The sequence below is a fragment of the Streptomyces sp. AC558_RSS880 genome, assembly GCF_019049255.1.
In the GTDB taxonomy this organism is placed as follows: Bacteria; Actinomycetota; Actinomycetes; order Streptomycetales; family Streptomycetaceae; genus Streptomyces.
On the sequence record NZ_JAGMUJ010000159.1, the window covers coordinates 21,308 to 78,789 of the forward strand.

The 57,482-nt window shown below is 71.5% G+C and carries 47 protein-coding genes and 1 pseudogene; 24 read left to right on the forward strand and 24 right to left on the reverse strand.

Features of this window, described 5'->3' with window-relative positions:
- Together KUM38_RS35220 and KUM38_RS35225 are read right to left on the reverse strand one after the other, a co-directional pair.
- The coding region (locus KUM38_RS35220) for a hypothetical protein (RefSeq protein WP_217135707.1) at window positions 1–309 on the reverse strand (309 nt) is incomplete at its 3' end.
- A gap of 154 nt (window positions 310–463) precedes the next feature.
- Window positions 464–1,429 (reverse strand): glycoside hydrolase family 6 protein, encoded by a 966-nt coding sequence (locus KUM38_RS35225; protein WP_217135708.1) that lies wholly within the window; start codon window positions 1,427–1,429, stop codon window positions 464–466.
- Window positions 1,430–1,637: 208 nt separating this feature from the next.
- Between KUM38_RS35225 and KUM38_RS35230 the strand changes: the two genes are divergently transcribed.
- Complete coding sequence (locus KUM38_RS35230) at window positions 1,638–2,651, forward strand: LacI family DNA-binding transcriptional regulator (RefSeq protein WP_217135709.1); 1,014 nt, start codon at window positions 1,638–1,640, stop codon at window positions 2,649–2,651.
- A gap of 312 nt (window positions 2,652–2,963) precedes the next feature.
- Here KUM38_RS35230 and KUM38_RS35235 read toward each other — a convergent pair whose 3' ends face one another.
- Window positions 2,964–4,574 (reverse strand): glycoside hydrolase 43 family protein, encoded by a 1,611-nt coding sequence (locus tag KUM38_RS35235; RefSeq protein ID WP_217135710.1) that lies wholly within the window; start codon window positions 4,572–4,574, stop codon window positions 2,964–2,966.
- 338 nt (window positions 4,575–4,912) lie between these two features.
- Between KUM38_RS35235 and KUM38_RS35240 the strand changes: the two genes are divergently transcribed.
- Together KUM38_RS35240 and KUM38_RS43860 are read left to right on the forward strand one after the other, a co-directional pair.
- A complete protein-coding gene (locus KUM38_RS35240) occupies window positions 4,913–6,559 on the forward strand; it encodes a ricin-type beta-trefoil lectin domain protein (protein WP_217135712.1) in 1,647 nt (548 codons plus the stop codon).
- A gap of 960 nt (window positions 6,560–7,519) precedes the next feature.
- Window positions 7,520–7,927, forward strand: coding sequence for a transposase (locus KUM38_RS43860; RefSeq protein WP_374227121.1), 408 nt, complete (start codon window positions 7,520–7,522; stop codon window positions 7,925–7,927).
- Between the two features lie 55 nt (window positions 7,928–7,982).
- On the opposite strand, the gene KUM38_RS35250 is transcribed toward KUM38_RS43860, so the two are convergent.
- The 3 genes from KUM38_RS35250 to KUM38_RS43865 form a co-directional block, all read right to left on the reverse strand.
- Window positions 7,983–8,264: a hypothetical protein gene (locus KUM38_RS35250; RefSeq protein ID WP_217135714.1), complete on the reverse strand. Its 282-nt coding sequence runs from the start codon at window positions 8,262–8,264 to the stop codon at window positions 7,983–7,985.
- 1 nt (window position 8,265) lies between these two features.
- Window positions 8,266–13,449 carry a DUF6531 domain-containing protein gene (locus KUM38_RS35255; protein WP_217135990.1) on the reverse strand — a complete coding sequence of 1,728 codons (5,184 nt, stop codon included), beginning with the start codon at window positions 13,447–13,449 and terminating at the stop codon, window positions 8,266–8,268.
- Window positions 13,450–13,980: 531 nt separating this feature from the next.
- The gene (locus KUM38_RS43865; protein WP_374227124.1) at window positions 13,981–14,361 is read right to left on the reverse strand and encodes a rhodanese-like domain-containing protein; all 381 of its coding nucleotides are present in this window, start codon (window positions 14,359–14,361) and stop codon (window positions 13,981–13,983) included.
- A 786-nt stretch (window positions 14,362–15,147) separates the two neighbouring features.
- On the opposite strand from KUM38_RS43865, the gene KUM38_RS35265 reads away from it, so the two are divergent.
- From KUM38_RS35265 to KUM38_RS35290, 6 genes are all read left to right on the forward strand, one after another.
- Window positions 15,148–16,179, forward strand: coding sequence for an IS110 family transposase (locus KUM38_RS35265; RefSeq protein WP_308409135.1), 1,032 nt, complete (start codon window positions 15,148–15,150; stop codon window positions 16,177–16,179).
- A gap of 32 nt (window positions 16,180–16,211) precedes the next feature.
- Complete coding sequence (pcaC, locus tag KUM38_RS35270; RefSeq protein WP_217135720.1) at window positions 16,212–17,510, forward strand: 4-carboxymuconolactone decarboxylase; 1,299 nt, start codon at window positions 16,212–16,214, stop codon at window positions 17,508–17,510.
- Between the two features lie 53 nt (window positions 17,511–17,563).
- Entirely contained in the window at window positions 17,564–18,199 is a 636-nt protein-coding gene (locus KUM38_RS35275; protein WP_217135722.1) for an MBL fold metallo-hydrolase, read from the forward strand.
- A gap of 52 nt (window positions 18,200–18,251) precedes the next feature.
- Window positions 18,252–19,031 (forward strand): exodeoxyribonuclease III, encoded by a 780-nt coding sequence (locus KUM38_RS35280; protein WP_217135724.1) that lies wholly within the window; start codon window positions 18,252–18,254, stop codon window positions 19,029–19,031.
- A 75-nt stretch (window positions 19,032–19,106) separates the two neighbouring features.
- Entirely contained in the window at window positions 19,107–19,514 is a 408-nt protein-coding gene (locus KUM38_RS35285; protein ID WP_217135726.1) for a DUF6278 family protein, read from the forward strand.
- A 135-nt stretch (window positions 19,515–19,649) separates the two neighbouring features.
- Complete coding sequence (locus KUM38_RS35290) at window positions 19,650–20,393, forward strand: amino acid ABC transporter ATP-binding protein (RefSeq protein WP_217135728.1); 744 nt, start codon at window positions 19,650–19,652, stop codon at window positions 20,391–20,393.
- Between the two features lie 267 nt (window positions 20,394–20,660).
- Here KUM38_RS35290 and KUM38_RS35295 read toward each other — a convergent pair whose 3' ends face one another.
- Window positions 20,661–21,416 carry a hypothetical protein gene (locus KUM38_RS35295; protein WP_217135731.1) on the reverse strand — a complete coding sequence of 252 codons (756 nt, stop codon included), beginning with the start codon at window positions 21,414–21,416 and terminating at the stop codon, window positions 20,661–20,663.
- A 152-nt stretch (window positions 21,417–21,568) separates the two neighbouring features.
- Here KUM38_RS35295 and ggt point away from each other — a divergent pair, with 152 nt between their 5' ends.
- Entirely contained in the window at window positions 21,569–23,377 is a 1,809-nt protein-coding gene (gene ggt / locus KUM38_RS35300) for a gamma-glutamyltransferase (RefSeq protein WP_217135733.1), read from the forward strand.
- A gap of 25 nt (window positions 23,378–23,402) precedes the next feature.
- On the opposite strand, the gene KUM38_RS35305 is transcribed toward ggt, so the two are convergent.
- The 7 genes from KUM38_RS35305 to map form a co-directional block, all read right to left on the reverse strand.
- Window positions 23,403–25,931, reverse strand: coding sequence for an ATP-dependent Clp protease ATP-binding subunit (locus KUM38_RS35305; protein WP_217135735.1), 2,529 nt, complete (start codon window positions 25,929–25,931; stop codon window positions 23,403–23,405).
- Window positions 25,932–26,029: 98 nt separating this feature from the next.
- Window positions 26,030–27,985: an ABC transporter ATP-binding protein gene (locus tag KUM38_RS35310; RefSeq protein ID WP_217135737.1), complete on the reverse strand. Its 1,956-nt coding sequence runs from the start codon at window positions 27,983–27,985 to the stop codon at window positions 26,030–26,032.
- Between the two features lie 11 nt (window positions 27,986–27,996).
- A complete protein-coding gene (locus KUM38_RS35315) occupies window positions 27,997–28,434 on the reverse strand; it encodes a lasso peptide biosynthesis B2 protein (RefSeq protein ID WP_217135738.1) in 438 nt (145 codons plus the stop codon).
- Complete coding sequence (locus KUM38_RS35320; RefSeq protein WP_217135741.1) at window positions 28,431–28,685, reverse strand: lasso peptide biosynthesis PqqD family chaperone; 255 nt, start codon at window positions 28,683–28,685, stop codon at window positions 28,431–28,433. The genes KUM38_RS35315 and KUM38_RS35320 overlap by 4 nt, the downstream gene beginning before the upstream one ends.
- Before the next feature lie 46 nt (window positions 28,686–28,731).
- A complete protein-coding gene (locus KUM38_RS35325) occupies window positions 28,732–30,582 on the reverse strand; it encodes a lasso peptide isopeptide bond-forming cyclase (RefSeq protein ID WP_217135743.1) in 1,851 nt (616 codons plus the stop codon).
- 22 nt (window positions 30,583–30,604) lie between these two features.
- On the reverse strand, window positions 30,605–30,715 hold the full coding sequence (locus KUM38_RS35330; RefSeq protein WP_107056101.1) for a keywimysin-related RiPP: 111 nt from the start codon (window positions 30,713–30,715) through the stop codon (window positions 30,605–30,607).
- Window positions 30,716–31,125: 410 nt separating this feature from the next.
- A complete protein-coding gene (map, locus tag KUM38_RS35335) occupies window positions 31,126–31,902 on the reverse strand; it encodes a type I methionyl aminopeptidase (RefSeq protein ID WP_217135745.1) in 777 nt (258 codons plus the stop codon).
- 33 nt (window positions 31,903–31,935) lie between these two features.
- On the opposite strand from map, the gene KUM38_RS35340 reads away from it, so the two are divergent.
- The 6 genes from KUM38_RS35340 (at window position 31,936) to KUM38_RS35365 (ending at window position 38,811) form a co-directional block, all read left to right on the forward strand.
- The gene (locus tag KUM38_RS35340; protein ID WP_217135749.1) at window positions 31,936–32,205 is read left to right on the forward strand and encodes a helix-turn-helix domain-containing protein; all 270 of its coding nucleotides are present in this window, start codon (window positions 31,936–31,938) and stop codon (window positions 32,203–32,205) included.
- A 478-nt stretch (window positions 32,206–32,683) separates the two neighbouring features.
- Complete coding sequence (locus KUM38_RS35345) at window positions 32,684–33,526, forward strand: nitrilase-related carbon-nitrogen hydrolase (RefSeq protein WP_217135751.1); 843 nt, start codon at window positions 32,684–32,686, stop codon at window positions 33,524–33,526.
- Complete coding sequence (locus KUM38_RS35350) at window positions 33,523–34,809, forward strand: aspartate aminotransferase family protein (protein ID WP_217135753.1); 1,287 nt, start codon at window positions 33,523–33,525, stop codon at window positions 34,807–34,809. The genes KUM38_RS35345 and KUM38_RS35350 overlap by 4 nt, the downstream gene beginning before the upstream one ends.
- A gap of 43 nt (window positions 34,810–34,852) precedes the next feature.
- On the forward strand, window positions 34,853–36,256 hold the full coding sequence (gene hydA, locus KUM38_RS35355; RefSeq protein ID WP_217135755.1) for a dihydropyrimidinase: 1,404 nt from the start codon (window positions 34,853–34,855) through the stop codon (window positions 36,254–36,256).
- Window positions 36,257–36,267: 11 nt separating this feature from the next.
- Window positions 36,268–37,269: a TIGR03842 family LLM class F420-dependent oxidoreductase gene (locus tag KUM38_RS35360; RefSeq protein WP_217135758.1), complete on the forward strand. Its 1,002-nt coding sequence runs from the start codon at window positions 36,268–36,270 to the stop codon at window positions 37,267–37,269.
- A 21-nt stretch (window positions 37,270–37,290) separates the two neighbouring features.
- Complete coding sequence (locus KUM38_RS35365; protein ID WP_217135761.1) at window positions 37,291–38,811, forward strand: NCS1 family nucleobase:cation symporter-1; 1,521 nt, start codon at window positions 37,291–37,293, stop codon at window positions 38,809–38,811.
- A gap of 12 nt (window positions 38,812–38,823) precedes the next feature.
- Here KUM38_RS35365 and KUM38_RS35370 read toward each other — a convergent pair whose 3' ends face one another.
- The 3 genes from KUM38_RS35370 to KUM38_RS35380 form a co-directional block, all read right to left on the reverse strand.
- The gene (locus KUM38_RS35370) at window positions 38,824–39,735 is read right to left on the reverse strand and encodes a CAP domain-containing protein (protein ID WP_217135763.1); all 912 of its coding nucleotides are present in this window, start codon (window positions 39,733–39,735) and stop codon (window positions 38,824–38,826) included.
- Window positions 39,736–40,082: 347 nt separating this feature from the next.
- Window positions 40,083–40,748, reverse strand: coding sequence for a hypothetical protein (locus KUM38_RS35375; RefSeq protein ID WP_217135766.1), 666 nt, complete (start codon window positions 40,746–40,748; stop codon window positions 40,083–40,085).
- 182 nt (window positions 40,749–40,930) lie between these two features.
- Window positions 40,931–41,995 (reverse strand): lipoate--protein ligase family protein, encoded by a 1,065-nt coding sequence (locus KUM38_RS35380; RefSeq protein ID WP_217135769.1) that lies wholly within the window; start codon window positions 41,993–41,995, stop codon window positions 40,931–40,933.
- Window positions 41,996–42,291: 296 nt separating this feature from the next.
- On the opposite strand from KUM38_RS35380, the gene KUM38_RS35385 reads away from it, so the two are divergent.
- The 7 genes from KUM38_RS35385 to KUM38_RS35415 all read left to right on the forward strand — a co-directional run bounded on the left by KUM38_RS35385 (window position 42,292) and on the right by KUM38_RS35415 (window position 49,777).
- Window positions 42,292–43,257, forward strand: a complete 966-nt coding sequence (locus tag KUM38_RS35385) for a dihydrodipicolinate synthase family protein (protein WP_217135771.1) — start codon at window positions 42,292–42,294, stop codon at window positions 43,255–43,257.
- Window positions 43,258–43,416: 159 nt separating this feature from the next.
- Window positions 43,417–44,187, forward strand: a complete 771-nt coding sequence (locus KUM38_RS35390; protein ID WP_217135774.1) for an AraC family transcriptional regulator — start codon at window positions 43,417–43,419, stop codon at window positions 44,185–44,187.
- 233 nt (window positions 44,188–44,420) lie between these two features.
- Window positions 44,421–45,482 (forward strand): iron-siderophore ABC transporter substrate-binding protein, encoded by a 1,062-nt coding sequence (locus tag KUM38_RS35395; protein ID WP_217135775.1) that lies wholly within the window; start codon window positions 44,421–44,423, stop codon window positions 45,480–45,482.
- A complete protein-coding gene (locus KUM38_RS35400; protein WP_217135777.1) occupies window positions 45,479–46,522 on the forward strand; it encodes an iron ABC transporter permease in 1,044 nt (347 codons plus the stop codon). Before KUM38_RS35395 ends, KUM38_RS35400 begins: the two co-directional genes overlap by 4 nt.
- Window positions 46,519–47,571 (forward strand): iron chelate uptake ABC transporter family permease subunit, encoded by a 1,053-nt coding sequence (locus tag KUM38_RS35405; RefSeq protein WP_217135779.1) that lies wholly within the window; start codon window positions 46,519–46,521, stop codon window positions 47,569–47,571. Before KUM38_RS35400 ends, KUM38_RS35405 begins: the two co-directional genes overlap by 4 nt.
- The gene (locus tag KUM38_RS35410) at window positions 47,568–48,416 is read left to right on the forward strand and encodes an ABC transporter ATP-binding protein (RefSeq protein ID WP_217135780.1); all 849 of its coding nucleotides are present in this window, start codon (window positions 47,568–47,570) and stop codon (window positions 48,414–48,416) included. Before KUM38_RS35405 ends, KUM38_RS35410 begins: the two co-directional genes overlap by 4 nt.
- A gap of 2 nt (window positions 48,417–48,418) precedes the next feature.
- Window positions 48,419–49,777, forward strand: coding sequence for an MFS transporter (locus KUM38_RS35415; RefSeq protein ID WP_217135782.1), 1,359 nt, complete (start codon window positions 48,419–48,421; stop codon window positions 49,775–49,777).
- Window positions 49,778–49,987: 210 nt separating this feature from the next.
- Here the strand turns inward: KUM38_RS35415 and KUM38_RS35420 are convergent.
- The 7 genes and pseudogenes from KUM38_RS35420 to KUM38_RS35450 all read right to left on the reverse strand — a co-directional run.
- A pseudogene (locus KUM38_RS35420) lies at window positions 49,988–50,275 on the reverse strand (SDR family NAD(P)-dependent oxidoreductase); the annotation flags it as partial.
- Complete coding sequence (locus KUM38_RS35425) at window positions 50,272–51,243, reverse strand: fumarylacetoacetate hydrolase family protein (protein ID WP_217135784.1); 972 nt, start codon at window positions 51,241–51,243, stop codon at window positions 50,272–50,274. The pseudogene KUM38_RS35420 and the gene KUM38_RS35425, both read right to left, overlap by 4 nt.
- Window positions 51,244–51,335: 92 nt before the next feature.
- Window positions 51,336–52,268 carry a VOC family protein gene (locus KUM38_RS35430; RefSeq protein ID WP_217135786.1) on the reverse strand — a complete coding sequence of 311 codons (933 nt, stop codon included), beginning with the start codon at window positions 52,266–52,268 and terminating at the stop codon, window positions 51,336–51,338.
- A gap of 4 nt (window positions 52,269–52,272) precedes the next feature.
- Entirely contained in the window at window positions 52,273–53,292 is a 1,020-nt protein-coding gene (locus tag KUM38_RS35435) for an amidohydrolase family protein (RefSeq protein ID WP_217135788.1), read from the reverse strand.
- Entirely contained in the window at window positions 53,289–54,419 is a 1,131-nt protein-coding gene (locus KUM38_RS35440; protein ID WP_217135789.1) for an FAD-dependent oxidoreductase, read from the reverse strand. Before KUM38_RS35440 ends, KUM38_RS35435 begins: the two co-directional genes overlap by 4 nt.
- A 23-nt stretch (window positions 54,420–54,442) precedes the next feature.
- A complete protein-coding gene (locus KUM38_RS35445) occupies window positions 54,443–55,405 on the reverse strand; it encodes a cyclase family protein (protein WP_217135790.1) in 963 nt (320 codons plus the stop codon).
- Window positions 55,402–56,403 carry a fumarylacetoacetate hydrolase family protein gene (locus KUM38_RS35450; protein WP_217135792.1) on the reverse strand — a complete coding sequence of 334 codons (1,002 nt, stop codon included), beginning with the start codon at window positions 56,401–56,403 and terminating at the stop codon, window positions 55,402–55,404. The genes KUM38_RS35445 and KUM38_RS35450 overlap by 4 nt, the downstream gene beginning before the upstream one ends.
- 127 nt (window positions 56,404–56,530) lie before the next feature.
- On the opposite strand from KUM38_RS35450, the gene KUM38_RS35455 reads away from it, so the two are divergent.
- Window positions 56,531–57,448 carry a LysR family transcriptional regulator gene (locus KUM38_RS35455; protein ID WP_217135794.1) on the forward strand — a complete coding sequence of 306 codons (918 nt, stop codon included), beginning with the start codon at window positions 56,531–56,533 and terminating at the stop codon, window positions 57,446–57,448.
- The last annotated feature ends 34 nt before the right edge of the window (window positions 57,449–57,482 follow it).

The window sequence follows — 57,482 nt, forward strand, 5'->3', positions numbered from 1 at the left end:
CACGCAGGCGGCGGCAGCGTGAACATCCACCCCCTGCTCGACGCCCTGGGCCTCCAGGAAGACGCCGCCCGGGCCCTGGCCGACGACCTCCGCGCACAGAACGACGACCTGCAGACCCGGCTGCGGGAGGCCGAGATGCACCTGGAGCACCTCGCGATCACCCGCAAGACCGTCACCGGCCTCGCCGACCGGCTCCCCGCATCCCCACCGGAGCCGCCCGAGCATCCGGACCACCCGCGCATCCTCGCCGTCTTCAACGGGGCGACCGGACCGCTGCGGGCCAAGGACGTCTGCGAAGCCCTCGGCCACGCACTGCTGCCGAAGAACGTCGAAGGCACCCGCGCCAAGCTGAAACGCCTGGTCAAACTCGGCATCCTCACCCCCTCTCCGGTGAGATGGTCGGGGGAGTGCCCGCCGCCCCGGCGGACTGCCGGTCGCCTGTGCGGGCGGCGGGAGCCCTGGATCAGTAGCCGTAGATCATCTTGTAGGCGACCTCGGGGAGGAACTGGCCGGCCGTGGAGCCGGTTCCGACACCGCAGTTGCCGTCGGACTCGCCCGGAGTCTTGATCCACAGGAGCATCTCGGCGCCTCCGCCCGTCCGGGTGGGCGTGCCGATGCGGCGGCCGGAGGGGTTGCACCACTGGCCGTTGGAGCCGTTGCCGTTGCGGCTGGTGTCCACGACGAACGGCTTGGTGTAGCCGTAGCGGGCGGCCAGTTCGTTGTTGACGGCGTTGCCGTAGGCGGTGTTCTCGGCGGTGGTGATGTAGTTGGAGACGTTGAGCGAGAAGCCGTGGGCCTGTCGGAGGCCGGCTTCGTGGAGGCGCCGGGCCATGGTCGCCGCGTCGGCCCAGCGCGGGTTGCCGGCGTCCATGTAGACCCAGGTGTTGGGGGCTTGGCGGTTGAACTCGGCGAGGGCACCGGTGAGCATGGCCTCGCGTTCGTCGATCTGGGCCTGGGTCATGCAGCCGTAGTCTCCGAGGGAGTCCGGTTCGAGGATGACGACGGCCGGGCGGGCCGCGATGCCTCCGGCGAACTGAGCGATCCAGTCGGCGTAGGCGGACGGCGAGGCGGCTCCGCCGGCGGAGTGCCCGCCGCAGTAGTCACGGTGGTAGATGTTGTAGGCGACGAGGATGGGCAGCTTGTCCCGGTAGTCCGCCGCTCCGGCGTAGGCACCTGTCGCGGTGCCGATGGTGCCGCTCCAGGAGCCGAACCAGCGGGCCATCGGTGTGTTGGCGATGGAGGCGTTGATCGCGGCGGCCCGGCCGTCGCCGGGGTTGGCGGCCGCCCACCGCCTCGCGCTCGAGTCGGGGTCCACGTAGAACCCGTTGGTCATGGTGGTGGGGTCGGCCGCGTGGGCGGAGGGTGCGGCGGCGAACGCCAGCGGCAGAGCACAGAGCGCTGCCATCAGGGTGCGGAGTCTGCGGCTCAAGAGAGTACCTCGGTTTCAGAGGATGTGCGCTTTGGGAGCGCTCCCACTGGAAGCGGTCCCAATCGTGTGGGTGGGCGGTTGAGCTGTCAATGGTCGGCGCAGCGTTCGACTTTCACAGGGGGACGTATGTCCTGTAGGCCACTGCACTGGAAGCGATCCCATTTCATGCGTCCTTGAGCGCTCCCCGCCTGTGAAAGACTCACGAGTCATGGCAGAAGCAGCGCCGCGTCGGCATCCGACGCTCGACGAGGTGGCCGAACGCGCCGGTGTTTCCCGCTCCGTGGCCTCCCGCGCCCTCAACAACGCCCCGCACGTCAGCCGCGCCAAGCGCGAGGCTGTCGAACGGGCCGTGCGGCAACTCGGTTACGTACCCAATCCGACCGCCCGCGCGCTGGCCACCCGTCAGACGGGAGCGGCCGCCCTGGTCGTCTCGGGAGAGGATCCGTCGATCTTCGCCGATCCGTTCTTCGCCCGGGTGATCGTGGGGGCGTCGGCCGCCCTGGACGAGGCGGACCTGCATCTGATGCTGTGCCTGGCCGCTTCCGACCGGGGCCGCAAGCGGGTCGAGGAGCTCCTGCGGTCCAGGGGCGCGGACGGTGTGATGCTGATGGCGCTGCGCGAGGACGATCCGCTGACCCGGATGGCCGACGAGGCGCAGATGCCCGTCGTGTTCGGCGGGCGCCCGGTCGGTCCGGCTCCCCGGTGGTACGTGGACGTGGACAACGTCGGCGGAGCGCGCGAGGCGACCGAGCATCTGGTCTCACTCGGCCGGAGGCGCGTGGCCGTGATCTGCGGGCGTCTGGACACCGAGGCCGGGCGCGCCCGGTACCGCGGCTACCGGGACGCCATGCTGGGCGCCGGTCTCGATCCGTTCCCGCCGCTGGAGGGGGACTTCACGGAGCGCAGCGGAGCCGCCGCCATGGCCGCGCTGCTGGCGGAACACCCCGACGTGGACGGAGTGTTCGCCGCCAACGACAACATGGCGGCGGGAGCGCTGCGCACCGTGCGGGAGGCCGGCCGACGGGTCCCCGCCGACGTCGCCGTGGTCGGCTTCGACGACCTGACGATCGCCCAGATCGCCGATCTGCCGCTCACCACCGTCCATCAGCCCATAGAGGCTCTCGGACGGGAGATGGCGCGCATGCTCGTCGCGCTCGTCAACGGGCAGGACCCCACCCCGCTGGTCCTCCCCACCCGCCTGGTCGTCCGGGCCAGCGCCTGACTCCCCACTGTCCGGGGGGACGGGCCCCGGTCCGAACGGGTCGCTCCCGGACGCGGCGCGGGGCGTCCAGGGAGCCGGCCAGGGTGGTCGAGGTCCAGCAGCGGAAGCAGCGACTGCCGTCCGGTCCGATGGCTTGGGCGCTGGTTGCAGCCTGCCCCTTTTTTTGCTGATGCCGGTCGCGGTGCCGGGTTCATCAGGACGGTCGCGGCCGGCACGCTCAGGACGGATGCCCGGCGAAGACCGAGCTGTTTCAGCGGGCTCATGGTTCTCCTGGTCGGGGCGGGGGCCGGGCGGTGCGGTCGATGGATCGGTTCAGGGTGTGGACACCTCGAACCGCGTGACGCGGACCGCGCCGCCGAGGGCCTGAGTGGCGTGGTTGAAGAGGGCGAACCGGTAGCCCATGAAAAACCGCCAGTCGTTGCCCATGGAGAAGGCGGGTCCGAGACGGGTGAACGTGATGCCGTCGGTGCTGTAGGAGAAGGTCCCGGGGCGCGGTGCGCCAGGGCGGATGTCCGCGTTCGCACGCAACCAGACGCGGCCGCCGGAGACGGGCGCGCTCGCGATCTCGGTGCCGGTGCCGGTGGTGTTCCAGTTGCTGTCCATGGTCAGCCCGGTGACCATCACCACCCGTGTCGCACCGCCGTCGCGCTTGAGGCCGATCCAGGCGGAGGAGTCACGCAGCAGCGCGAGCCCGGCCCGGTCGCCGTCCCGCATCGCGGAGTGGTCGAGCTGGACCGTGGCGGTGGAGGTGGGGCCCTGGATGCGGTGCGTGAGGGTGTTGCGGGCCCAGTAGAGGTCGTGGGTGACGGTCGCGGTCCGCAGCGTCAGGCCGTCGCCGACCGACCACTTGGTGTTGTCGGGGTTGTGGTTCCACTCCCATCTCGGTTTCAGGGTCGTACCGTCGAAGGTGTCGACGCCGGTCATCGGGGTGACCTGGCGGGGCGGAGTGGGTACGGCCGGACTGGGATACGTGGTGCCCCACGCGCCGTTGACGAGCTGTACGACGGGCCAGCCGTCCGCGGTCCAGGTGACCGGTGCCAGGGCGGGCACGCGGCCGCCGGGATAGGCGTCGACGAAGGCCATGTAGTACCAGGCGCCGCTCTGCGTCCGCACCAGCCCGCCCTGGTGGGGGACGCCGCCGCCCGGGATCGGTCCGCGCAGGTCGAGGAGGACCTGCCGCATCGTGTACGGGCCGAAGGGGCCGCTCGAGGACTTGAGGATGTACTGGCCGTTCGCGGGGCGGGTCAGGAAGATGTAGTACTGCCCGTTGATCTTGTAGAACCGGGCGCCCTCCAAGGTGCCGACGCTGGACGGTGTCCTGAACACCTCCTGCGTACGGACCTGGTTGCGGCCGTCGGGCGAGAGCTGGGCCACGCTGATGGTGGTGTTGCCGTACGCCACGTAGAGGGTGTCGTCGGTGTCGACGAGCAGGCCGGCGTCGTAGTAGGGGGTGCTGATCGTCGTCAGCCTGTTCCACGGCCCCTCCACCGCGGTGGCGGTGTAGAGGTACGTCCGGGCGAAGTCGATCTGGCCGAGCCAGTAGAAGGTCCTGTTGCTGGGCCGGTAGGCCAGTGACGATGCCCAGATTCCTCTGACATAGCCGCGGGCGCCGTTCAGGTCGTACTTGGCGCCGAAGTCGAGGACGGGTACCGAATGGCCGGCGATCTCCCAGTTCACCAGGTCGTACGACCGCAGAACGGGCGCGCCCGGCGAGTAGTGCATCGTCGAGGCCGAGGCGTAGTAGGTGTCGCCGACGCGAATGATGTCGATGTCCGCGAAGTCCTGCCAGATCACCGGGTTCGTGTACTGCGCCGCGGTCGCGAGGGCGGGCCCAGGGGGGAGGAGGGCGCCGGCGGCCAGGCCGGTGGCGGCCGCGAGCGTGCGGCGACGAGTGAGGGGTTGATGCGACCATGACAGATCCATGGAGGTGTTCACCTCGAGTTCATCGGTCGGAGTGGCTCTGCCGCATTCGAAATATCGAACATGGTGCGACTTGTCGAGCGTTCTGGATGATAGGAGGTTGGTGTACCCCGTCAACCCTTCTCGCATGAGTCGTGCGCCGCTTCGAAATGTTCGATGCGGCTGGTGCGGAGTCGGTGCGCCGCACTCCTGCTCTCTTGCTGATCATGCGACAAATCCCGGTCCCCCGGGAGGAGTTGACATGTCCGGTCGCCTCTCTAGTATCCGTGGGGCATCTCAAGTTTCCGAACGCCGATCGAAATTTCGAACCTTCTCCTCTCTTCCCTGCCGAAGGAGTCCCGGTGCCCAGACGATCAGGCGGGCGACTGTTCCGCCTCCTCACGGCCGCCGCGCTGACGGTGACCGCGTCCGTGACGGCCTCAGCACAGTCCACCGCCACGGCCGCGCCGGGCAGTCCGGCGCTCACCCCACCACTGGGGTGGAACAGCTGGAACAGCTTCGGGTGCGGGATCACCGAGGCCCAGGTCCGCCAGGCCGCCGACGCGATGGTGTCCTCGGGCATGCGGGACGCCGGCTACCGGTACGTGGTGGTCGACGACTGCTGGTTCGACCCGCAGCGTGACGCACAGGGCAACCTGCGGGCCAACCCGACGAAGTTCCCGAGCGGGATGAAGGCTCTCGGGGACTACATCCACAGCAAGGGCCTGAAGTTCGGCATCTACCAGGTGCCGGGCGAGCGCACCTGCGCGCAGACCGTGGGCACTTACCCGGGCTCCACGGGCAGCAGGGGCCACGAGGTCCAGGACGCCGCCACGTTCGCCACGTGGGGGGTCGACTACCTCAAGTACGACTGGTGTTCCTCGAGCGGCACGCGTGACGAGCAGGTCGCGCGGTTCAAGCTGATGCGTGATGCCCTGCGCGCCACCGGTCGGCCGATCGTCTACAGCATCAACCCCAACAGCTTCCACGCCATCACGGGGTCCACGTACAACTGGGGCGAGGTCGCCGACCTGTGGCGGACGACCGAGGACCTGCTCGACATCTGGCAGAACGGCAACACCAACAGCTACCCGATGGGCGTCGGCAACGTCCTGGACGTCAATGCGCCGCTGGCCGCACAGTCCGGCCCGGGGCACTGGAACGACCCCGACATGCTGGTCGTCGGCCGCCCCGGCCTGTCGCTGACCGAGTCCCGCTCCCACTTCGCCCTGTGGGCGCTGATGAGTGCCCCGCTGATGGCCGGCAACGACATCCGCACGATGTCCGCCGACGTCAGCGCGATCCTGCGCAACCCGCGCCTGCTGGCGGTGAACCAGGACTCCCAGGGCGCGGGCGGACGCAGGGTGCGCGACGACGGCAACATCGAGGTGTTCGCCAAGCCCTTGGCGGACGGTTCGGTCGCGGTGGGGCTGTTCAACCGGGGCGAGAGCGCAGCGACGGTCACCACGACGGCCGCCCAGATCGGCCTGGGCGGAGGACCGTTCACCCTCACCGACCTGTGGACCGGCGGCACGTCGAGTACGTCCGGGCAGATCTCGGCGAGCGTCCCCGCGCACGGCGTCGCCGCGTACCGGGTGAGCGGCGGCAGCCCGCTGGCCGCCACCACCTCACGCCTGCGGGGCAACGCCTCCGGCCGCTGCGTGGACGTGGACAACGCCTCCACGGCCGCCGGCGCCGCGACTCTGCTGTGGGACTGCCACACGGCCGCCAACCAGCTGTGGACCACATGGGCGGGCGGCGAGATCCGCGTCTACGGCGACAAGTGCCTGGACGCCTACAACCAGGGCACCACCAACGGCACCCGTGTCATCACCTGGCCCTGCAACGGCCAGAACAACCAGAAGTGGACCGTCGGCTCCGACGGCTCGATCCGCAACGTCCACTCCGGACTGTGCCTCGACGCCAACGGGGCGGGCACCGCCAACGGGACCCCGCTGGTGCTGTGGACCTGCAACGGCCAGGCCAATCAGAAGTGGACCCGCGCGTGAGCGACACGGCACCGGGTCATGGCCGGAGCGACAACACCCTCCCGCCGAGCATCTGCACCCCGCACGGCACCGCCCGCGGCTGAGCGCCGTGCCCGCCCGGGAGATCTCCGGGCGGGCACGGTCCCGGCTCAGGACGTCGTGCCCGTCACCGTGGTTCCCGACGCGGTGAGGCAGTGCGTCGTCGAGCATCTGATCCATCAGTACGGTTACAGCCAACTCCCAAGGGTCGCGGCACATGTGCTCCAGCTCGTGTTCCGCGAGCTGGAGCACATGTGATCCGTGGTGATCTTCCGCGGTGTCGAGCGGGTGGCGCGCTGAACGGTCGGCAGCTCCGGACGCGGGCCTGCCAAACAATGGACGCAACGGCCTTCGCAGGGTCCGTCTGTACGATGCTCGGGCGTCTTGCCTCACGTACCTGGCCGACAACGGGGTGCCGGATCACCTGCTCGCCATGTGGGCCGGGCACACCAACGTGAAGACGACGAAGAAGTGGTACGTGAAGCCGGACGTGGCGGACCTGCTTCCAGCGGCGGAGGCATGGGGAGGTCTCGCAGGGGGCGTGTGACAGATCGTGACAGATGAAGGTGTGAACCCGTGACCGAAGCCAGGATCGAAACGCTGCAATACCGCTTTGACGGGCCGGAACACCTCCCCGTGCTGATCTTGGGACCGTCCCTCGGCACCACATGGCACAGGTTGTAGAGACCGTCCATGGGTGTCCACGCCAGTCCATGGTGTGTGCGTTGTAGCAGGTCAGGGCTTTGCGGTCCGGTGGCGTCGGCGTAGTTGGCGACAGACGCGTGACAGGGCTGGTGATAGATCGAGGCCCTGCCGGGGAGCATCCTTGGCGGGCCTCTGCCTGGAGCCATGAGATGAAGCCCCACCGGAGCGCTCCGGTGGGGGCATCACCGTGAAGTTGACTGTGCGTGCACGCGTGACGCGTTCGGCTCGTCATGCAGTTTGTCTTCCAGCGCTGTTTTCGGGGACGCTGAAATTTGCGATCGCAGCCATGACGGACGACGACCCGAGCGGCTGAACACCGAGGCGTCCTTTGCCGCCCTTTGCGGAGTTGGCCCCATCGAATACTCCTCCGGCCGAAGTAGTACGTGCCGGCTCAACCACGGCGGCGACCGGCGGGCCAACGCCGCCCTGCACCGCATCGTCATTACCCGCCTGCGCCACGACCCGCGCACCCATACGTACTGCGAAGGCCGCACCCAGGAGGGCAAGACATCGAAGAGGGCTTCCCTTATGGTCGACGGCCGGGGCTCGCACGCGGCAGCGTCGCGATCACCCGGGCCGGACTGCGTGCATGCGGACTGCCGTGCCTTTCCAGTAGTCCTACAGCGGTGCTCACTCGGCTGTTGAGACCAGAAGGCACGGCAAATCCGCTACTTCACCGGGCTGACCCGCTTGCTCGAACTCAGAGCAGGTCACGCTCCATCAGGTCATCCGCTTCCTCCCAGGTGACGAAGGAGCACGCTCCGGTATTCAGGTCGACGGCCACGGGCAGGTTCCCGCCGAGTTGCATGTCCTGACGTCCGTGATCGAGGTACTCGACATGGTCGTAGGGAGCGATGAACCGTCCCTTGTCCGTGAAGCAGTACTCGGGAATGATCCTCACGTTGGAGGACAGCCCCCATGTTCTGCTTTCCTCCGTGAGGAACTCCGCGGCCCTGCGCTCGGCTTCTTCCGGGTCGAGCATGTCAGTTGGTCCTCATCACGTAGTAGTCGCGGTATCTCTTGTGCGCTGGATTGGCCTTGCCCGACTGGAAGTCGAGGAAGACCACCTTTCCATCGATGTTCGCGACATTGAAGTAGTGGCCCACGCCCTTCCTCGGCCATGCTCCTATGATCGCCCGAGCACCGGGTCCCCAGCGCAGCATGTCGCTCACGATGACGTTGAGGCCGCCGACCTTCCGGAACGGTAGCCCCGTCATCGCTGACACCTCGGCCCGCGTCAGCGGGCGGTCTGCTCCGGACACCCCGTTCGGATTCCGGCCGGCCATGAGGTCGTCGCCGGCGGTCGCACACAGTCCGCAGTTCCTTCGGCCGCCCTCCGGGTTGATGCGGCTCATGGACGACGGGGTTTCCGGTGTGTAGTAGGGGAGTCCGAACCGCGTCGAACTCGGTTCCCCGTAGTAACGTCCCCCGCCCGGCTCGACCGCGGCTCTGCGCCATCCCGTCAGTCCGCCGATTCCGACGAGGGCGATCTGCTGGGTCAGTTCTTCGGCGGTTTCGGCGTACAGATCGGCGAGGGCGTCGCAGCCCTGCTGGCGGAGCATGTATTCGGCGCGGTAGAGGCGGTAGGCGGGGCGGACGGGGAGGTACTTGTCGACGAAGGCGCCGGCGCCGCCGTTTTCGCCGGTGAATGCGTCGTGCAGGTCCCCGGCGAGGACGAAGGGCGACTTGAAGACGTCGACGAAGGCGTCACCGAAGATGCCCGCTGCTTCGCCGAGGCTGTCGACGCTGTCGTTGTTCGGGTCGTCGGGGGTCAGTCCGCTGGGGTCGGTCAGGAGGGTGGGGACGTTGTCGGCGTAGGCGTAGGGCGATATGTACGGCGTGGTCTGGGTGCGGGTGGCGGGGTCGGGTCGGGTGAAGCGGCCGGTGGTGGTGTTGTACTGGCGGGCGTGGAGGTCGAGGTTGCCTGTGGTGGTTTCGTAGCGGGCGCCGGTGTAGGAGGGAGGGCTGGCGGGGGCGCCGCCGGTGGTGGTGCCCAGGACCCGGGTGCCGAACGGGTCGTAGGCCCAGCGCTGGTAGAGGGTGCCGCTGCTGTTGGTGACGTCGACCGGTGAGCCCTGGGTGTCGTGGTGGTAGTAGAAGAGCGCACCGGTGCCGGTCTTGACGGAGGTGGGCTGGCCGAGGGGGTCGTAGCGGAAGGACTGCTTGATGGTCCAGGCGCTGTCGTACTCGGTGGCCAGGATCGGTAGCGGTGCGTTGGGGTCCCACTGGGTGCGGTGGGTGACCGCGCCGTCCTTGAGGGTGGCGACCTGGTTGCCGCTGGCGTCGTGGTCGTAGGTGTAGGCGGTGCCGCCGACGGTGGCGGCGGAGATCTGTCCGGCCAGGTCGTAGGTGTAGGTGTCGGCGCCCTTCTTGGTCTGGTTGCCTTCGGCGTCGTAGTCGTAGGCGGTGGTCGTGGTGCCGGTGGTGGTGGAGGTGAGCTGGTCGGCCGCGTCGTAGGCGTAGCTGGTGGAGGTGGTGCCGAGGCTGGAGGTCAGGCGGTTGCCGACCTTGTCGTAGGTGTAGGACGTGGCGCGGCTCGCGGCGCAGCCGGCGACCCAGGGCTGCGGGAAGCAGCCGGAGGTGAGACGGCCTGCGGTGTCGTAGGTGAGGTCGTAGCCGGTCGTGCCGACGTTGGCGCGGGTGATGTCGACGTGGGTGGGCAGGCCCGCGGGGGAGAGGGTGTGCGCGGTCTTGGTGACCGTGGTGCCGGCCTTGGTGGAGGTGACGGCGGTGAGGCGGCCGGCCCGGTCGTAGGCGCGGTCCTCTGTCTCGGTGTTGGGCAGCGCGGACCTGGTGAGGTTGCCGGCCGGGTCCCAGGTGTAGGTGGTGGTCTTGCCGTCGGCCAGCATCGTGGCGGTGCGGCCGTCGTTGTCGTAGGTGTAGGTGATCGTGTTGCCGTCGGAGTACTTGCGGGTGAGCATCTGCCCGGCGGCGTCGTAGGTGTAGGCGAAGCCGCGCGTCTTGGTGAGGTTTCCGACCGCGTCGTAGACGAAGTCCTCGGAGATCTTCGAATTGGCGCGGGCGGTCAGCTGCCCGGCGTCGTTGTAGCCGAACGTCGCGTCGGGAGTGGAGTCGGAGTGGTCGACCTTGGTGAGCAGGCCGCGCGGGTCGTAGGTGTAGCCGGTGGATCCGCGGGGCGTGGTCTTTTTGGTGAGGTTGCCGGCGGCGTCGTAGGCGTAGGTGGTCTCCCGCTGCAGCGGGTCGGTGACCGAGGTGGGGCGGCGGGCCGCGTCGTAGCCGTACGTGGTGATGTGGCCGTTGGCGTCGGTGCGCTCGCTGACGTTGCCGGCCTTGTCATAGCCGTACGTGGTGACCGCACCGTCCGCAGCGGTGACCTCGGTCAGCCGGTCGAGGTTGTCGTAGCCGTAGACGGTGGCGCGCTTGTCGGCGTCCGTCTGTTTGACCACGTTGTTCACCGCGTCGTAGGCGGTGGTGGTCACGCCGCCCAGCGGGTCGGTGACCGTGGTCGGGTTTCCGGCCGGGTCGTAGCCGTAGGTGGTCGTGTACGGGGCGGGGTCGGCGCCGGCGGCGTTGCCGCGCGGGTCGACGGCGGTGGCTTGGCGGCCGTCGGCGTCGTAGGTCCAGCTCTCCTTGTGGCCGAGCGGGGAGGTGCGGCTGAGCAGGTTGCCGTCGGCGTCGTAGGCGTAGGAGGTGATCTTCCCCAGCTGGTTGGTGCTACTGGTCAGCCGGTTGTTCTTGTCGTAGACGGAGGTGACCGTCTCGCCTGCGGCGTCGGTGACCTTGGTGACGTTGTCGTTCGCGTCGTAGGTGTAGCCGGTGGTGTGGCCCAGGGGGTCGGTGACCACGAGGGGCCGGTTGATCGCGTCGTAGGTCGTGTTGGTCGACGCGCCGGTCGGGCCGGTGACCTTCGTGGTGTTGCCTGCCGCGTCGTAGGCGTAACTCGTGGTGTAGGCGGCCGGGTCGGCGCCGGAGACGTTGCCGCGCGGCGAGACGCTGCTCAGCAGGCGGCCCACCTTGTCGTAGGTGTAGGTGATCTTGCCGCCGGTCGCGTCGGTCTCGGAGGCCAGGCGTCCGCTCGCGTCGTAGGTGCGGGTGACGGAGTTGCCGGACGGGTCGGTGGTCCGGGTCAGGTGCCCTGCGTCGTCGTAGGCGAACGTGGTGGTGTTGCCCGCCGGGTTCCGCGCGGACGTCATCTGCTCGGCGCCGTTGTACTCGTAGGTCGTGGTGCGGCCCAGAGGGTCGGTGGCCGAGCTGAGGAGCCCGCGGCCGTCATAGGCGTAGCTCGTGGTGTGGTCGGCCGGGTCGGCGCCGGTGACGTTGCCGCGCGGGTCCGTCTTCGTCAGGATCCGGCCGGCCTTGTCGTAGGTGAACGTCGTCTTCTCACCCAGCGGCGTGGTGACCGACGTCCGGTTGCCGGCCGCGTCGTAGCCGTAGGTGGTGACCTTGCCGCGCGGGGTCCTCACGGTCTCCAGCGAGCCGAGCGCGGTGTACGTGTAGGCGGTTTTGCCGTCCAATGGGTCTGTGGTGGACGTCAGCTGGTTCGACGTGTTGTAGGTGTACGTCGTCTTGTTCTTGCGGCCGTCGGTGTGACTGGTGATGTTGCCCGCACCGTCGTAGGTCCAGCTCTCCACGTAACCGAGCGCGGACGGGGCGCTGCGGGTGAGCATCCGCCCAGCGCTGTCGTACGTCATCTCCGTGGTGTTGCCGCGCTGGTCGGTGATGGCGACGGGCCGCAGGTGGCGGTCGTAGTCGTAGGCGATGCTCTTGCCGTACGGGTCGATGGTCTCCATCAGGACGTTGCCGGCGTACACATCGGTCCATACGCCGCCGTCCGGCGCCGTGGTGTGCGACTCGCTCTTGCCGTCCCAGGTGAACGTGGTGGTCTTGTCGTTCTGGTCGGTCTGGGTTTTGATGCGGCCCGCGGTGTCGTAGACGTTGGTGACCTTGCCGTCCGCCGGGTCGGTGTAGGAGGACAGCCGCTTGTTCGCGTCGTAGGCGTACGACGACGTCCTGTCGGCCGGGTCGGTCACCGAGGTCAGCAGACCGCCGGTGTAGCCGTACGAGACCGACGTACCGTCCGGCAGGCCCACCTTGGACAGCAGTCCGTCGGCACCGGGCGTGAACGTGGTGGTGCGGCCGGCGGCGTCCTTGACGGAGGCGAGCGTGCCGGACGCGTACGTCAGGGTCAGTCCCTTGCCGGCTCTGTCGACCACGGATGTGAGCTGGCCGCTGCTGTTGAACGTCCGCTTGGTGTGGTCCGGCGTGGTGATCGTATAAGTGCTTGTGTCCTTGACCAGCTTGGCCGCCGACCCGGCCGGAGCGGCGTACGTGCCGTCACTGTTCTGTGTGAAGACGAACGACGCCCCGTCGTCCGTCCGGTACGTCACCTTCCCCGTCGCCGCGGTCAGCTTGGCGTCGAACGGCGTCGCCCAGCCGCGCCCCAACAGACCGACGGCACTCGAGTCGGAGCGGTAGGTGCGCTCCAGGGTCAGCGGCACCCCGGGGCTCACCAGCGAGGCGTCGGTGAGCTGTTCGAAGAACATGCCGGTGGCCGTGTTGACCGGGTCGGCGCGGTGCGCCTGTGCGTAGCAGGTACAGATTCCCGCCTGCGCACCGGGGATCACCGGAGTGTAGAACGCCTCCACCAGCGGCGAGGTGGTCCCGCCGGGGCTCGACGTCCCGTCGGCGCTGTTGAGGAAGACCCAGGCGTAGTACTCCTTGCCGTCCTCGAGAATTCCGCCCAGCGCGCTGCCGGCCCACCAGAAACACTGGTCCGTGGGATAGGAGTTGCTCGCCCACCAGTCGTAGCACCAGGCCCCGGTGTCCGGGGTGTCGCCGCTGGGATCGTCCGTGGACTTCTTGATCTCCTGCTGGACGACCGGGGAGCCGCCCTCGTCCAGGACGTACAGCCACATTCCGGTGTACGAGTCCCCCCGCTTGGGCAACTTCACCTGCCCGCCGATCGACAGCATCCCCGGATACGCGGTGGCCCAGGACGACACCCACGTCGGGTTCTCGGCCGCCGCCGCGAGAGGCTGCAAAGCCACCTTCGACTCGGCGGCGGGCCCGCGTTCGACGCGGTCTGTGTCCGGTCGGCTGTGGGGCTTCCCCTTGGACATCCGCCCCGGCGCGTTCATGTAGTCGCGCATCGGCGACCGTTCGTGCCGGTCCTCGTCGACCTGCTTGCGGCGCTCGGCCAGCGTCATGGCCTTGGGGGGCTTGGGCAGGTCGGCGGCTGTCCGGGCCTGCGCGTGTGTGATGGCCGCGGTGACCGCGGAGTGGGGACGGTCCACGGGCGACGCCCAGGAGGGGGCGACCCCCGCTAGTGCCAGCAGAGCCAGGGCCAGAACGACCGTGACAAGTCTTCGCGCTTGTGTGCGCACAGTGCATCACCTGTGGGTCAGGAGTGAAGAGAGGTCGCGGTGATGCATGATCAGAAAAATCTCGAACTAACGTGCCGTGGAAAGCGGGGCCGAAACGCGGCGGAGTCCCCACTCACCCTGGACATGAGATTGCAGGCTGAGCGGACGAAGGGCTCCGGTTGGCCGCGCGATTTGGCGCGAAGCTGATCCAGAGCGCGAGGTGGCGCGGGTAAACGGACCCTTGACGGTGAGCCAAGGAAAGGCAGCTGACCGGAAACGGAAGAACGGGCTGCTTGAGTGCAACCTTTCTCCGGCCTCGGGCAGGCGATACGTGTCTGTCACGCCTGAGGGATTGATGGCCGACCCGCTGGCCGTTCAGAGCCGTCGCACCGACGTGCTACTGCGATCACCCGCCTCAGGAGGAGGGTCCCAACCGCAGGACGAGTACAGCGGAGGCCCGGGTGCGTGCCTCCGCGAGGCGGAGTTCGCCCTGGTGCCGGTCGGCCCAGCGGCGGTCCGCCAGTCATCCGCTCTGAACTCTGTGATGCAGACGGTGGATGGTGAGCAGACGGACGGCCTCGTGAGTGAACAGGCAGTTGAGGCTGCGGCCGCAGGCGACGGCGTACGTCTTTCGGGCAACTCGTCCGAATGCCAGTTAAGTTCGTCCAATGACAGCGAGCAAGCTCCGGGGATATGGCCGACGGCACGATCCTCCGCGGGGCGGACGTCGATCAAGCAGACGTTCGTGCTGTTCATCCGATGGAGCAATTGCTGACGGGCGAGCGACACGGTGTCCGTCGGCCCAGGTGGACGGCCCGGGTACGCTTGGCCGCGGCGAGATACTCATGGGCCACCCGCTGGAGCAGCTCGACCCGAGTGACCGCGCCACCGCCTGCCAACCGGTAGCGGACACGCACCCTCGCGTCGGGAGTGACGATTCCCGAGTGCGGGCCCTATCACTCATCGCCGTGGACGGAGCCCAGGCAAAGCCGGCGAGGATCTCACGTAGCAGTTACAGGACTTATGGACAGCCGCTTACCGATAGGGGACCCGAGGTCGTTCGTGCCATGGTCGACCAAGGACAGCCGGTAAGGAGGGCCACACGGCTGTCTGCCAATGCCGGTCACGAGTGAACGAAGAGCGAATTTCTTGTCAGCCCGTCCGGGCCAGGTTGGGCATTGGTTCGGGCGAAGCCGTCCGGCTGTGGTCGGGACGTGCCGGTGTGCCGGGATCGATGGGACGGTTGCGCGATGCCGTCCCGGACGGGGGTCTGACTCATGAGATCTACGACCGAAGTGTCCAGTCACAGGCTTGTCGACTGTCGTTGCGGGATGTTTTCTGCTGTCACCGAGCCACAAGGCGTGTCCCAATAGGGGCCTTGCCGAGTTTCCGGCGCCATCACGGTTCAGACCGCCCGAGCAGGCCGGTGCCATCCACCCAGCCAGCACGTCATGACGTGAGAGGCCGACCATCATGAAGACCCGACAGCGCAGCACCTCCTCGAGCACGGATCCTCTCGTTCGGCGCGAGGTCGTCTTGGGCGTGGACACGCACGGCGAGGTGCATGTCGCCGCCGTGATCTCCCCGCTCGGGAAGGTCCTGAAAACCGAGTCCTTTCCCGCGACGGCGGCCGGTTACCGACAACTGCTTGTCTGGGCCCGCAAGCGGGGGACGGTGCGCAGGGCCGGCGTGGAGGGCACCGGCACCTTCGGCGCGGGCCTGTCCCGTTATCTGCTCGCTCAGCAGATTCAGGTGTTCGAAGTGAACCGGCCCGACCGCTCGGCCCGCCGGCTGCTCGGCAAGTCGGACCCGCTCGATGCCCAGGCCGCAGCGCGAGCCGTGCTCAGCGGTCGCGCCCGAGCCCGGGCGAAATCCGGCGACGGTCCGGTGCACAGCGCCCGGATCTACAAACTCGCCAAGGACTCCGCGGTCAAGGCCCGCACCCAGGCGATCAACCAGCTCAAGGCCGTCCTGGTCATCGCCGACCCCGCCCTGCGGGAACGCATGTCGAGCCTCGGCAACGCCGAGCTGTTCCGCACCTGTGCGCGCCTCGGCCCGCACGACGGTGGTGGGGGAGACGAGGGCGCGGTGGCCCAAGCCACCCACATGACACTACGCATGCTCGCCGAACGCATCGAGCAGCTCACCGGACAGATCAATGAGCTGAACCAGCGACTGACCCGGCTCGTCGAACGCCACGCGCCGCAACTGCTCGTACCGGTGGGCATCGGTCCGGACAGCGCCGTCACCCTGCTGATCACCATGGGGGACAACCCTGAGCGGCTCAACACCGAGGCGTCCTTTGCTGCCCTTTGCGGAGTCAGCCCCATCGAGTACTCCTCCGGCCGGCGAAGAACGCGCCGGCTCAACTACGGCGGCGACCGGCAGGCGAACGCCGCCCTGCACCGCATCGTGTTCACCCGCCTGCGCCACGACCCGCGCACCCGGGCGTACTACGAACGCCGCACCCAGGAGGGCAAGACCCGACGCGAGATCATCCGATGCCTCAAGCGGTATGCCGCCCGCGAGGTCTTCAACCTGGTCAGACCGGTTTCCCACACCCCTGCGTTATAGGGGCGTCCGTGAGACGTGAGAGGGTCTGGGGCGTGAGCGAGACACCACCCAACACCCTGCAATACCGCTTTGACGGGCCAGAAGACGCTCCGGTCCTGATCCTGGGTCCCTCACTGGGTACCACATGGCACATGTGGGACCGGCAGGTCCCCGAGCTGACGAAGCAGTGGCGTGTGTTCCGGTTCGATCTGCCGGGACACGGAGGCGCCCCCGCCCACCCCGCGGGCTCGGTCGCCGATCTCACCACGCGGCTGCTCGCCACCCTCGAGAGCCTCGGCGTGCAGCGCTTCGGCTACGCGGGCTGCGCGCTCGGCGGCGCCGTGGGGATCGAGCTGGCCCTGCGCCACCCCGAGCGCCTGGCGTCCCTCGCGCTGATCGCCGCCTCGCCCCGCTTCGGCACGGCGGACGAGTTCCGCCGGCGCGGGGTGATCGTACGGACCAACGGGCTCGACCCCATCGCCCGCTCCGCGCCGGAGCGCTGGTTCACCGGCGGCTTCGCCGCCGCCCAGCCCGCGATCACCGAGTGGGCCGTGCAGATGGTGCGCACCACCGACCCCGGCTGCTACATCGCCGCCTGCGAGGCGCTCGCCTCGTTCGACGTGCGGGCCGGACTCGGCAGCGTCGGCGTGCCGACCCTGGTGCTGGTCGGCTCCGAGGACCAGGTCACCGGCCCCGCCGAGGCCCGTACGCTGGTCGCCGGGATCCCGGACGCCCGGCTCGCCGTCGTACCCGGCGCCTCCCACCTGGTGCCGGTGGAGCAGCCGGCCGCCGTCACCGATCTGCTGGTGCGGCACTTCTCCACCGCCTGGCAGCCCGGCTTCGACACCGCCACCGGCCACGTCGCCCTGCCGGCGGCGGCGGTGAAGCCGGTGCCGGCCGTCGCCCCGCCGCAGCAGGTCCCCGTCGCCGAGATCGCCCCGCCTGCCGCTCCGCAGCGGCCACAGGGCGGACCGGACGCCTACGACGCCGGGCTCAAGGTCCGCCGGGAAGTGCTGGGCGACGCGCACGTCGACGGGGTGCTGGCCGGGACCGACGACTTCTCGGGCGACTTCCAGGAGCTCGTCACCCGCTACGCCTGGGGCGAGGTCTGGGACCGGCCCGGACTCGACCGGCGCACCCGCAGCTGCGTCACCCTCACCGCCCTCGTCGCCGGCGGTCACCTGGAGGAGCTCGCCCTCCACGTCCGGGCCGCCCTGCGCAACGGGCTCACCCCGGACGAGATCAAGGAGGTGCTGCTCCAGACGGCCGTCTACTGCGGCGTCCCGGCGGCGAACAGCGCCTTCCGGGTGGCCCAGCAGGTGGTCCGCGAGGAGACCACGCCCCAGGAGTGAGCCCCGGGGGGTGCTCCGCGCGGCCGTGAGCGGCACGGGGGCAGGATGGAACCATGAAGCTCACGAAGAAGTCGCACTCCTGCGTCCGCCTGGAGAAGGACGGCCGCGTCCTCGTCCTCGACCCCGGAGGGTTCAGCGAGCAGGACGCGGTCCTCGGCGCGGACGCCGTCCTGGTCACGCACGAGCACCCCGACCACTTCGACGAGGGCCGGTTGCGGACCGCGCTGGAGACCGACCCGGCCGTCGAGATCTGGACCCTGCGGTCGGTCGCGGAACAGCTCTCGGCGGCCTTCCCGGGCCGCGTGCACACCGTCGGCCACGGCGACACCTTCACCGCCGCCGGCTTCGACGTCCAGGTCCACGGTGAGCTCCACGCGGTGATCCACCCGGACATCCCGCGCGTCACCAACGTCGGCTACCTCGTCGACGACGGGAAGCTCTTCCACCCGGGTGACGCGCTCACCGTCCCCGACCGGCCGGTCGAGACGCTGATGCTGCCGGTCATGGCGCCCTGGAACAAGATCTCCGAGGTCATCGACTACGTCCGGGAGGTGAAGCCGCGGCGCGCCTACGACATCCACGACGCCCTCCTCGCCGACCTCGCCCGGCCGATCTACGACCGCCAGATCGGCGCCCTCGGCGGCGCGGAACACCTGCGGCTGGCGCCGGGGGGCTCCGCCGAGCTGTGAGGCGGCGGGCGGCGGGCGAGCGTTGTCACAGGTGCCGGGTAGGTTGGGGAACATGCGCATCGCGACCTGGAACGTGAACTCGATCACCGCCCGCCTGCCGAGGCTCCTGGCCTGGCTGGAGAGCAGCGGCACGGACGTGCTGTGCCTCCAGGAGGCCAAGGTCGCCGAGGAGAAGTTCCCGGTGGAGGAGCTGCGCGAGCTGGGCTACGAGTCGGCGGTGAACGCCACCGGCCGGTGGAACGGCGTGGCGGTGCTCTCCCGCGTCGGCCTGAAGGACGTCGTCAAGGGCCTGCCGGGCGACCCCGGCTACGACGGCTCCGTCGAACCCCGCGCCGTCTCCGCGACCTGCGGCCCGGTCCGCGTCTGGTCGGTGTACGTGCCCAACGGGCGCGAGGTGGACCACCCCCACTACGCGTACAAGCTCCAGTGGTTCGAGGCGCTCAAGGCCGCCGTGGCCGGCGACGCGGCGGGCGGCCGCCCGTTCGCCGTCATGGGCGACTACAACGTGGCACCGACCGACGACGACGTCTACGACCGGGCCGACTTCGAGGGCTCCACCCACGTCACCCCCGCCGAGCGCGCCGCCCTCGCCTCCCTGCGCGAGGCCGGCCTCTCCGACGTCGTCCCGCGCCCCCTCAAGTACGAGCACCCGTTCACGTACTGGGACTACCGCCAGCTCGCCTTCCCCAAGAACCGGGGCATGCGCATCGACCTGGTGTACGGCAACGAGCCCTTCGCGAAGGCGGTCACGGACTCCTACGTCGACCGCGAGGAGCGCAAGGGCAAGGGCGCCTCGGACCACGCACCGGTCGTGGTGGACCTCGACGTGTAGCGAGACGCCGGCCGGCCGTCGTCCGACCCCGCGCGCCTGTGGTGTGCGACACGGTACGGATGACAGGCTGGCGGTATGAACATCCCTTTCCTGGGCAATCGGCGCCGGAAGACGGGGGTTCCCGATCCCGAGGGCATCGCGGAACTCCTCGCCGAATGCGAGCTCTTACGCTCCCAGGCCGACCGGGCGGGGGTCCGGCTCGACGACTCCCCGGCCTCGCTGGAGGCGCTGGACCAACTGGTGCCGCGCTGGCGGGACGACGAGGAGACCTCGACCTGGCTGGGCAACGACGCTGGACTGTATCTCGGCACCGTCATCGTGCGCACCGTGCCGGGGGCCGGCTGGGAGATCCGCGCCGACGGCCAGCCGGTCGTACGGCTCACCTCCGGCCGGGAGTTCGACGTCGTGGACGCCGGACACGAGTGGGCGGCCGACGGCGTGCCCGAGCTGTCCCAGTTGTACGCGGAGGTCGCGGAGGCGTGAGGCCCCGGTCCGCTGCTCGGCGTACACCGGTGTAAATACGGTTAATGACCGAGGAGTGCGTGTCGCGCCATCCCGGTGATCTTGTCCGGATACGGTGCGGCGGCCACCGCACGGCTGAGACGAGTAGGGGCGGGTATGACCGTCGATCCGCTGATCGAGCTGCGTGACGTCAACAAGTACTTCGGGGACCTCCATGTCCTGCAGGACATCGGACTCACCGTGGGCAGGGGAGAGGTGGTCGTCGTCATCGGCCCGTCGGGGTCGGGGAAGTCGACGCTGTGCCGGGCGATCAACCGGCTGGAGACCGTCCAGTCCGGCACGATCCTGCTCGACGGACAGCCGCTCCCGCACGAGGGCAAGGCACTGGCGAGGCTGCGCGCCGATGTCGGCATGGTCTTCCAGTCGTTCAACCTCTTCGCGCACAAGACCGTGCTGCAGAACGTCTCGCTGGGCCAGGTGAAGGTCCGCGGACGGAAGAAGGAGGACGCCGACCGGCGCTCCCGCGACCTCCTCGACCGCGTCGGCGTCGCCGACCAGGCGGACAAGTACCCGGCGCAGCTCTCGGGCGGCCAGCAGCAGAGAGTGGCGATCGCGCGGGCGCTGGCCATGGAGCCCAAGGCGATGCTGTTCGACGAGCCGACCTCCGCCCTGGACCCGGAGATGATCAACGAGGTCCTGGAGGTCATGCGGCAACTGGCCGGTGAGGGCATGACCATGATCGTGGTCACGCACGAGATGGGATTCGCCCGCTCGGCCGCCCACCGCGTGGTCTTCATGGCCGACGGCCGGATCGTGGAGGACCGCCCGCCCGGCGAGTTCTTCGGCGATCCGAGGAGCGACCGGGCCAAGGACTTCCTCTCCAAGATCCTCAAGCACTGACGGATGAGGCCCATGGATCCGTTCGCCCGGACCTCGACTAGGATGGTCCCTTCATCCCGGTGGAGGAGGGGACTCCGCGTCAGGAGCGGGGACACCGTCACCGGGAGGGGCCCACCGCCCCACGTCCACGGGGCGGCGGAGCACATCGGCCAGTCCCGTCCGGCGGCAGCCGGAGATCACTGCTCGCGCGGTGGACGCGACCCCGACGGGTCGCCCGCCGGCGAGGAGAAGGTCAGCTGCGCGCCGGACGGGTGGTGCCGGACGAGGTCAGTCCGCCCGGTGACCGGTGCGTGGCGCGGCAGCCGGCAGCGCGCTCTGCGCGGTCCTGGTCACGTCCGCGACCAGTTCGACCACATCGGGGCCGTACGCCTGTGAGTTGATCACCTTCAGCAGCAGGACGAACGAGTTCGAGCCGTGCTTGCGGGCCAGCCGCTCGTGGTTGCGGGCGAGATAGCGGGTCGCGGCCTGGTTGGTGATCGCCCGCTGACCGCAGAACAGGAACACCGGCCGCGTCTCGCGCCGTTCACCGGCGGTCAGCCGCGCCAGCAGGACGTACTCGGTGACGCCCGGGTCCATGCGGTAGCGCTCGGAACCGATCTGGAAGGCGCCCCGGTCCGGGCCCGGCTCCGGATCTATGTTGACCCGCACCCCCGGCAGCATGGCCGCCATGTGGGCCACCATCCGCCGGTTCGACCCCGGCCCGCCCACGCAGAACTCGGTCCGCTCGCCGAAGCCCTGGTGGGCCGCGTCCTGGGTGATCATCTGGACGTGCGCCCCGCAGTCCTTGATCAGCGCGGAGAGCTCAAGGAGCGCGAACACGTCGAAGCGGTGCACCGCCGGTTCCGCCGTCGCCGGATCGCGGTTGACGACGAGCAGGGACTCGGAGTTCTCCGGCAGGCCGAAGAACGTCTGCTTGCGCCGGAGCTTCCGCCTCCACAGATAGGTACGGGCGATCCAGCCCAGCGCGGCGCTGATGCCGGCGGCCACCACGCCCAGAACGATGTTGCGCACGTCGTCACTCATGGGCGCGCATGCTAGCGGTCCCACGCAAACCCGTGTTCGAGACACAGGCCGCATGGTCCGCCGGACGACGGGACGGCACACCCCTTCGGCATCCCTGACGGGAGCCCGGTGACGAACTAGGCTGCGCGGACAGCCGTTTACCGGAGGTACGGATGCGTCGTCCTGTCGCACGGAATCTCGCAGCCCTGGCGGTCGGTGCCGCCGTCCTGTCGGTGGGGGCGGCCCCGCCGCCCGACCGGCACGAGGCGCCCTCCCCGCACACGCCCAAGGTCCCGGTGGCCGTCGGCCACGGCGGCGCGGTCTCCAGCGTCGACGCCGACGCCTCCGCCGCCGGGATCGAGATCCTGAGGAAGGGCGGCAACGCCGTCGACGCGGCCGTCGCCACGGCCGCCGCGCTCGGCGTCACCGAGCCGTACTCGGCCGGCGTCGGCGGAGGCGGCTACTTCGTCTACTACGACGCCCGCTCCCGCACCGTGCACACCCTCGACGGCCGCGAGACGGCCCCGCTCACCGCCGACGCCGGACTGTTCCTGGAGAACGGCGAGCCGATCCCGTTCGCCGAAGCCGTCAGCAGCGGACTCGCGGTCGGCACCCCCGGCACGCCCGCCACCTGGCAGCGGGCGCTCGACAGATGGGGCGAGCGCGGCCTGGGCACGGTCCTGAAACCCGCTGAACGCCTCGCCCGCGACGGCTTCACGGTCGACGACACCTTCCGCGCGCAGACCGCCGCCAACGAGACCCGCTTCCGCCACTTCCCCGACACGGCCGAGCTGTTCCTGCCAGGCGGCGAACTCCCGGCCGTCGGCTCCACCTTCAAGAACCCCGATCTGGCCCGTACCTACAAGGAGTTGCGCCGCGAGGGCGTCGACGCCCTGTACCGGGGCGACATCGGCCGGGACATCGTGCAGACCGTCAACAAGCCGCCCGTGGACCCGGATTCCGGCTGGAACGCCCGGCCCGGCGAGCTGTCCGAACGCGATCTCGCCGCCTACCGCGCCAAGTTCCAACCGCCCACCAAGACCTCGTACCGCGGCCTGGACGTCTACTCCATCGCGCCCTCCTCCTCCGGCGGCACCACGGTCGGCGAGGCACTCAACATCCTGGAGCGAACCGACCTCTCCGAGGCGAGCGACGTCCGCTACCTGCACCGCTTCATCGAGGCCAGCCGCATCGCGTTCGCGGACCGGGGGCGCTGGGTCGGCGACCCCGCCTTCGAGGACGTACCGACCAAGGAACTGCTCTCCCAGCGGTTCGCCGACTCGCGCGAGTGCCTCATCGAGGACGACGCCGTCCTCACCAGCCCTCTCGCCCCGGGTGACCCCCGCGACCCCGAACCCTGCGCGACGGGCGGCCAGGCCGCCCCGACGACGTACGAGGGCGAGAACACCACGCACCTCACCACCGCCGACCGGTGGGGCAACGTCGTCGCCTACACCCTCACCATCGAGCAGACCGGCGGCAGCGGCATCACCGTGCCCGGCCGCGGATTCCTGCTCAACAACGAGCTGACCGACTTCTCCTTCGCCCCGGCGGACCCGGCCGTCCACGACCCGAACCTGCCGGGCCCCGGCAAGCGACCCCGGTCGTCCATCTCGCCGACGATCGTGCTCGACCGGCACGACCGGCCGGTGGTGGCGCTCGGATCGCCCGGCGGCTCCACCATCATCACCACCGTGCTGCAGACCCTCACCGGCTTCCTCGACCGCGGACTGCCCCTGGTCGACGCCATCGCCGCGCCGCGCGCCAGCCAGCGCAACACGGCACGGACGGACCTCGAACCCGGCCTGTACGACAGTGAGATCAGGCAGCGCCTGGAGGCCATCGGGCACTCCTTCCGGGAGAACCCGGAGATCGGCGCGACCACGGGCGTCCAGCGGCTGCCGGACGGCAGGTGGCTCGCGGCGGCGGAGAAGGTCCGCAGGGGCGGCGGCTCGGCGATGGTGGTCCGTCCCACGCGCTAGGAACACGCGGGGGACGCCGGTGCTCTCACAGCTCGGGAGCCGGCGTCTCCCGCGTCCGGAACGTCAGGCGCCCGTCCGCCGTGTCCACCGTCACCCGGCCGCCCTCCCGGACGCGGCCGTCCAGCAGCAGCCGGGACAGCTGGTTGTCGACCTCCCGCTGGATGGTGCGGCGCAGCGGCCGGGCGCCGTACTCGGGCTGGTACCCGCGCTCGCACAGCCAGTCGACGGCGGCGTCGGTGAAGTCGATCGCGATGTCCTGGCCCTTCAGCCGACGCCGGGTGTTCTCCAGCAGCAGGTCGGTGATCCGCCGCAGCTCCTCGGCGGTGAGCTGGCGGAACACGACGATCTCGTCGATCCGGTTGAGGAACTCGGGCCGGAAGTGCTCCCGCAGCGGCCGCAGGATCTGCTCGCGCCGCGCCTCCTCGTCCGCGTCCGCGCCGCCGGACGCGAACCCCAGGGTCGCGCCGCGCCGGGTGATCGCCTCGGAACCGAGATTGCTGGTCATCACGATCACGGTGTTGGCGAAGTCCACCGTCCGGCCCTGCGAGTCGGTCAGCCGGCCGTCGTCGAGGACCTGGAGCAGGATGTTGAAGACGTCCGGATGCGCCTTCTCCACCTCGTCGAGCAGCAGCAGCGAGTACGGGTGCCGGCGCACCACCTCGGTGAGCTGACCGGCCTCCTCGTGCCCCACGTAACCGGGCGGGGCGCCCACCAGCCGGCTGACCGTGTGCCGCTCCTGGTACTCGCTCATGTCGAGGCGCACCATCCGGTCCTCGCTGCCGAACAGCGCCTCGGCGAGCGCCCGCGCCAGCTCCGTCTTGCCGACGCCCGTCGGCCCGAGGAACAGGAAGCTGCCGATCGGCCGGTCGGGGCTGGCGAGCCCCGCGCGGGAGCGCAGCACCGCGTCCGACACGACGCGCACCGCCTCCTCCTGGCCGACGACCCGCTGGTGCAGATGCTGCTCCAGACCCAGCAGCCGGTCCTTCTCCTCCTCGGTGAGGCGGCTGACCGGGATGCCCGTCTGCCGGGCCACCACCTCGGCGATCGCCTCGGCGTCCACCCACAGGCTCTGCCCCTCGTCGACCTCGCCGTCGCCGCCGGCGTCCGCGATCCGCTGCCTCAGCTCCATGACGCGGTCCCGCAGCTGCGTGGCCCGCTCGTACTGCTCGTCGGCGACCGCCTGGTCCTTGTCGCAGGTCAGCTGCTCGACCTCGCGCTCCATGGCCCGTACGTCCGTGCCCTTGGTCCGGGCCCGCAGCCGCACCCGCGCGCCGGCCTGGTCGATCAGGTCGATGGCCTTGTCGGGGAGCCGGCGGTCGCTCAGGTAGCGGTCGGACAGCTCCACGGCCGCCAGCAGCGCCTCGTCGGTGTAGCGGACCTGGTGGTGGGCCTCGTACCGGTCCCGCAGACCGCGCAGGATCTCGACCGCGTCGGGGGGCGTCGGCTCGGGCACCATGATCGGCTGGAAGCGGCGGGCCAGCGCCGCGTCCTTCTCGATCCGGCGGTACTCCTCCAGGGTGGTCGCGCCCACGATGTGCAGTTCGCCGCGGGCGAGGGCCGGCTTGAGGATGTTTCCGGCATCCATCGAGCCGCCCTCGCCTCCGCCCCCGGCGCCGACGACGGTGTGCAGCTCGTCGATGAAGATGATCAGCCGGTCGGAGTGGGACCGGATCTCCTCGACGATGTTGTTCATCCGCTCCTCGAAATCACCCCGGTAGCGGGTCCCGGCGACGACCGCCGTCAGGTCCAGGGCGACCACGCGCCGTCCGATGAGTACGTCGGGCACGTCCCCCTCGGCGATCCGCTGGGCCAGCCCCTCCACGACGGCGGTCTTGCCGACGCCCGCGTCACCGATCAGCACCGGGTTGTTCTTGCCGCGCCGGGAGAGCACCTCGACGGTCTGCTCGATCTCGTCGTCGCGTCCGATCACCGGGTCGATGCGGCCTTCGCGGGCCAGTTCGGTGAGGTCACGGCCGTACTTGTCGAGGGTCGGCGTGCCCGTCGCGGGGCGGGGCCGTTCGGCGCGGACCTGCGGGGCCTCCGGTGCCTCCGGGGGGCCGGAGGGGGAGAACCGGGCCGCGTTGAGGATGTGGCCGGCGGCCGAGTCGGGGTTGGCGGCGAGGGCGGTGAGCACGTGCTCCGGGCCGATGTAGCCGGCGCCGGACGCCCTGGCCATCTCGTGCGCGTCCAGCAGGGCCCGCTTGACGGCGGGGGTGAGGGACAGCGAGGTCGGGGGCGGGGCCTCGCCCGGGCCGTGCTGGACGGGTCCCGACCGGTCGTCGATCTGGGACGCCAGGGAGTCGGGGTCCGCGCCGGACCGGCTGAGCAGGCTCCGGGTCGGCTCGGCGGAGAGGGCGGCGCGCAGCAGATGCTGGGTGTCCAGGTCACGGCTGCCGTGCTCGGCGGCGTACTGGGCGGCGCCGCGCACCAGCTCCCGGGCGGGCTGGCTGAGGAGCCGGCCGATGTCGATCTGGCGGGGGCGCGCGCCCCCGAAGAAGCGGGCGAGGAATTCTGCGAAGGGGTCGCCCTCCGGGCCGACGAAACCACTCGTCATCGTCATCCGTTCCTTCGCTGGGTCGACGTGCCGGGGCCGGGTAACCCGGTCGGGGCTCGCTCATGCCCACGATGACACGTTCCGTATCCGCGGGCATGTCAGGAGGGCGACGGAGTGCGGCCCGGGGACCGGCGGTAGCCCGGCCGCAGCATCTGGCTCGCGGCCAGCTCCCGGTAGAGGGGGTTCGCGGCCAGCAGCTCCTCGTGCCGCCCCTGGCCCACGGTCCGGCCCCGGTCCAGGACGACGATGTGATCGGCGTGCCGCACGGTGGACAGGCGGTGGGCGACGACCAGCAGGGCGCACTCCCGGGCCACGTCCTTCATCACCGTGGTCAGCGCCGCTTCGTTGATCGCGTCCAGGTGGGAGGTCGGCTCGTCGAGCAGCAGCAGCGAGGGACGGGCGAGCAGGGCCCGGGCCAGCGCCACGCGCTGGCGTTCGCCGCCCGAGAGGGTGCCCCCGCGCTCGCCGACCACGGCGTCCAGACCACCGGGCAGCCGGTCGACGACCTCCTCGAGCCGGGCCAGCTCCACCACCCGCCTCAGCTCCGTCTCCGGGGCGTCGGGCACGGCGTAGGCGATGTTCTCCCGCAGGGTGCCGTGCACGACGTGGGTGTTCTGGTCCACGACGGCGATACGGCGCCGGCACGCGTCACGGCCGAGTTCGACGGCCGGCCGGCCGTCGAAGAGCACGGCGCCCGCGTCCGGCTCGTAGAAGCCCGCGACCAGTGCGAAGACCGTGCTCTTCCCGGCGCCCGAGGGGCCCACCAGGGCGACCTGGCGGCGCGGGGCGACGGCGAAGGACACGCCGCGCAGCACCGGCCGGTGCGGGTCGTAGCCGAAGCGGACGCCGTCCAGGGCGAGCGCGGGCCGCCCACCGTCGCCGGGCGTCCCGGGGCGGGGCCGGACGCGGGCGGGCGCGGCCGGGACCGACGGCCCGGTGCGCTCGACGGGAAGGCGCAGGACCTCCTCGACGCGCCGGTGGGCGCCCATGCCGCGCTGGACGAGGCCCACCGCCTGGAAGACGGAGGCCAGCGGCAGCACGAGGTAGGAGGCGTACAGCAGGAAGGCGACCAGGTCGCCGAGGGAGCCGTCCCGGCCGCCCACGCGCAGGCCGCCGACGACGAGGACCACGAGGAAGGAGCCCTGGACGGCGAGTTCGACGGCGGGGCTCATGACGGAGGCGAGCTTCGCGGTGCGCACACCCGCGTCGTGGGCCTCCTGCACGCGCGCTCCCACCCGGGCCGTCTCGCGCCCCTCGGCACGGTGCACCCGGACCATGGGCAGGGCGCCGAGGGCCCGTTCCAGGTCGGCGGCGACGGCACCGACCGCGCGCTGCATGCGTTCGGAGGCGCACCGGATCCCCTTGAGCAGGGAGGTGACGACACCGGCCGCGGCGGCCACGGTGAGCGCGACCAGGAGCAGCAGCAGCGGGTCGAGCCACGCCATCAGGACCACGGCCCCGACGGCGACGACGCTTCCGGTCACCAGGTCGACCAGGGCCTGCGAGACGACCTCGCGCAGCAGGGCGGTGTCGGCGGTGACCCGGGAGACGAGGTCGCCGCAGCGGTGGCGGTCGTACTCCCGCATCTCCAGCCGGAGCAGCCGGTCCACCAGGCCGAACCGGAGCTGCCGTACGACGCCCTCGCCCATGCGCTCCAGGAGGAAGCGTCCCACCGAGCCGGTCGCGGCCTCGGCGGCGAACAGCGCGCCGAGCAGGGCCAGCAGCGGCCAGACGACCTGCCCGCGGCCGCTCGCGTCCACGGCGTGCCGGGCCACGAGCGGCTGGGCCAGCCCCAGGGCGGAACCCGCGAGGGTCAGTACGGCGGCCACGGCGACGGCCCGCCGGTGCCCGGCGGTGAGGCGGTAGAGCGTACCGAGCGCCGCCCGGGTGGACCGGTCCTCGCCCGGGGCCGACGGGGGAGCGGGGAGACCGGCCGATTCCCCGGTGTTCCGGGCCGGGGAGTCGGTGGTGGGGACGTCGGCCGCGGGGGCGTCGGTGGTCGGGGTGTCGGCCGCGGGGGTGTCGGCGGCCGGGACGTCGGAATGCCGGGACATCGGGGCGTCGGTCACCGGGACGGCGGGCGGGGGTGGGGCTCGACGGAGACCAGCCGGGCGAAGTACCCCTCGGGCACGCCCTCCCCGACCGGGAGGCCCTCCGCCTCGATCCAGGCGTGCGCGGTGAAGGGCGGTACGACCCGGACCCCGGCGCACCAGGTCGGCCACGTGCCCCGCAGCCGGCACAGCAGGGCGGCGCCCAGGGAACGGGGCAGGCAGCCCTTCGGACCGGTGCAGCGCAGGCTGACCGCGCACAGGGCGTCCCGCGCGTTCCGGGCCTGGGCGGCCGTGGCGGGTGCCGCGCCGCGCCGCAGGACGCACAGCACGGCGCGGATGCGGCGGGGCGGCAGCAGGGTGAGCAGGAAGGCGGGCAGCAGGACCAGACGGGCGGCCAGGCGCAGCCCGAGCGGCACCCCGGTGGGGCGTTCCAGCGCGCTGGGCGTGGTCATGAGGCCAGCCCCGCCTCGCGCAGGTCGCGGACGAGTGCCTCGACGTCCCGCAGGGCCTGCGCCCGCTCGATGTCGAACTCGCGGACCAGTACGGCGGCCGCGTCGGCGACCTCGCCACCGTCCATCAGCGTCCGCACCACCAGCGTGGCGGTGGGGTTCAGTTCCCAGTAGTCTCCGGCCCGTTCGTCCAGGAGCACGGTGCCGTAGTCGGTCTCGGCCGTGGAGACGTGTGCGTCGAAGCGCAGGGGCATGGCATCGCCTTTCTGTACCGCGAGGGGCCCTCGCGGCCACGGAGGGCTACGGGATACGGGTACCGCCGCGGCTGCGGGAGCGCCCGCGCAGCCACACCTCGGCGGCGATCGTCGAGTAGAGGACGGCGTCGGACAGACCGGGAGAGGCCGGCCGCCGGGCGAGCCGGCGCAGCTCGGCGCCGTCCACCAGCCCCAGCCGCTCCAGCCGGGAGTCCTCCCACAGCGCCAGCAGGTCGGCACGGTTCTCGCGCAGTCCGTTGGAGGCGTCCATGGAGGCCGCGGCCTTGGTGGTCCGGCGCAGGCACGGCTCGGGAACCACCCCGCTCATCGCGGTGGTCAGCACCGGCTTGTACCGGAACGGTGTGACGCGCTCGGCCGGACGCACGGCCAGGCACGCCTCGATGACCCGGTCGTCCAGGAAGGGCGAGGCCATCGGCAGGCCGGCGCGGGCCGCCATGTGGTCCCACTGCCGGATGACGCGGGTGGTGGAGCGGATCTGCTCCAGGTCCGCGTGCACGCCCCGGTCGGGGTGGAGCGGAGTCGCCGTCGCCGCGGCGTCGAGCAGCGCCCGCCGCGCCAGCCGTTCGGCGTCCGCGGTCACCCAGTCGAGCAGGCGGGGGGCCATGCCCCAGCCGAGTGCGGTGGCGACGGAGGACGGGGACGGGTCGCGCAGCCGGCCGGCGGCATCGGCGAGCCACTTCCCGTACGGCCGTGTGTCGGCCAGGGCGCGGACCGTGCCGTCGAGCGGCCACTGCCACAGGGCCCGGAACCCGCGCAGCTGCCGCAGCGCGTGCAGCGGGCGGGTGCGCAGCAGCCGGTGGTAGTACGCCTCGGAGCACCAGGCCACGTGGTCGCCGCCGATGCCGGTCAGGTGCACGCGGCTGCCGCGCGCGGCCAGTCCCGGCAGATGGTGCAGGGCCCGGGAGCGGTCCATGACGCCGATGGTGGGTTCGTCGAGGCCGTCGTCGATGTCCAGCAGATCGTCGTAGACCAGCGGCGAGGCGTCGGCGTCCCAGACCACGTGCTCGACGTCCGGGAGGTACCTGGCGGCCTGCTCGGCCCAGTACAGGTCGGTGTCCGCCGGGTCGCGTCCCGGCCAGGTGGAGGCCACCACGCGGGCGGGGGAGCGGTCGGCGAGGAAGCAGACGGAGGTGGAGTCCAGCCCGCCGGACAGGTCGCAGCTGACCACGCCACCCTGCCGGGTCCGCGCGTCGACGGCGTCCTGGAGCGCCGCGCGGACCGGGCCGGCCGCCTCCACCAGCGGCACGACCGGTTCGGGCGGCGTCCACCACCGCGTGTGCCGTGCGCCGCGCCCGTCCGCCGCGACGACCACCGCGTCCTGCGGGGGTACGGCGGTGACGGCGGGCCACAGCGACGTCTCGTACAGCGGGTACGGGGCGGGCCACAGCAGCCGGACGGCCAGTTCCGCGGGATCGGGGTCGAGGCCGAGGGCGTCGGCGAGCACGTCGGCCCGGGTGGCGACGACCCGGGTGCCGGCGATCTCCGCGTGGAAGACCAGCCGGAGGCCGGAGGCCGTGCCCTGGACCCGGATCCTCCCGTCGAGGGCGGCCACCAGGTGGAAGCTGCCGGGGAGGGAGCGGGCCAGCGCGTCGACCTCGGCGAGGTCGCGCAACCGGGCCGCCCGGTGCCGCAGTTCGTCCGCCTCCACCGGACAGCGGCCGAGGACCGCCAGGGCGGCCTCGCCGGCGTGTGCGGTGACGGCCTCGTCGTCGCGCCAGTGACCGACCAGCCAGGGCCGGCCCGAGGGGTGGTGCACGGTCCGGCAGCCGGGCCGGGCGAAGGAGCGGGCCGCGGCGGCCGCCTCCTCGCGGTCGGTGAAGACCGCGAAGTGCGCCTCGCCGGGGCCCGTCCCCGCACTTTCGTGCAGTGGTGTCATGACGTCGGTTCGGTACCGTCCGTCAGTTCTTGCTCAGGATCAGCCGGTCGTTTCCGGCCCGGCCCAGGAGCCCGGTCTCCTTGCGGAACGTACCGAGACGGACGAGGGTCGGCGCTTCGTAGGCCTTCTTCATGACTCTCCTCGCGTGCTGGTTGCTCGGCCGCTCCCCTCGTCGACGTGCCCGTGGCTCATCGGGAGCCCGGGGCGAGGAGCGGTGCGGCACCCAGCTAGCGGCAGAACCGCCGATCAGGGCAAGAAGATCCGAGAAAGTATGACCGTATGCGAATTCTCGAGGATTCCGCTTGCCGGCCGGTCCGGTGTCGCCCGGTCCGGTGGGGCGCGCGGGGGCGGTTCGCCCGGACCTTTGTGGGGAGAAACGTTTCCATCTCGGCTTCGGTGCGGGACCGCCCGCCCGGCACACCGGTCCTGCTGCGAGGGGCGGAGGGGAGCCGCCGGGGCGCGTTCCCGGCCTTCCGGCGCGCACCATGCGCCTCCGCCCATGTGTAGGGAGGGGAGTGGGTGTTATAGGGGGTGCGGGCGTTCTCAAGCGGTCCGGCGGGCCGTCAGGACGCGCGGTCCGTTCTCGGTGATCGCCACCGTGTGTTCCACGTGTGCCGCGCGGGAGCCGTCGTTCGTGCGGAGGGTCCAGCCGTCCGGGGCGGTGTGGTAGGTGTCGGTGCCGCCGGCGATGAGCATCGGCTCGATCGCGAGGCACATGCCGTGCCGCAGGGGCATGCCCCGGCCCGGCCGGCCCTCGTTCGGCACGCCCGGGTCCTCGTGCATGCGGCGGCCGATGCCGTGGCCGCCGAAGTCCTCCATGATGCCGTAGCCCGCACCGCGGCACACCGTGCCGATCGCGTGCGCGATGTCGCCGACGCGGTTGCCGACGACGGCCGCCCCGATGCCCGCCGCGAGCGCCCGATCGGCGGTCTCGATCAGCGTCACGTCGGCCGGGCGCGGGGTGCCCACGGTGAAGCTGATCGCCGAGTCCCCGGCCCAGCCGCCCAGTTGGGCGCCGCAGTCGACGGAGACCAGGTCCCCGTCGCGCAGCCGGTAGCCGTCCGGGATGCCGTGCACGATCGCGTCGTTCACGGAGGCGCAGATCACCGCGGGGAACGGGGTCGGCGCGAAGGAGGGCCGGTAGCCCAGGAAGGGCGAGGTCGCACCCGCCGCACGCAGCACGTCCCGCGCCACCTCGTCCAGCTCCAGCAGGGAAACGCCCACGTCGGCGGCGCTCCGTACGGCCGTCAGCGCGCTCGCGACGACCTGGCCCGCCTCGTACATGGCATCGATCGATGTGTCGGTCTTCAGTTCCACCATGCCAATTACTATACCGGTATTAGAATGGGTGCCATGGTGCGCACCCCCTTGACCCCGGAAGAGCGTGAACGCGGCGAGCGGCTCGGCAGGCTGCTGCGCGAGGCGCGTGGCGGCCGCAGCATGGCCGACGTCGCGGCGAGCGCCGGCATCTCGGCGGAGACCCTCCGCAAGATCGAGACCGGACGGGCCCCGACCCCCGCGTTCTTCACGGTGGCCGCGCTGGCCGGCACGCTCGGCCTGTCGATGGACGAAGTGGCGGTGCGCTGCGCGCCGGCCGCGCCCGCCCCTTCGGCCGCCGCCTGAGTCCCGCCGGAGAACTCTCCACGGCGTCGCCGTGACACGACGGGAAGCGGCCCCCGCGGCAGGGCGTCGTACGGCCGGCCGACGGGATCGGACGGGCCGTGCTCGCCCCGGACGCGGAGGCACGGCACCGTGAGCCGCGGGCGCTGCTCGACGCCCGCGTCCGCACGCGAACCCCCGAGGACGCGGCCCGCACGGCCGCCCCGGACCCGCGACGGCTCGTCCCCCCGCTCCTCACCGCCGCACAGGACGTCCCGGACGAGCGGCACCGGGAGCTGCCGCACGCCCTCCGCGTGCCGGATCCACCGCCCGACCGGCCCCGGCCGGCACGGCCGGCTCACCCACAGGAGTGCGAAACACGATCGACTCAGCGGGTTCACGACGATGGTCTTGGCAAGGCCGCCCGAGAGGCTTAGGTTCGTCCCTCTACGGCCCCTTCTACGGGCGTAGAGGCTCTGACGTCGCGTCGAAGGAGCAGCTCATGGCCAACGTCGTACGTGCCGCTCTGGTCCAGGCCACCTGGACCGGGGACACCGAGTCCATGCTGGTGAAACACGAGGAGCACGCCCGCGAGGCGGCCCGGCGGGGCGCGAAGGTCATCGGGTTCCAGGAGGTGTTCAACTCCCCCTACTTCTGCCAGGTCCAGGACCCCGAGCACTACCGCTGGGCCGAGCCCGTGCCCGACGGGCCGACCGTCCGCCGGATGCGGGAACTGGCCCGCGAGACCGGCATGGTGATCGTCGTGCCGGTGTTCGAGATCGAGCAGTCGGGCTACTACTACAACACCGCCGCCGTGATCGACGCCGACGGCACCGTCCTCGGCAAGTACCGCAAGCACCACATCCCGCAGGTCAAGGGATTCTGGGAGAAGTTCTACTTCCGGCCCGGCAACCTCGGCTGGCCCGTCTTCGACACCGCCGTCGGCAAGGTCGGCGTCTACATCTGCTACGACCGCCACTTCCCGGAGGGATGGCGGCAACTCGGGATCAACGGAGCCCAGTTGGTCTACAACCCGTCCGCCACGCACCGCGGCCTCTCGTCCCACCTGTGGCGGCTGGAGCAGCCGGCGGCGGCCGTCGCCAACGAGTACTTCGTCGCCGCCATCAACCGCGTGGGCGTGGAGGAGTACGGCGACAACGACTTCTACGGCACCTCGTACTTCGTCGACCCGCGCGGACAGTTCGTCGGCGACGTCGCCAGCGACAGCAAGGAGGAGCTCGTGGTCCGCGACCTGGACTTCGGCCTCATCGAGGAGGTGCGGCAGCAGTGGGCCTTCTACCGCGACCGCCGCCCCGACGCCTACGAGGGGCTGGTGCGGCCGTGACCGACGACCTGCTGGGCCGCCACCGGTCCGTGCTGCCCGACTGGCTCGCCCTCTACTACGAGGAGCCCATCGAGATCACCCACGGCGAGGGCCGCCACGTCTGGGACTCCCACGGCAACCGCTACCTCGACTTCTTCGGCGGCATCCTCACCACCATGACCGCCCACGCCCTGCCCGAGGTCACCAAGGCGGTGAGCGAGCAGGCCGGGCGGATCGTCCACTCCTCCACCCTCTACCTTAACCGGCAGATGGTGGAACTCGCCGAGCGCATCGCCCAGTTGAGCGGCATCCCGGACGCCCGGGTGTTCTTCACCACCTCCGGCACCGAGGCCAACGACACCGCCCTGCTGCTCGCCACCGCCTACCGGCGCAGCAACACGATCCTGGCCATGCGCAACAGCTACCACGGCCGCTCCTTCAGCTCGGTCGGCATCACCGGCAACCGGAGCTGGTCCCCGACCTCGCTCTCCCCGCTCCAGACGCTCTACGTCCACGGCGGTGTGCGCACCCGGGGCCCGTTCGCCGCGCTCGACGACTACGACTTCGTCGCGGCCTGCGTCGAGGACCTGAAGGACCTCCTCGGCCACACCCGCCCGCCCGCCGCGCTGATCGCCGAACCGATCCAGGGCGTCGGCGGCTTCACCTCGCCGCCCGACGGACTGTACGCGGCCTTCCGCGAGGTGCTGCACGAGCGGGGCATCCTGTGGATCGCCGACGAGGTGCAGACCGGCTGGGGCCGCACCGGCGAGCACTTCTGGGGCTGGCAGGCGCACGGCCGCAGCGGGCCGCCCGACATGCTGACCTTCGCCAAGGGCATCGGCAACGGCATGTCCATCGGCGGGGTCGTCGCCCGCGCCGAGATCATGAACTGCCTGGACGCCAACAGCATCTCGACCTTCGGCGGCACCCAGATCACCATGGCGGCGGGCCTGGCCAACCTCACCTACCTGCTGGAGCACGACCTCCAGGGCAACGCCCGCCGGGTCGGCGGCATGCTCATCGAGCGGGTGCGGGCCGCCGCCGCCCACGTCCCCGCCGTACGCGAGGTCCGCGGGCGCGGGCTGATGATCGGCGTCGAGCTGACGAAGCCCGGCACCGACGAGGCCGATCCGGCGGCCGCGTCCGCCGTCCTGGAGGCGGCCCGCGAGGGCGGTCTGCTCATCGGCAAGGGCGGCGGCCACGACACCAGCGCCCTGCGCATCGCCCCGCCGCTGTCCCTCAACGTCGCGGAGGCCGAGGAGGGCGCCGCGATCCTCGAACGCGCCCTGAGGAGCACGTCGTAGCACCGGCTCGCAGAGCTCGCACAGCTCGTAGAGAGGGAGCCCCATGAGCAGCCGTACCGTCATCCGCGGTGGCCTCGTCATCACCGCCTCCGACGAGATCCACGCCGACGTCCTGATCGAGGACGGCCGCATCGCCGCCCTCGCCGCCTCCGCCACCCCGGCCGCCGAGGCCTTCACCGCCGACCGGACCATCGACGCCACCGGCAAGTACGTCATCCCGGGCGGGGTCGACGCCCACACCCACATGGAGCTGCCGTTCGGCGGCACCTTCGCCTCCGACACCTTCGAGACGGGCACCCGGGCCGCCGCCTGGGGCGGTACGACCACCGTCGTCGACTTCGCCGTGCAGAGCGTCGGCCGGTCCCTGCGCCAGGGCCTGGACGCCTGGCACGCCAAGGCGGAGGGCACCTGCGCCATCGACTACGGCTTCCACATGATCGTCTCGGACGTCAACGACGAGACGCTGAAGGAAATGGACCTTCTGGTGGAAGAGGGCGTCACGTCATTCAAGCAATTCATGGCGTATCCGGGTGTTTTCTACTCCGACGACGGCCAGATCCTGCGCGCCATGCAGCGTTCCGCCGAGAACGGCGGACTGATCATGATGCACGCCGAGAACGGCATCGCCATCGACGTGCTCGTCGAACAGGCCCTCGCCCGCGGCGAGACCGACCCCCGCTTCCACGGCGAGGTCCGCAAGGCCCTCCTCGAGGCCGAGGCCACCCACCGCGCCATCCGGCTCGCCCAGGTCGCCGGTGCCCCGCTGTACGTCGTGCACGTCTCCGCGACGGAGGCGGTCGCCGAGCTGGCCAGGGCCCGCGACGAGGGTCTGAACGTCTTCGGCGAGACCTGCCCGCAGTACCTGTTCCTCTCCACCGACAACCTCGCCGAGCCCGGTTTCGAGGGCGCCAAGTACGTGTGCAGCACCCCGCTCAGGCCGAAGGAGCACCAGGCGGCCCTCTGGCGGGGCCTGCGCACCAACGACCTCCAGGTGGTCTCCACCGACCACTGCCCCTTCTGCTTCACCGGCCAGAAGGAACTCGGCCGCGGCGACTTCTCCAAGATCCCCAACGGTCTCCCCGGCGTGGAGAACCGCATGGACCTGCTCCACCAGGCCGTTCTCGACGGACACCTCTCCCGCCGCCGCTGGATCGAGATCGCCTGCGCCACCCCGGCCCGGATGTTCGGCCTGTACCCGAAGAAGGGCACCATCGCGCCCGGCGCCGACGCCGACGTCGTCGTCTACGACCCGCACGCCGAGCAGGTCATCTCGGCCGACACCCACCACATGAACGTCGACTACTCGGCCTACGAGGGCAGGCGGGTCACCGGCCGCGTCGAGACCGTCCTCTCGCGCGGCGTCCCCGTCATCACCGACCGGGAGTACACCGGGCGGGCCGGACACGGCGTCTACACCCCGCGCTCCACCTGTCAGTACCTCACCTAGGAGAGCCGCGCATGGACTTCGGACTCGTCCTGCAGACCGACCCGCCGGCCTCACGGGTCGTCAGCCTGATGAAGCGCGCCGAGCGCAACGGCTTCACCCACGGCTGGACCTTCGACTCCGCCGTGCTGTGGCAGGAACCCTTCGTGATCTACAGCCAGATCCTGGCCAACACCACGAAACTGAAGGTCGGCCCGATGGTCACCAACCCGGGCACCCGCACCTGGGAGGTCACCGCCTCCACCTTCGCCACCCTCAACGACATGTTCGGCAACCGCACCGTCTGCGGCATCGGCCGCGGCGACTCCGCGATGCGCGTCGCCGGACGCAGGCCGGGCACGCTGGCCCGCCTCGGGGAGGCGATCGACGCGATCCGCGACCTCGCCGAGGGGCGCGAGGCCGAGGTCGACGGGCAGCCGCTGCGGATCCCGTGGGTGCGGGACGGGAAGCTGCCCGTCTGGATGGCGGCGTACGGGCCGAAGGCGCTCGCCCTCGCCGGACGCAAGGCCGACGGCTTCATCCTCCAGCTCGCCGACCCGTACCTCACCGAGTGGATGGTGAAGGCCGTACGCGCCGCGGCCGTGGAGGCGGGGCGCGACCCCGCGTCCGTCACCGTCTGCGTCGCCGCCCCCGCGTACGTCGGCGACGACCTGGCGCACGCCCGGGAGCAGTGCCGCTGGTTCGGCGGCATGGTCGGCAACCACGTCGCCGACCTGGTCGCCCGCTACGGCGAGCACTCCGGCCTGGTCCCCGAGGCGCTGACGTCGTACATCAAGGAACGGCACGGCTACGACTACAGCCACCACGGGCGGGCCGGCAACCCGTCCACGGACTTCGTCCCCGACGAGATCGTCGACCGGTTCTGTCTGCTCGGCCCGCCCGAGGCGCACATCGAGAAGCTGCGGGCGCTGCGCGAGCTGGGCGTGGACCAGTTCGCCGTGTACGACATGCACGACGCGCAGGAGACGACGATCGACGCGTACGGCGCGGAGATCATCCCGGCACTCCACCCGTAACCCTCGCCGAAGGGGCACGCCATGACCGCGACCGTCCCGCCCACGCCGTCCGACCCACCCATACCCGACCCGGCGGGACGCGTCGAGCTCCCGCCGGGCACCACCCTCACCGACGGCCGCTTCGTCAACGACGACCTGCTGCCGGTGCCGCTGGCCCGCCGCCGCTGGACGACGTACAACTTCACGGCCCTGTGGGTGGGGATGGCGCACAACATCCCCTCCTGGCTGCTCGCCTCCGGTCTCGTCGCGCTGGGGATGGACTGGAAGCAGGCCGTGTTCACCATCGCGCTCGCCAACGTCATCGTGCTCGCGCCGATGCTGCTGACCGGGCACGCCGGCCCCAAGTACGGCATCCCGTTCCCGGTGCTGGCCCGTGCCTCGTTCGGGCTGCGCGGCGCCAACCTGCCGGCGCTGATCCGGGCCGGGGTGGCCTGCGCCTGGTTCGGCATCCAGACCTGGATCGGCGGCCAGGGCGTCTTCGTGCTGCTGGGCAAGCTGTTCGGCGGCTGGGCCCAGGCGTCGGAGGTCGGGGGTCAGCCGTGGACGCTGTGGGTGTGCTTCGTGCTGTTCTGGGCCCTCGAACTGGCCATCATCTACCGGGGGATGGAGACCCTGCGCCGGTTCGAGAACTGGGCCGCGCCGTTCGTCATCGTGGGCGCGCTGGTGCTGCTGGCCTGGATCGCGAACAAGGCCGGCGGCCTCGGGCCGCTCCTCGACCAGCCGTCCCGGCTCGGCTGGGGCGCCGACTTCTGGCCGGTGTTCTTCCCGTCCCTCATGGGGATGATCGCGTTCTGGTCGACCCTGAGCCTGAACATCCCCGACTTCACCCGCTTCGGCGCGGGCCAGCGCGCCCAGGTCTGGGGGCAGACGCTCGGACTGCCCACCACCATGACCCTGTTCGCCCTGCTGTCGGTGTTCGTCACGTCCGGCAGCCAGGCGGTGTACGGGGCCCCGGTCTGGGACCCCGTCGCACTCGCCGGCCGGACCGACAACGTCTTCGGGCTGCTCTTCGCCCTGGTGACGGTCCTGGTCGCCACCATCTCGGTGAACATCGCGGCGAACGTGGTGTCACCGGCGTACGACCTGGCGAACCTGGCGCCGCGACTGATCAGCTTCCGCACCGGCGCGCTGATCACCAGTGTGGTCGGCGTGCTGATCATGCCGTGGAAGCTCACCGAGACACCCGAGCTGTACATCTTCACCTGGCTGGGTCTCGTCGGCGGGCTCCTCGGCACCGTCGCCGGGATCCTCATCGCCGACTACTGGATCGTCCGCCGCACCGCCCTGGACCTGCCCGACCTGTACACACCCGGCGGACGCTACTGGTACACCTCCGGCTGGAACCTGCGCGCCGTCGCCGCCTTCCTGGTCGGCGGGGTGCTCGCGGTGGGCGGCTCCCACTCGGCCCCGGGGAAGGGACCCTTCCCCGAGGACGGGCTGATCCCCTTCCTGAAGCCCCTCGCGGACTACGGCTGGGCGGTGGGGCTGGCGGCCTCGCTGGTCGTGTACGTCGCGCTGATGGCGGGCCACCGGCGCGCGTGAGCGCGCGGGGGCCTACCGGGCCGTGCCGAAGTCCTGGGTCCAGTAGGAGCCGGGCTGGGCGAGACCGACGCCGATCTCCTTGAACCCGCAGTTGAGGATGTTCTCCTTGTGGCCGGGACTGTTCATCCAGCCGGTCATCACCTGCTCGGGGGTGGAGTAGCCGTGGGCGACGTTCTCGCCGTAGGTGCTCCAGCTGTAGCCGGCGCGGGTGATGCGGTCGCCGGGCGAGGAGCCGTCCGACCCGGTGTGCGACATGGTGACGCTCGACGCCATGTCCTCGCTGTGGTCCTGCGCGGCCTTGGTCAGGGTGGCGTTCGCCTTCACCGGGGAGCAACCGGCCTTGGCGCGCTCGGCGTTGACGAGTTCCACGACCTTGGTGACGGCTCCGGAGGCACTGGCGCCGCCCGGTGCGGCCGGGCTCGGCGCGGTGGCGGTGGGCTTGGGAGCGGGCGTGGTGGGCTTGGGGGCCGCGGTGGTGGGCTTGGGGGCCGCGGTGGTGGGTTTGGGGGCGGCCGTGGTGGGCTTGGGGGCCGCGGTGGTGGGCTTCGGAGCGGCCGTGGTGGGCTTCGGGGCCGTGGTCGTGGGCCTGGAGGTGGCTGCCTCGGGGACCTTCGTCTTCGGCTTGTGCGACGGCTTCGCGCTGCTGTGCTTCGGCGTGGCGGGCTTCGAGGCGCTCGCGGTAGCGGTCGGCGTGCCCGACGGCAGGGCCGTGGGCTCACCGGGCTGCCGGCTGCTCCACTGGCTGTACCAGTCGGGGCCGCCCCACCTGTCCTCGGCCCCGGCCGCCGCGCCCTGGCTCTGCCGGCCGTCGTCGCCGGACCAGTCCGTACAGGCCATGGCGACCGAGGGTATGCCTATGACCCCCATGGCGACTGCCGCGACGACCGTCCGCCGGTACTGCTTCTGATGACGATGCTTTCCCATGAGTGACCTCACCCCTGCTGTCCGGAGGCTGGTCATTCTTGGGACGCCCCGGCACCGGGCGCAAAGGGCCCTCGTACTACCGGGCTTCGTAGGTCCGCGGGGGACTTGCGGCGGGCGGGAGAGCGTGCCGACCTGCCCGCGACGGGCCCTGCGGGACGCCTGCCGACCCGTCAGAAAGCCGTATGCGGCGAAGGAGCGGTGGCCATCGGCTTTCCGCCCGGTCACCCCCTGCCCCGCCCCCGTCCGCATTCACGGCAAGACGGACAAGTCCCCTATGTCGCCAGGATGATCGCTACTAAGCGACCCGCGCAGATCGCCGACGGTGTGTGACAGATGTCACGGAATCATCAATTCCGGTTCTTCTCCAGTGCCGCCACCGCCTCCTTGGCGGCCTTGATGGCGCCCTTGTTGATCTCGTCCGTGCCCGGTGCCTTCTTCGACTCGAAGTCGCTGCCGTTGTACGTCACGATCACCAGCGCGTTGGAGGCGCGGGCCACCACCACGCCCTCGCGCGTCTGCTGCTTGTCCTCGGTGGTGAGGTCCACGACGGAGTACGCCGCGTCCCCGAGCCCGGGGACCGCGCCCCCGCCGCTCTTGTCCTCCAGCCGCCCCTGGTACGACCGCTCCGCCGCCTCGTCCGACTCCAGCACCTCGAAGGAGACGTCGAGCCAGCGGTACTCGTACCCCTTGAGCGCGTTCCAGGAACAGGTGCGGCGCAGATCCGAGTCCGTGGACGGTATCTCCTTGCCGGCCGTCCTGGCGCCCGGCACAAGGGACTTGACGGTCTTCTCGACAACGCTGTCGCACGGTGCCGGCGCGGCGGCGTACGTCTTCACCGCCTGCGTCTGCGAAGGGGTCGAGGCGGACTGGGTCTTCGTCTTCCCGGTCGGCTGGTCCGCGGCCTCCGACGGCGCGTCCGTCGGGCCGGAGGACAGCGCCCAGCCGGCCGCGGCGAGGACGATGACCGGGGACAGACGCGCGGTCAGGGTGACCGGCAGAGGAAAGGAACGCACGGCGCACTCTTCGTGGGGGACGGTGCGGAGGGGGTCCGCACAGCGGACGGGACGCCAGTGTCACACGCGTTCCCGTGGTGCGGGAAGGGCCAACTCGCTCCGTAGGGGGGCGGTGACAGGTACGTACCGCCGGAGGCGGCGACTTGCCTCAATTCCCCCCGTCAAAAGGCGATTTGCGTGCCTCAGGGTACGCGGGCGGTCCAGTCCGGCGTGGTGAACTTCGTCCGCGCCAGTTCCTCCGCGAGGGCCAGCTCCGCGTCCGTCACCTTGCCGTCCGCCGCCCCGTACCGGGCGCGGAACGAGTCGATCATCCGCTCGATGACGGCCTCGCGCGGCAGACCGGTCTGCCGGCGCAGCGGGTCCACCCGCTTCTTCGCGCTCTTGGTGCCCTTGTCGGACAGCTTCTCCCGGCCGATGCGCAGCACGTCGAGCATCTTGTCGGCGTCGATGTCGTACGCCATCGTCACGTGGTGCAGCACCGCGCCGGGGCCGCCGTCCGGGCCCACGATCCGCTTCTGCGCGGCGCCCGCGATCTTGCCCTGGTCGGTGGCGATGTCGTTCAGCGGCTGGTACCAGGCCCGGATCCCCATCTCGCCGAGCGCGCCCAGCACCCAGTCGTCGAGGTAGGCGTAGCTGTCCTGGAACGACAGCCCCTGCACCAGCGCCTCCGGCACCGACAGCGAGTACGTGATGGTGTTGCCGGGTTCCACGAACATCGCGCCGCCGCCGGAGATCCGGCGCACCACCTCGACGCCGTGCCGCCGGGCGCCCTCGGGGTCGACCTCGTTGCGCAGCGACTGGAAGCTCCCGATGATCACCGCCGGGGCGCCCCACTCCCACACCCGCAGCGTCGGCGGACGCCGGCCGGCGGCGACCTCGGCGGTCAGGACCTCGTCCAGCGCCATGTGCAGGGCGGGGGACTGCGGGCCCTCGTGGACCACCTGCCAGTCGTAGTCGGTCCAGTCGGTGGCGTGCGCGAGCGCGCGGCGCACCGCGGTGCCGACGCCCTCCGAGGTGAGCCCGTACATCACGGTCCCCTCGGGGAGGGCCGCGTCGATCCGCGCGGCCAGACCGGCGGCGTCGGTGTCGGCGGGGGCGCCGTCCAGGGCGCGGTTCACGGCGTCCAGCGCCTCGTCCGGTTCGAGGAAGAAGTCGCCCGCCACGCGCACGTGCCGCAGCGCGCCGTCCTCCACGTCCACGTCCACGACGACGAGCTTGCCGCCGGGAACCTTGTACTCACCGTGCACGGCTCCGCCTTTCCCTGCTGTCGTGGACGCCAACACCGGCGGGGGCGGGGGTGTTCCCCGCCCCGGACCGGCGGGAGGTCGGACGGCCCCGGCGGCGACCGGGAACGGGCGCGGAACGGGCGGTCGGGGGCGGCGGGCCGATTGCCGGGGGACACAGGGCGGTGCGGCACGATCCGCCCGGGACGTTCCAGCAGACTGGGCGTGGCCGACGGCAGGACCTCGGTGCACGGGTGGCGGGAGCCCTCCGGGACCCGGGCGGCCCGGCCCTCCACCGTCCGCGCAGCCCAGGAGGCACCATGACCTCGTCCCAGTCCCAGCCCCTCCGCGGCGTCGTGCCGCCCGTCTGCACCCCCCTGGACGCGTCGGGCGAGGTCGACACCGTCTCGCTCACCCGGCACGTGGAGCACCTCGTGGACGAGGGGGTGCACGGGTTGTTCGCCCTGGGCTCCAGCAGCGAGGTCGCCTTCCTCACCGACCGGCAGCGGGAGGTGGTGCTGCGGACCGTCGTCGAGGCCGTCGCGGGCCGCGTCCCCGTGCTCGCCGGCGTCATCGACATGACCACGCCCCGCGTCCTCGTCCACGCGGAGGCCGCCCGCGAGGCCGGCGCCGACGCGCTGGTCGCGACCGCCCCCTTCTACGCCCGGACCCACCCCGTCGAGATCGCCCACCACTTCCGCACCGTCCGCTCCCGCGGCGGCCTGCCCCTGTACGCCTACGACCTCCCGGTCTCCGTGCACAGCAAGCTCTCCGTCGCCCTGGTGCGCGAACTCGCCGCGGACGGCACGCTGTCCGGCCTCAAGGACAGCAGCGGCGACGAGGGCTCCCTGCGCCGGCTCATCGTCGAACTCGGCGGACGCGGGGGCCGCGCCGACGGCCCGGCGCCCTCCTTCAGCATCCTCACCGGGTCCGAACTCACCGTGGACACCGCCCTGCTGGCGGGCGCCGACGGCGTCGTGCCCGGCCTGGGCAACGTGGACCCCGCCGGCTACGTACGCCTCTACGACGCCGTGCGCGGCGGCGACCTCGACCGTGCCGTCGAGGAACAGGAGCGGCTCGTCGAGCTGTTCGGCATGGTCGACGCCGGACCGGAGAACGAGATGGGCCGCAACTCCTCCGCCATCGGCGCCTTCAAGCACGCGCTGCGCCTGCTCGGGGTGTTCGCTGACGGCACCACCGCGGCCCCGCAGATCCAGCTGGGCGACGCCGCGATCGCGCTCGTCGAGCAGCGGCTGCGCGGCGCCGGCCTGCTCCCGGCCCGATGACGGCACGGCATCCGGACGACGCACCGGTGACCGGCCGCGACCTCGCCGCCGCGAGCACCGCCCGCACCGTGCCGACCGCGCCGGCCCGGGCCGGCGCGGCCGGTCCCGCGTCCTGACCGACGGCCGGCGGAGGGGCGGGTGCCGGTTAGCCTGAGCGGCATGCGTGTCATCAGGGACCTGCCGGCACTCGCCGCCGGCGAGGGGGACGTGCCCTTCGTGATCCAGGGGTACGAGGAGGTCGTCGCCGCCGACACGACGTGGAACGAACACTCGCACCCCTGGCACGAACTCCTCTGGAACGAGTACGGCACCTCCACCGCCGTGGTCGGTTCCCAGGTGTGGTGCATCACGCCGACGCTGGGCCTGTGGATGCCGGCGGGGCAGCTGCACTCCGCCTCCGCGGTCGCCGGGACCTCCTACCGCGCCCACTTCTTCCGGCACGGCACACGGTCGGCGCTGCCCGACGAGCCGGTGGCCGTGGAGATCACCCCGCTGCTCCGGCTGCTCCTGGAGCGGCTCGAGGAGCCCGGCCTGCCGCCGCACTCCAGGGCCGTGGCCGAGGCGATGGTGCTCGACGTGCTGTGCCCGTCGTCCCGGGCGCTGCTGGTGCAGCTGCCCACCTCCGCGTTGCTGCGGCCCATCGTGGACGCCGTACGGGCCGATCCCTCCGACCAGCGCACGCTCACCGGCTGGGCCGCCGCCCTCGGGTGCAGCGCCCGCACGATCACCCGCGCGTTCCAGAGCGAGACGGGTACGAGCTTCGCCCGCTGGGTCGCCTCGGTGCGGGCCCAGCACGCCGTGCAGCTGCTGTCCCTCGGCTTCGAGGTCGACGTGGTGGCCGACGCGGTCGGCTACCGCTCGGCGAGCGCCTTCGGGGCGGCCTTCCGGCGGACGACCGGCATGACCCCCGGCAGGTTCCGGGCGCGCTGAGGGACCGGGGAGGGCGACGGCCGTCGCCCGGGGAACCCGTCCGCCCGCGTGTCCCGATCGCTACAAGGGATGTCGAAAAGGCTCGATTGATCGACGCGCCCCCACTCCATACGCTGTTCAGGCAAGCCTTACCTAACTTGCTGTAGCGAGTCTGGTGCCCCGCTCCACGACCCACGGTCCCCGGTCCGGACGTGCGAGCTCCGGCACCCCGGACCGAAAGTGGAACACGGTCGATGAGAACCCCACGCCTTCGCGCGCTCGCCCTCGCGGCGGCCCTCCTGCTCGGACTCACCGCCTGCGGCGGCGAGTCCGGCGACACCAACGACGACAGCGGCGCCGCCGGTGCCGACGCCAAGGGCTCCGGCCAGTTCCCGGTGACGATCAAGCACGCCCTCGGCACCACGGTCATCCCCGAGAAGCCGAAGCGCGTCGCCACCGTGAACTGGGCCAACGACGAGGTCCCGCTCGCCCTCGGCGTCGTCCCCGTCGGCATGGCCAAGGCCAACTTCGGCGACGACGACGGCGACGGCGTACTGCCCTGGGTCGAGGAGAGGCTCAAGGAACTCGACGCCAAGACGCCGGTCCTGTTCGACGAGACCGACGGCATCGACTTCGAGGCCGTCGCCGACACCAAGCCGGACGTCATCCTCGCCTCGTACTCCGGACTGACGGAGCAGGACTACGAGACCCTCAGCCAGATCGCCCCCGTCGTGGCCTACCCCGAGGCCGCCTGGGCGACCCCGTGGCGCGACATCATCCGCTTCAACAGCAAGGCCATCGGACTGGCCGACGAGGGCGACGACCTGATCGCCGACCTCGAGGGGCAGATCGAGAAGACCGCCGCGAAGTACCCCCAGCTGAAGGGGAAGACGGCGATGTTCATGACGCACGTGTCGTCCAAGAACGTCAGCCAGGTCGGCTTCTACACCACCCACGACACCCGCACGCAGTTCTTCACCGACCTCGGCCTGGAGATCCCCGCCAGCGTCTCCGGCCCGTCCGAGTCGACGAAGAAGTTCGTCCTCACCAAGAGCGCCGAGCACATCGACGACTTCAACGACGTCGACATCATCACCGGCTACGGGGACGACAAGGGCGAGCTGCTGAAGGCCCTCAAGAAGGACCCGCTCACCTCCAAGCTGGCCGCAGTGCGGCGGGACTCCCTCTACCTGCTGCCCGGCAGCACCCCGCTGGCCACCGCCGCCAACCCGACCCCGCTGTCCATCCCGTACGTCCTGGAGGACTACGTGAAGGCGCTCGCCGACGCCGCGGACAAGGCGGACAAGGCCGCGTGACCGTCACCGCCGTCCCGCCCGCGCCGGACACCGCCCCGCTGCGGCGTCCGGCGCGCGTGCGCGTCACCTGGCTCCTCGTCGTCGCCGCGGTCCTGCTCGCCGCCATGACCGCCTCCCTCGCCTACGGCTCCCGGGACGTCGCCTGGGCCGACGTGTGGGCGGCGCTCGGCGGAGCGGAGGGCACCCTGGAGGAGGCGGCGGTCGCCAACCGCGTACCGCGCACCCTCCTCGCCGTCGTCGTCGGCGCCGCCCTGGGCCTCTCCGGCGCGGTCATGCAGGGCGTCACCCGCAACCCGCTGGCCGACCCCGGCATCCTCGGCGTCAACATGGGCGCCTCGCTCGCCGTGGTCACCGGCATCGCCTACTTCGGCCTCGCGTCGGTGTCCGGATACATCTGGGCGGCGATGACCGGGGCGGCCGTGACCGCCGGATTCGTGTACGCCGTCGGCTCGCTGGGGCGGGGCGGCGCCACCCCGCTGAAGCTGGCCCTCGCCGGTGCCGCCATCGCGGCCGCGCTCGCCTCCCTGGTCAGCGCCGTCGTCCTGCCCCGCAACGACATCTCCGACACCTTCCGGCTGTGGCAGATCGGCGGCGTCGGCGGTGCCACCTACGCGCAGCTGGGCAGCGTCCTGCCGTTCCTCGCCGCCGGCTTCGTCGTCTGCCTGGCCTCCGCCCGCGCCCTCAACTCCCTCGCCCTGGGTGACGAGCTGGCCGCCGGACTCGGCGAGCGGGTGGCCCTCGTGCGGGCGGGCGCCGCGCTCGGCGCGGTCGTGCTGTGCGGCGCGTCCACCGCCGTCGCCGGCCCGATCGCCTTCGTCGGACTCGTCGTACCGCACGCCTGCCGGCTGCTGGTGGGCGTGGACCACCGCTGGCTGCTGCCGTTCTCCGCGCTGGGCGGCGCCGTCCTGCTGACGGTCGCCGACGTGGTGGGGCGGGTCGTGGCCCGGCCGTCCGAGATCGAGGTGGGCATCGTGACCGCGTTCGTCGGCGCCCCCTTCTTCATCCACATCGTCCGCCGGCAGAAGGTCAGATCCCTGTGAGCGCCCCCGTCGTCACCGCCCCGCCCACACTGCGCACGGTCACCCGGGCCCGGGTCCGCCGCGCGTACCGGCGACGGCTGATCGTCTGCGCCCTGCTGGTCCTCGTCGTCGCCGCCTTCGTCACCACGCTCATGGCCGGGCACACCTTCTACCCGGCCTCCGACGTGCTGCGCGTCGTCATGGGCGAGCAGGTGCCGGGCGCCTCCTTCACCGTCGGCACGCTGCGGCTGCCGCGCGCGGTGCTCGCCCTGACCGCCGGGTTCAGCTTCGGCATGGCCGGCGTCACCTTCCAGACGATGCTCCGCAACCCGCTCGCCAGCCCCGACGTCATCGGCATCAGCGCGGGCGCGGGCGCGGCGGCGGCCATCGCCATCGTCACCTTCTCGCTGAGCGAGACCCAGGTGTCCGCGCTGGCGATCACCGCCGCGCTCGGGGTGGCGCTGCTGGTGTACGTCCTCGCGTTCCGCGACGGGGTCGCCGGCACCCGGCTCATCCTGATCGGCATCGGCATCGCCGCCCTCCTCGACAGCGTCACCTCCTACGTCCTGTCCCGGGCCGGTGAGTGGGACCTCCAAGCGGCGATGCGCTGGCTCACCGGCAGCCTCAACGGCACCACCTGGGAAGAGACCGTGCCCACCGTCCTGGCCGTGCTGGCGCTCGGCCCGGTGCTGCTGTTCCAGGGCCGCAACCTGAGCGCGCTGAGCCTGGGCGACGACACGGCCTCCGCGCTCGGCGTCCGCGTCGAACGCACCCGCGTCACCGTGATCGTCGCCGCCGTCGGACTGATCGCGTTCGCCACGGCGGCCGCCGGACCGATCGCCTTCGTCGCGTTCCTCTCCGGTCCGATCGCCGCCCGGCTCACCGGAACCGGAGGCTCCCTGCTGGTGCCGGCCGGCCTGGTCGGCTCCCTGCTCGTCCTCGTCGCCGACTTCACCGGCCAGTACGCCTTCGACACCCGCTACCCGGTGGGCGTCGTCACCGGCGTCCTCGGCGCGCCTTACCTTGTCTACCTGATCGTCCGCACCAACCGGGCCGGAGGCTCACTGTGACCGCGTCCCACACCCTCGCCACCGAGGACCTCACGCTCGGCTACGGCGACCGCGCCGTCATCGAGGGCCTGGACCTGACCCTCGCGGCCGGGAAGATCACGGTGATCGTCGGCGCCAACGCCTGCGGCAAGTCGACGCTGCTGCGCTCGATGTCCCGGCTGCTGGTCCCGCGCACCGGCCGGGTCGTCCTGGACGGCAAGGAGGTCCACCGCACCCCCGCCAAGGAACTCGCCCGCACCCTCGGCCTGCTGCCGCAGTCACCGGTCACACCCGAAGGCATCACGGTCCTCGACCTGGTCGGCCGGGGCCGCCACCCCCACCAGCGGGCCTTCTCCCGCTGGACGGCGCAGGACGACGCCGCGGTCGCCGCCGCGCTGGAGGCGACCCGGACGACGGAACTGGTGGAGCGGTCCGTCGACGAACTCTCCGGCGGCCAGCGCCAGCGCGTGTGGATCGCGATGGCGCTGGCCCAGCAGACCGACCTGCTGCTGCTCGACGAGCCCACCACGTTCCTCGACGTCAGCCACCAGATCGAGGTCCTCGACCTGCTGACCGACCTGAACCGGACCCGCGGCACCACGATCGTCATGGTCCTGCACGACCTCAACCTGGCCGCCCGCTACGCGGACCGGCTCGTCGCCCTGGCCGCGGGCCGGCTGCACGCCGCCGGAACACCCGAGGAGGTGATGACCGAGGACACGGTCCGGGCCGTCTACGGCATGGACAGCCGCGTCATCGAGGACCCGGTCTCGGGCAAGCCCCTCGTTCTGCCGATCGGACGCCACCACTCGACGACCGGGGACGCGGAAGCCGCCCCCGCGCCGGAATCGGCCGGGAGCCGCTGACCATGCACGCCAAACTCGCCGCCGTACTCCCCGATCTCTCCCCCTGGCGCTCCTCCCGCGACTTCCGCCTGCTCTGGGTGCAGGGCGTCGTCACCTACGTCGGCAGCGTGATGGCGCTGATCGCGCTGCCGCTGCAGATCAAGGAGCTGACCGGCTCACCGCTCGCGGTGGGCGCGATGGGCGCCGTCGAACTGGTGCCGCTGGTGGTCTTCGGCCTGTACGGCGGGGCACTCGCCGACGCCGTGGACCGGCGCAAGGTCATCGTGCTCACCGAGGCGGGACTGGGAGTGCTGGCCGCCGTCCTGCTGCTGAACGCGCTGCTGCCCAGCCCCATGCTGTGGCCGCTGTACGTGGTCGCGGCCGGTGTCGCGGCACTCGCCGGACTCCAGCGGCCCGCCCTGGACTCGCTGCTGGCCCGGATCGTCCCGCACGACCAGCTCGCCGCCGCGGCCGCGCTGAACTCGCTGCGCTGGCAGACCGGCGCGATCGCCGGACCGGCGCTGGCGGGCCTCGTCGTCGCGTACGCGGGCAACAGCACCGCGTACGCCATCACGGTGGTGAGCTTCGCGGTGTCGGTCCTGATGTGCCGCCGGCTGGCACCGGTGCCGCCGGTCGAGCAGGCGGCCAGGCCGTCGCTGCGCGGCATCGCCGAGGGGGCCCGGTACGCCTGGTCCCGGCCGGTGCTCCTTGGCACGTACGCGGTCGACCTGGCGGCGATGTTCCTCGCCTTCCCCAACACCGTCTTCCCCTTCCTCGCCGACGAGCTCGACGCCGACTGGTCGCTGGGCCTCATGTACGCGGCGGGCTCCGTCGGATCGCTGCTGGTCACCCTCACCAGCGGCTGGGTCTCCCGGACGCGGCGGCACGGCCTGCTGGTGGTGTTCGGCGCGGCCAGCTGGGGCCTGGCGATGGCGGCGGCCGGCTGGACGTCGAACGTCTGGCTGGTGCTGCTGTGCCTCGGGCTGGCGGGAGCGGGGGACATGCTGAGCGGACTGGGCCGGGCGACCATCTGGAACCAGACCATCCCGGACCGGCTGCGCGGCCGGCTCGCCGGCATCGAGGTCCTCTCCTACAGCGTCGGCCCGCAGCTGGGCCAGGTCCGCGCCGGGGCGATGGCCGGCTGGACCGGCGTACGCCCCGCGATCTGGACGGGCGGACTCGCGTGCGTCGCGGCGGTGGGCCTGCTCGCCGCCGCGCTGCCGAAGCTCATCAGCTACGACGCCCGCACCGACGAGGACGCCCGCCGCCGCGCCGCCGAGGGCACCGGAACCGCACCGGGCGGCGAGGGCACCGGAACCGCACCTGGCGGCGAGGGCACCGGAACCGCGCCGGGCCGTGACGGCGTCGGCGCCGATCGGTAGCCCGCTGTCCCGTCACGGCCGAACGACCGGCAACGGCGCGGAGACGCACCGGCTCGTGCCGCTGAAACTCCCCGGAGCCGCCCCGAGCGAAAAGGAATTCCCCGGCGCTCCCGGCCCGGCACGTCAGACATCCGCTTCACGCCGTGGGCGTTCCGGCTCTCGTCGAGACATCCGGCGTCCACGCACCGGAATTCCGGGGCCGCTCAGGGGCTCCTCCGGGCGTACCTCGTCCAGGCGGGCCCGCCAGGTGACGCCGGCGTTGTTGGCCAGGCCGTGCACCTGCCCGTACGACTCCCGCAGTTCGGCCGCGAGTTCGGCCCAGTCCTGCTCGCTGGTCACGTCGAGGCGCCGGCAGCCGGGCGCCTCGGTGACGTCGGTGGCGATGACCCGGGCGCCCTCCCGGGTGAGCGCCTCGGCCTCGGCGGCGCCCTGCCCGCGGGCGGCGCCGGTGACCACGACGACCTTGCCGAGCAGCCTCTGGGGGCGCAGGTCGCTCACGGCCGTTCCCGGGACCGGCGCCGGCCGGCCGGCAGTGGAACGGGCTCCACGCCAGGGACGACGGTGTTGGTGAGGGTGCCGAGGCCCTCGACGGTGAGGGTGACGGTGTCGCCGGGCTTCAGCGGCGGCGGGGTCCGCTCGCCGCGCCGGCCCCAGAGTTCGGCCAGGCAGCCGCCGTTGCCGCAGGTGCCGGAGCCGAGGACGTCACCGGGGACGACCCGGGTGCCGCGGGAGGCGTAGGCGGTCATCTCCTCGAAGGTCCAGCTCATGTTGGACAGCAGGTCCTCGCCGACCTTCTCGCCGTTGACCTCGGCGGTCAGCGCCAGGCGCAGGAAACCGTCGGCGTCCCGGTACGGTTCCAGCTCGTCGGCGGTGACCAGGTACGGGCCGAGGGTGGTGGCGGTGTCCTTGCCCTTGCAGGGGCCGAGGCCGACCTTCATCTCGGCGGACTGCAGGTCGCGGGCGGACCAGTCGTTGAAGACGGTGTAGCCGACGATGTGGTCGCGGGCCTGCTCGGGGGTGAGGTCACGGCCTTCCCGGCCGATGACCGCGCCCACTTCCAGTTCGAAGTCCAGGACGGCTGATCCGGGCGGCACGGGAATCCGGTCCCCGTGACCGTGGACGGCGTGCGGGTTGGTGAAGTAGAAGGTCGGGGCCGCGTACCACTGCTCGGGGACGCCGCCGGTGCCTTCCACGGACCGGCGCACCCCCTCGACGTGTTCCTCGAAGGTGACGAAGTCCCGTACGGAGGCGGGTCGCAGCGGTGGCAGCAGGCGGACCTGGGAGACGTGCGGACCCCGCGGTACGTCGAAGCTCGCGGCGCCGGCGTCGAGCAGGGCCGGGAGTCCCCCTCCCCGGCCGAGGAGCTCGGTGAGGGAGCGGACGCCGGGGACGGGGAAGAGCACGCCCTCGTCGTCGACGACCGCGAGACGGGCCCGGTGGTGGTGTTCATAGGTGGCGAAGCGCATGTACGGCTCCTGGCGGAGGGGCCCGGGGGAGCGGCGGACCGCGTCAGGGCGGTGGACGGGCCGCCGCGCCCCCGGAGCCGAGAAGGGCGGGATCAGACCGGCGGGGCGACGAAGACGCCGCGGTCGGGGTCGTTGAAGGACTCCTTGGCGACGAGTTCGTTCATGGGGTTGGCGGTGCCCCACTGGTCGGTGACCTCGGGCCGGGAGAAGTCGTAGACGTGGGGGTGCCAGGTGTCCTCGTCCAGGCACTCCAGCTCGGTGGTGTACTCGACGGTGTTGCCGTGCGGGTCGAGGAAGTAGGTGAAGGTGTTGTCGCCCGCCATGTGCCGTCCCGGACCCCAGATCTTCTTGAAGCCCGCGCGGATGACGCGCCCGGAGCCGCGCATGTACTCGTCGATGCCGCGCATCTCGAAGGAGACGTGGTGCAGGGAGGTGTGCGGGCCCTTGGCCAGCGCCATCGAGTGGTGCTGGTTGGAGATCCGCATGAAGTGCATGACCTCGCCCATGTGGGGCGAGCTGAGCGTGTCGGAGAGGCGGAAGCCGAGGTGGCGCTCGTACCACGCGCGGGTGCGGTTCAGATCGGGCGAGTTGAGGACGACGTGGCTCAGCTTGACCGGGATGGACTCCTTCTCCTCGATCTTGCGGTGCCGGCGCACCGCGACGTCGGCGGAGACCTCGATGGTGCGGCCGTCCACGTCGAAGAAGCGGAAGCCGTAGCCGCCGCCGGGGGTGTCGACCGTGCCCGGCCGGGATATCAACCGCACGCCTCCCGCGAGCAGTCGCTCGGCGAGGGTGTCGACGTCCTCGCGCGAGGCGGCGCCGTAGGAGACCAGGTCGAGGCGCTTCTCGTCGGCCTTGCGCAGTCGTACGACGTACTGCTCGGGGGAGCCCTCGGCGGCCAGGAAGGAGATCCCGGAGTCCTCGGCGACCTTGGTCAGGCCCCAGACGCCGGCGTAGAAGTCGAGCTGCTTGTCGTAGTCGGGCACGGCGAGGTCGACGTGCCGCAGGTGGGTGAGCAGGCGCATGGTGTCAGTCCTTCCGGAGGAGGGCGGCGGCGTTGCCGCCCCGTACGGCGTCGAAGTCGGTCTCGGACAGCTGTGCGGCGCGCAGGGCGGCCAGGGGGTCCTCGGTGCCCATGTCGAAGGGGAAGTCGGAGCCGAGCAGGACCCGGTCGGCGCCGGCGACGCGCACCAGTTCGCGCAGGACGTGCGGGTCGTGGACGAGGGAGTCGAAGTACAGGCGCCTGAGGTAGCTGCTGGGCGGGTGGGCGCAGCCGGCGCCCGCGTCGGAGCGGGTGGACCAGGCGTGGTCGGAGCGGCCGATGTGGGTGGGCAGGTAGCCGCCGCCGTGCGCGGCGATCAGTTTCAGGGCGGGGTGCCGGTCCAGGACACCGGAGAAGATCAGGTGCGAGAGGGCGACGGCGTTCTCGGTGGGCTGCCCGACCGTGTTGGACAGGTACCACCGGTCCAGCCGCTCGTCGAGCGTGCAGCCGAAGGGATGCAGGAAGAGCAGTGCGCCGGTCTCCTCGGCGCGGGCCCAGAAGGGTGCGTAGGCCGGGTCGGAGAGTTCGCGGCCGGGGGCGTGGCTGGAGATCTCCACACCGAGCAGCCCTTGCGCGAGGGCGTGGTCGAGCGCGTCGACCGCGAGCGCCGGGTGCTGGAGCGGGACCAGGCCCAGTCCGCGCAGCCGGCCGGGTGCGGCCGAACAGTGCGCGGCGGTCGCCTCGTTGGCCAGCCGGTACACCTTCTCGGCCGTCTCCTCGCCGGCCCAGTAGTGGTAGTGCGAGGGGGAGGGGCTGACCAGCTGGACGTCCACGCCCTGCGCGTCCATCGCCGCCAGCCGCACGGTGACGTCGGTCAGCCGGGGGAAGCGCTCGCGGACCATGGGGCCGCTGACCGCGAGGGCGGCGGGGCCGTTGCGGCGGGCGTCCAGCGCGCGCGCCTCGGCCAGTCCGGGCCGCCCCTCGACCAGCGCCTCGATCCCGGGAAGCAGGACGTGCGCGTGGACGTCGACGGTGGGAGTGGCCGCCCGAGGCTCCGGCGCGGTCACGGCAGCTCCCGGAGCATGGTCATGGTGCGGGCCATCAGCCCGGGCACGTCGGCGTCGCGCACCCCGTCGAGCTGCCACCGCCCGATCTGGACGGATGCCTCCACGACCGGGCGGACGCGGGTGATCCGCCGCTCGTAGTACGCCTGGAACAGCGCGTCGTCCCAGGTCTCGGCCTCGGTCAGCAACTGGGCGAGCACCCACGCGTCCTCCAGGGAGAGGGCGGCCCCCTGCGCGAGGGTGGGCGGGCAGCAGTGCGCGGCGTCACCGATCAGCACGACCCGGCCGCGGTGCCAGGAACCCTCGACCAGCATCCGGTCGAACCAGGTGTAGTTGACCTTCGCCGGGTCGGTGATGTGCGCGGTGATCTCGGGCCAGAAGCCACCGTAGTGCCGGGTGAGGCGGCGCATCTCGTCCGCGTACGACTCGGGGGGTATCCCGGCGCGGTCGCGGTTGGCCTCGACGACGTACGCGTAGAGCGTCGTCTCGCTGGTGGGGCAGTACCCGGCGATGTACGCCGGGCCGCCGTAGGCGAGGTCGGTACGGGTGACACCGGCCGGGCGGGGGGCCGCGACGCGCCAGATGGCCATGCCGGTCGGTTCGGGCTTGTCGGTGATGCCGATCGCGGCGCGGGTGGCGCTGCCGAGGCCGTCGGCGGCGACCACCAGGTCGTAACGGTGCTCGGAGCCGTCGGAGAGCCGGACGGAGACCCCGTCGGCGTCCTGGCCCAGGATCTCGGCGGTGGTGCCCAGGCGCACGGTGGCGCCACTGGCGCGTACGGCGTCGATGAGGATCCGCTGGAGTCGCGGTCGCTGCATGCCGACCGTGGCGGGCAGGTCGTCGCCGCCGGTGCGCAGGTCGTCCTGGACGTGCAGGACGGTGCCGTCGGGGGCGGTGATGCCGACCGAGCCGAAGCCGTGACCGGACGCCTCCACCTGCTCCCGGACGCCCAGTTCGCGCAGGACGCGCAGGGCGTTGCCCTGGAGGGTGATGCCGGAGCCGGCGGTGGCGTTCCAGTCGTCCTTGACCTCGACCAGGTCCACGGTGAGGCCGGCGCGGCGCAGCAGGATCGTCACGGCGTTGCCGGCCGCGCCGCCGCCGACGACGAGGACCGTGCGGGGGTGGGTCATGGGGAACTCCCTTGTTCCGCTGCTTACTTGACGGCGATCGGGTTGACGGGGGAGCCGACCGCGCCGGTGATGGGCAGGGGCGCGGCGGTGAGCCAGAAGGCGTACTCGCCGTCGGCCGCGCAGTCCTCGGCGAGGGCGTCCAGGTCCCACATCTCGCCGATCAGCAGACCGATGTGCGGGATGGCGACCTGGTGCAGCGGCTGGAAGGCGTGCTCGAACTCGTTCGGGCGGACCTCGAAGCCCCAGGTGTCGGTGGCGATCGCGGCGATCTCGGTGCGGTGCAGCCAGCCCGCCGAGGTGAACGACAGCCCCGGAGCGGGCCCGCCGGCGTAGTCCCCCCAGCCGGCGCGGCGTACCCGGGTGAGCTGGCCGGTGCGGACGAGCAGGATGTCACCGCGCCCCACCCGCACACCGTGCGCCTCGGCGGTCGCCGTGAGGTGCTCCTCGGTGATCGCGAAACCGTCCGGCAGCTCGCCGTCCTCACCGAGGACCCGTCCCACGTCCAGGAGCACACCGCGTCCGGCGACGTGCGGCGCCATGTGCTCGATGCCCGTGACCAGGTCGCCGTCGGAGGTGACGACCTTCTCGGCCGGGCGCCCGTTCCACGCCTTGCCGTGGTCGAAGATGTGCCCGAGCCCGTCCCACTGGGTGGAGCACTGCAACGGCATCGCGATCACGTCGTCGGCACCGCCGATGCCGTGCGGCAGCCCCTGGTTGCCCAGCGCGGCGTCGGTGCCGGTGTCGAGCATGGTGTGCACCGGGTTGGTGCGCCGGCGCCAGCCCTTCTGCGGGCCGTTGATGTCGAAGCGCTGGGAGAGGGAGAAGCTGACGCCCTTCCGGATCAGCGCGGCGCCCTCGCGGCGCTTCGCCCCGTCGAGGAAGTTGAGGGTGCCGAGCACGTCGTCCTCACCCCAACGACCCCAGTTGGAGCACGCCTTGGCGGCCTTCGCTATCGAGCCCTCGGGGTCGGTGCGGTCCAGGGTCACCGGGCCGCCTCCGCCACGCAACGGGTGCGCTGGGCACCGAGCCCGGTGATGGAGGCGTCCATGACGTCGCCGTCGCGCAGCAGTCGGCCCCAGTGCATGCCGTTGCCGGCCGGGGAGCCGGTGAGCACCAGGTCACCGGGCAGGAGGCGGGCGGTCTGCGAGGCGTAGGAGACCATCCGCGCCACGTCGAAGATCATGTCCTCGGTGGACTCGTCCTGCATGGTCTCGCCGTTCAGCCTCAGCGTCAGCCGCAGGTCGTCCGTGTCCGTGATCGAGGCGGCGGGCACGATCCACGGGCCCAGCGGTGTGAAACCGGGCGCGTTCTTGCTGCGCAGCCAGTCGGTCCCGATCTGCGGCATGTCCCGGCGGAAGACGGTGGCGCGGTCGGTGAGGTCGTTGGCGATCGTGTAGCCGGCGACGTGGTCCAGGGCCTCCCCGACGGACAGCCGGTGGGCCGGGCGGCCGATCACCGCGGCCAGTTCCAGTTCCCAGTCGGGCTTCTCGGCCCAGGACGGCAGCACGACGTCGTCGTAGGGACCGGTGATCGCGCTCGGCAGACCGATGAACACGTACGGCAGGTCCTCGGCCGCCCGCCGGTCCATGATCTCCGCGGCCTCCGCGCGGCGCTCCTCCTCCGGCCGGTCGTCACCCGGGGCCCGGTGCGCGACGTGCAGATCGATCACGTGCTGCCGGTAGTTGGCGCCGGACTGGAACACCTGACGCGGCTCGACCGGCGCGTGCACCCGGAACTCCGCCAGCGGCTCGCGCCGCGGAGTGCCGTCCTCGGTCAGCGCCGTCAGTCGCGGCAGCACCGCGTCCCAGTCGTCCAGGACGCCCCGCACGGTCAAGTCGGCGTCGCCCAGGGCCGGTCGCAGGTCGATCACCTGGGCGTCAGGGGTGACGAGAGCGGGGAAGGCGTTCCCCTCGGGGGCGGAAAGGGTGGCGAGGGCGAAGGGTCCGGCGAAGAGGGCGGACGCGGCTTCAGGTTTCACGGACATGTCCTCCTGATTGCGGTGGCACTAATCTGGACCCGCCACCCGCGATCACGGAAATCAATTCCATGGATGGTGGTCATCCACGCAACGAATTTCCGCAGGTCGTCGCCGGACAGCTAGGGAACGTGCCGTGAATCTCAGTCGCCTGGACCTCAACCTCGTCGTCGCCCTGCGCGCCCTGCTGGAGGAGCGCAACGTGACCCGTGCCGGGCAGCGCGTCGGCCTCAGCCAGCCGGCGATGAGTGCGGCGCTCTCGCGCCTGCGCCGGCACTTCGACGACGACCTGCTGGCCCGGGTCGGTGGCCACTACGAACTCACCGCTCTCGGACAGGTCCTCCTCGACCGCGCGTCCACCGCGTACGACCTGCTGGAACGTCTCTTCGCCAGCCAGGCGAGCTTCGACCCGGCCAAGGAGAGCCGTGAGTTCAAGCTCGTGGCGTCCGACTACGCGGTCGCCGTCTTCGGCGCCGAACTCGCCCGGGTCGTGCATCGGGAGGCCCCCGGCATCCGGCTGCGGTTCGCCCAGACGCCGACCACCGTGGTGGACGCCACGGACACCCTGCTGAGCACCACCGACGGCCTGCTCATGCCGCACGGCGTGGTCAGCGATTTCCCCGCCACCGACCTCTACCAGGACCGGTGGGTCTTCCTCGTCGCCGAGGACCACCCGAGCGTCGACGACCGGCTGACCCGGGAAGACCTGGCCCGGCTGCCCTGGGTCACCTACCAGCGCACCTACGACGCCCCGGCCGTCCGACAGCTCGGCATGCTGGGCATCGAGCCCCGCGTCGAGGTCTCCGTCGACAGCTTCCAGATCATGCCGCTGCTGGTCAGCGGAACCCGGCGCATCGCCCTGATCCAGGCCCGCCTCGCCCGGCTCCTCGCACCGCTCGCCGCCGTACGGGTGGTCGAGCCCCCCTATGAGGCGGTACCCCTGCGGGAGGCGTTGTGGTGGCACCCGGTGCACACCCACGACGCGGCCCACATCTGGCTGCGGGAGACCGCCGCCCGGGTCGGCGGCCGCATGACCGACGAGGTGGGGACATGAGCTGCGCGTAGCCGCGGGGAGCGGAGCCATCTGC

What these genes read in the sequence shown, in the direction of transcription:
- KUM38_RS35230 (WP_217135709.1), top strand. Translation starts at nt 1,638, where the DNA reads ATGGCAGAAGCAGCGCCGCGTCGGCATCCGACGCTCGACGAGGTGGCC.
- KUM38_RS35235 (WP_217135710.1), bottom strand. Translation starts at nt 4,574, where the DNA reads ATGGATCTGTCATGGTCGCATCAACCCCTCACTCGTCGCCGCACGCTC.
- KUM38_RS35250 (WP_217135714.1), bottom strand. Translation starts at nt 8,264, where the DNA reads ATGCTCGACCCGGAAGAAGCCGAGCGCAGGGCCGCGGAGTTCCTCACG.
- KUM38_RS35255 (WP_217135990.1), bottom strand. Translation starts at nt 13,449, where the DNA reads ATGACGCTGGCCGAGCGCCGCAAGCAGGTCGACGAGGACCGGCACGAA.
- KUM38_RS43865 (WP_374227124.1), bottom strand. Translation starts at nt 14,361, where the DNA reads ATGAACAGCACGAACGTCTGCTTGATCGACGTCCGCCCCGCGGAGGAT.
- KUM38_RS35275 (WP_217135722.1), top strand. Translation starts at nt 17,564, where the DNA reads ATGAAGCTCACGAAGAAGTCGCACTCCTGCGTCCGCCTGGAGAAGGAC.
- KUM38_RS35280 (WP_217135724.1), top strand. Translation starts at nt 18,252, where the DNA reads ATGCGCATCGCGACCTGGAACGTGAACTCGATCACCGCCCGCCTGCCG.
- KUM38_RS35285 (WP_217135726.1), top strand. Translation starts at nt 19,107, where the DNA reads ATGAACATCCCTTTCCTGGGCAATCGGCGCCGGAAGACGGGGGTTCCC.
- KUM38_RS35290 (WP_217135728.1), top strand. Translation starts at nt 19,650, where the DNA reads ATGACCGTCGATCCGCTGATCGAGCTGCGTGACGTCAACAAGTACTTC.
- KUM38_RS35295 (WP_217135731.1), bottom strand. Translation starts at nt 21,416, where the DNA reads ATGAGTGACGACGTGCGCAACATCGTTCTGGGCGTGGTGGCCGCCGGC.
- ggt (WP_217135733.1), top strand. Translation starts at nt 21,569, where the DNA reads ATGCGTCGTCCTGTCGCACGGAATCTCGCAGCCCTGGCGGTCGGTGCC.
- KUM38_RS35305 (WP_217135735.1), bottom strand. Translation starts at nt 25,931, where the DNA reads ATGACGAGTGGTTTCGTCGGCCCGGAGGGCGACCCCTTCGCAGAATTC.
- KUM38_RS35310 (WP_217135737.1), bottom strand. Translation starts at nt 27,985, where the DNA reads ATGTCCCGGCATTCCGACGTCCCGGCCGCCGACACCCCCGCGGCCGAC.
- KUM38_RS35315 (WP_217135738.1), bottom strand. Translation starts at nt 28,434, where the DNA reads ATGACCACGCCCAGCGCGCTGGAACGCCCCACCGGGGTGCCGCTCGGG.
- KUM38_RS35320 (WP_217135741.1), bottom strand. Translation starts at nt 28,685, where the DNA reads ATGCCCCTGCGCTTCGACGCACACGTCTCCACGGCCGAGACCGACTAC.
- KUM38_RS35325 (WP_217135743.1), bottom strand. Translation starts at nt 30,582, where the DNA reads ATGACACCACTGCACGAAAGTGCGGGGACGGGCCCCGGCGAGGCGCAC.
- KUM38_RS35330 (WP_107056101.1), bottom strand. Translation starts at nt 30,715, where the DNA reads ATGAAGAAGGCCTACGAAGCGCCGACCCTCGTCCGTCTCGGTACGTTC.
- map (WP_217135745.1), bottom strand. Translation starts at nt 31,902, where the DNA reads ATGGTGGAACTGAAGACCGACACATCGATCGATGCCATGTACGAGGCG.
- KUM38_RS35340 (WP_217135749.1), top strand. Translation starts at nt 31,936, where the DNA reads ATGGTGCGCACCCCCTTGACCCCGGAAGAGCGTGAACGCGGCGAGCGG.
- KUM38_RS35345 (WP_217135751.1), top strand. Translation starts at nt 32,684, where the DNA reads ATGGCCAACGTCGTACGTGCCGCTCTGGTCCAGGCCACCTGGACCGGG.
- hydA (WP_217135755.1), top strand. Translation starts at nt 34,853, where the DNA reads ATGAGCAGCCGTACCGTCATCCGCGGTGGCCTCGTCATCACCGCCTCC.
- KUM38_RS35360 (WP_217135758.1), top strand. Translation starts at nt 36,268, where the DNA reads ATGGACTTCGGACTCGTCCTGCAGACCGACCCGCCGGCCTCACGGGTC.
- KUM38_RS35365 (WP_217135761.1), top strand. Translation starts at nt 37,291, where the DNA reads ATGACCGCGACCGTCCCGCCCACGCCGTCCGACCCACCCATACCCGAC.
- KUM38_RS35370 (WP_217135763.1), bottom strand. Translation starts at nt 39,735, where the DNA reads ATGGGAAAGCATCGTCATCAGAAGCAGTACCGGCGGACGGTCGTCGCG.
- KUM38_RS35385 (WP_217135771.1), top strand. Translation starts at nt 42,292, where the DNA reads ATGACCTCGTCCCAGTCCCAGCCCCTCCGCGGCGTCGTGCCGCCCGTC.
- KUM38_RS35390 (WP_217135774.1), top strand. Translation starts at nt 43,417, where the DNA reads ATGCGTGTCATCAGGGACCTGCCGGCACTCGCCGCCGGCGAGGGGGAC.
- KUM38_RS35395 (WP_217135775.1), top strand. Translation starts at nt 44,421, where the DNA reads ATGAGAACCCCACGCCTTCGCGCGCTCGCCCTCGCGGCGGCCCTCCTG.
- KUM38_RS35415 (WP_217135782.1), top strand. Translation starts at nt 48,419, where the DNA reads ATGCACGCCAAACTCGCCGCCGTACTCCCCGATCTCTCCCCCTGGCGC.
- KUM38_RS35425 (WP_217135784.1), bottom strand. Translation starts at nt 51,243, where the DNA reads ATGCGCTTCGCCACCTATGAACACCACCACCGGGCCCGTCTCGCGGTC.
- KUM38_RS35430 (WP_217135786.1), bottom strand. Translation starts at nt 52,268, where the DNA reads ATGCGCCTGCTCACCCACCTGCGGCACGTCGACCTCGCCGTGCCCGAC.
- KUM38_RS35440 (WP_217135789.1), bottom strand. Translation starts at nt 54,419, where the DNA reads ATGACCCACCCCCGCACGGTCCTCGTCGTCGGCGGCGGCGCGGCCGGC.
- KUM38_RS35450 (WP_217135792.1), bottom strand. Translation starts at nt 56,403, where the DNA reads ATGTCCGTGAAACCTGAAGCCGCGTCCGCCCTCTTCGCCGGACCCTTC.